Source organism: Acidovorax sp. JHL-9 (genome assembly GCF_000426205.1).
Taxonomy (GTDB): domain Bacteria; phylum Pseudomonadota; class Gammaproteobacteria; order Burkholderiales; family Burkholderiaceae_C; genus Acidovorax; species Acidovorax soli.
On the sequence record NZ_AUEX01000033.1, the window covers coordinates 1 to 43,858 of the forward strand.

Consider the following 43,858-nt stretch of genomic DNA (forward strand, 5'->3'; position numbering starts at 1 on the left):
CGGCAGCGTCTTGCGTGTTCTGGCCATCACCCTCATCCATTGAAGCTTCGATGGATGAGGATTATGGCTTTAAAAATACTATCTGAACAGTATTGGGGCAAGGAGTCGATCGCGTTGGAGATACGCACGCCGGCCGGGCGCGCGGTGCTGGAGCGGCTGATTTCAAAAGCCCAGGTGCTGGTGCACAATTTTCGCCCCGACTTTGCCGAGGCCCATGCGCTGAACTACGACGCGGTGCGGCGCATCAACCCGACGCTGGTGTATTACATGGTCAGCGCCTTCGGTGAGCAGAGCGACTACCGGCTCAGGCCCTCGGTCGACAGCGTGGTGCAGGGCATGACGGGGGCCTTTTATGCCAGTGGCGAGGCCGGGGACCCACCGGTCCGCATCGGCTTGCCGATCATCGATGTGGCGTCCGGCATGTGCGGCGCTTTGGGCGTGCTGGCCGCGGTGATGCACCGGCAGCAGACCGGCCTGGGGCAGCGCGTGGAGCTGTCGCTGGTGGACACCATGTTCAATTTCATGGCGAGCAAGGTGGGTGAATATGCGATTGAGCAGCGCGAGCCGATTCGCTCGGTGAACCTGCCGATTGCCGTGCCGAGCCGGCACTTTCGCGGCACCGACGGTGCCTGGTTCAGCGTGTCGGTGGTCAATGAAGCGGCGTTCAAGCGGTTTTGTGGCGTCATCGAGCGGCCCGAGTGGCTCACCGATCCGCGTTACCAGCGCAACGCCGCGCGCATTGCCAACCGGCCGGCGCTGCTGGCCGAACTGGAGTCGATTTTCATCACCCGTCCGGCGGCCACCTGGTTGGCCGCCTTCGCGACGGCCGACGTTCCCTGTGGCCCGGTGAACACGGTGTCCCAGGCCATGGCCGACCCGGTGCTGGCCGCCCGCTTTGTCGAGCATCCGGCGCTGCCGGGCCTGCCGCTGATCCCCTTTCCAGCGCAGCTCGCCGCGGGCATGCGCCGACCCGACGCCATGGCGCCACCGCCCAAGCTGGGCGAGCACAGCCGGAACATTCTCGGCGAGCTGGGTTACAGCCCGGCCGAGGTGGATCAATTCGTGAAAGACGGCGTGGTGGCACCCGAATTGAACCATCGTCATCAGTAGATCCCCCAACTTTTACAGGAGCGCCAGGCATGTCGGACCAGGAAGTCATTTACGAAGTCAAGAACTTCGTCGCCACCATCACCATCAACCGGCCCAAGACGCTCAATGCCTTCACCGGTGACACGATCAAGGACATGGAGCGGCTGCTGGCCCAGGCCGGCAACGACCCGAAGGTCGGCGTGATCGTGCTGACCGGCACCGGCGAGCGCGCCTTTTGCGTCGGCGGCGATGTCAACTGGGAAAAGGGCGAAGGCGGCAAGAGCGGCCTGCAGGACCTGGAGTTCAACTTCAACCGCCAGATCGCCGAATGCCCCAAGCCGGTGATCGCGCGGGTCAACGGCTATGCCATTGGCGCCGGCCACCACATCGCCTACTTTTGTGACTTCACGATTGCCGCCGAGCACGCGATCTTCGGTCAGAACGGGCCCCGCGTCGGCTCGCCGGCGGGTGGCTACATCGTCGCGCACGCGGCCAACGTGCTGGGCCACAAGCGGGCGCGCGAGCTGTGGATGCTGTGCCGCCGCTACAGCGCGCAGCAAGCCTTTGACTGGGGTCTGGCCAACGCGGTGGTGCCGATGGCTCAGCTCGACGCGGAGGTGCGGAAGTATTGCGACGAACTGCTGTCGCTCTCCCCCACCTGCCTGAAGATTGTCAAGCGTTCGTTCTACCACCACATGGCCCCGATCATGGGCCGGGACATGAACGACCTGATCCAGGAAGTGGCGCCCAACTATTTCAACACCGGCGAGCAACAGGAAGGGGCCAGCGCTTTTCTGGAAAAACGCAAGCCCGATTTCAGCAAATTCCGTTGAAGGATATGCGCACTCCAGCCGGCGCTGCCCGGCTGGATCTCTAGAGATTGAACATGACGAACCAAGAACGCCATCCCGAGTTGCGCCAGGCACTGCGCGATCTCTTCAAACGCTTCCCCGATGAGTATTTTCGCAAGATAGACGACGCCCGTGCCTACCCCGAGGCGTGTGTCGACGCGCTGACCCGGGCCGGCTGGCTGGCGGTGATGATTCCGCAGGAATACGGCGGCGCCGGCCTGGGTCTGGCCGAAGCCTCGGTGGTGATGGAAGAGGTCAACCGCTGCGGCGGCAACGCCGGCGCCTGCCACGGCCAGATGTACAACATGGGCACCTTGCTGCGCCACGGCTCGGAAGCACAAAAGCGCCTCTACCTGCCCAGAATCGCCAGCGGCGATCTGCGGCTGCAGTCCATGGGCGTGACCGAGCCGACCACGGGCACCGACACCACCAAGATCAAGACCACCGCCGTCAAGCGGGGCGACCGCTATGTGGTCAATGGCCAGAAAGTCTGGATCTCGCGCATCCAGCACTCCGACCTGATGATTTTGCTGGCGCGCACCACCCCGCTGGCCGAGGTCAAGCGCAAATCCGAAGGCATGTCGATCTTCATCGTTGACCTGCACCAGGCGATTGGCAAAGGCATGACGGTGAACCCAATCCGCAATATGGTCAACCACGAGACCAATGAGCTGTTTTTCGACAACCTCGAAATCCCGGCCGAGAACCTGATCGGCGAGGAGGGCAAAGGTTTCAAGTACATCCTGGACGGCCTCAACGCCGAGCGCACCCTGATCGCCGCCGAGTGCATCGGCGACGCCCGCTGGTTCGTCGAGCGCAGTGCCCGCTATGCCCGCGAGCGCCGCGTGTTTGACCGCCCGATCGGGCAGAACCAGGGCGTGCAGTTCCCGCTGGCCGAAGCCCACATCGAGACCGAAGCCGCCGACCTGATGCGCTGGCGTGCCTGCGAACTGTTCGACGCCCACCAACCCTGCGGGGCCGAGGCCAATATGGCCAAGTACCTGGCAGCCAAAGCCTCCTGGGAGGCGGCCAACACCGCCATTCAGACACACGGCGGTTTTGGCTTTGCCTGCGAATTTGACGTCGAGCGCAAGTTCCGCGAAACCCGGCTGTACCAGGTGGCGCCGATCTCCACCAACCTGATCCTGAGCTACGTGGCCGAGCACGTGCTCGGGCTGCCACGTTCATTCTGAAAGCCATGACCATGCGCCCATTGGAAGGAATGTTGATCGTCACGCTGGAGCACGCGATTGCCGCGCCGTTCTGCACCCGTCAGCTCGCGGACCTCGGCGCGCGGGTCATCAAGGTCGAGCGCCCGGGTGAAGGCGACTTCGCCCGCGCCTACGACACCCGGGCCCACGGCCTGGCCTCGCACTTCGTCTGGTGCAACCGCTCCAAGGAAAGCCTGACACTCGACCTCAAGCATCCCGGCGCCCGTGCCGTGTTGCAAAAGCTGGTCGAGCGGGCCGACGTGCTGGTGCAGAACCTGGCGCCCGGCGCCGCCACGCGCATGGGACTGGACCACGCCAGCCTGGCGCCGGTCCATCCGCGCATCGTGGTGTGCGACATTTCGGGCTACGGCGACGGCGGGCCCTACACCGAGAAAAAAGCCTACGACCTGCTGATCCAGAGCGAAGCCGGTTTCGTGTCGGTGACCGGCACGCCGGAGCAGCCGTCCAAGGCCGGCCTGTCGATTGCCGACATCGCCGCCGGCATGTACGCCTACAGCAGTGTTCTGGCCGCCCTGCTGGAGCGCGGCCGCACCGGTCGTGGCCAACGGCTCGAAATCTCCATGCTCGAAGCCATGTCCGAATGGATGGGCTTCCCGCTCTACTACACGCTGGACGGCCAGCCGCCGCCGCCGCGCGCTGGCGCCTCGCACGCCGCCATTTACCCCTACGGCCCCTTTACCTGCGGCGACGGCAAGCAGGTGGTGCTGGCGGTGCAGCACGACCGCGAATGGGCCACTTTCTGCAACCAGGTGCTGCAACTGCCCGATCTGGCCACCCGGTACCTGGGCAACGCCAAGCGACTGGCCCAACGCGAGACATTGCGCGGCATCATCGAAGGCGTGTGCACCACCTTGACGGCGGCGCAATTGGTCGAACGGCTCGATGCGGCGCAAATCGCCAATGGCCAGCTCAATGAGCTGGCTGACCTGTGGAAGCACCCGCAATTGGCGGCGCGCGGGCGCTGGACCGGGATTGACTCGCCCGGCGGCCCATTGCCGGCGCTGTACCCGCCACACCATCTCAGCCACGGCGAGCCACCGCCCATGGGGCCGGTGCCCGCCCTGGGAGAACACACCGAAGCCATCCTCACCGAACTCGGCTACGGCGCGCCCGACATCGCCCGGCTGCGAGCGGACAAGGCCATCTGAGAAGAGGTGTGAACGAATCATGACCCAAGACAAAACCCCGAGCGCGACGCTGGCCGCCTTTGCCGCCGGTCTGCAATTTGACGCGATCCCGACGCCGGTGCTGCGCCGCGCCGAAGACCTGTTCCTCGACTGGTACGCCTCGGCACTGGCCGGCAAGGGCGCGCGGCCGGTCGAGGCCATCGAGGCTTACGCCCGCGCCATGGGACCGGACTCGGGCCGCGCCGAAGTGTTGATCTCGCGCCGCGCCACCTCGCCCCATTTCGCCGCGATGGTCAACGCGGCCGCCTCGCACTTCGCCGAGCAGGACGACGTGCACAACGGCTCGGTGTTCCATCCCGCGGCCGTCGTGTTCCCGGCGGCGCTGGCCATGGCGCAAGACATCGGCGCGAGTGGCCGTGAGTTTCTGGCCGCCGTGGTGGCGGGCTATGAGGTCGGCATCCGCGTGGGCGAGTTCCTCGGCCGCTCGCACTACCGCATCTTTCACACCACCGCCACCGCAGGCACCCTGGCCGCCGCTGCGGCCGCCGGGCGGCTGCTCAGGCTGGACGCGCCGACCATGCTGCATGCCTTCGGCAGCGCCGGCACACAAGCCGCCGGCCTGTGGGAGTTCCTGCGCGACGCGGCCGACTCCAAGCCACTGCACACCGCGCATGCGGCGTCCAGCGGTTTGGCCTGCGCCTGCCTGGCACGAAGTGGCTTGACCGGCGCGCGCCAGATTCTGGAAGGGCCGCAAGGCATGGCCGCGGGCATGTCCAGCGATGCCGATCCGGCGCGGCTCACCGACCGGCTGGGGCAGCGCTGGGCCACGGCGGATACCTCGTTCAAGTACCACGCCTCGTGCCGTCATACCCACCCCAGCGCCGACGCGCTGCTCGCGCTGATGCAAACGCATGGGCTCAAGGCCGACGATATCGCCGCGGTGACCACCCATGTGCATCAGGGCGCCATCGACGTGCTGGGCCGCGTCACCGTGCCCGCCACCGTGCACCAGGCCAAGTTTTCGATGGGCACGGTGCTTGCGCTGGCGGTCGAGTACGGCCACGCCGGGCTGAACGAATTCGAGCAGCATTTCCTCGCGCCGCGCGTGGCGGCCCTGCGCGATAGGGTCACGATGCAGCTGGACGCCGAGGTGGACCGGGCCTATCCGCAGCGCTGGATTGGCAAGGTGAGCGTGGCGACGCGCGATGGCCGCACGCTGAGCGCGCGCGTCGACGAGCCCAAGGGCGATCCCGGCAACACCCTGACACGCGGCGAACTGGAAGACAAGGCACAGCGCCTGGCGGCCTACGGCAAGGGCGCCACGCCGCAAGAAATGGAGGCGCTGATCGCGCGCGTCTGGACCGTGGCCGAGGCGCCGCGCATGGGCCGCTGGCTGGAAGCGCGCGCATGACAGCCAACACCGCCGCCCCGCGCGCCGTGCCACGCGCCTACCTCTTCGTGCCCGCCGATCGACCCGAGCGCCATGCCAAAGCCCGTGCCAGCGGAGCGGACGTGGTCATCGTCGATCTGGAAGACGCCGTGCCCCCCGAGGCCAAGGTGCGCGCGCGCGAGGCGCTGGCGGCGCAACTGGACGAAGCCACGCCGCTGGTGGTTCGCATCAATGCCGCTGGCACCCCCTGGTTTGAGGACGACCTCGAACTGTGTCGTCATCCTGGCGTGGCGGCGGTGATGCTGCCCAAGGCCGAGGGCATCGACGCCGCCTGCACCGTGGTCGAGGCCACCTACAAGGACGTGTTGCCGATCATCGAGTCGGCGCGCGGTCTGCAGGACATGCACAGCATTGCGCGCGTGCCGGGCGTGATTCGCCTGACTTTTGGAAGCGTCGATCTGGCGCTCGATCTGGGCATCGACTGCGCGCCCGATGGCGGGGAGACCGAGCTGCTGGCTTTCCGCTCCCAAATGGTGCTGGCTTCGCGGCTGGCCGGGCTGGCCGCGCCGGTCGATGGCGTCAGCACCGCGATCGACGACCTGCACCGCTTGCAGGCCGACACCGAACGCGCGCGGCGACTCGGCTTTGGCGCCAAGCTGTGCATCCACCCGAAGCAGGTGCTTGCCGTTCAGGCGGTGTTCACGCCCACCCCCGAGCGGCTGGACTGGGCGCGCCGCGTCTGCGAAGCATTTGCATCGGCTGGCGGCGCCGCCGTGGCCGTGGACGGCCAGATGGTGGACCTGCCGGTGGTCCAGCGCGCGCGCGCCGTGCTGCGCAGCGCCGGCTTGAAAGCCTGATTTTCATTGACCCGACTGGAGCCCCTCATGGCCCGCAAAAACAAGCCCATCCGCTCCGACATCGCCTGGAGCACCCCCGACCGCATCGAAGTGCACGGCAAGAGCCTGCCCGACGAGATCCTCGGCCATCTCAACCTGGGTGACATGGCCTTCCTGCAGATCCTCGGGCGCATGCCGACGCCGCAGGAATCAAACGTGTTCAACGCCATTGCGGTGACGCTGGTCGAGCACGGCATCACGCCGAGCGCATTGGCCGCGCGTCTGACCTACGCCGGTGCGCCCGAATCGCTGCAGGCGGCGGTGGCGGCCGGCTTGTGCGGCCTGGGCAGCGTGTTCGTCGGCAGCACCGAAGGCACCGCCAAAATGCTGTACGAGGCACTTCCGCCGGGCACCCAGGGCGCCGATCTGGAACGCATCGCCCGCGACACCGTGGCCGCCTTTCGTGCCCGCGGCCAGATCATTCCCGGGCTCGGCCATCCCTTGCACAAGCCGGTCGATCCGCGTGCCCCGCGCCTGTTCCAGATCGCCGCCGACAACGGCTTTTCTGGGGACTACATCCGGCTCGAACAACTGATCTGCGCCGAGGCCGAACGCGTCGCTGGCAAGTCGCTTCCCGTCAATGCGACCGGCGCCATCGGCGCCATCAGCTGCGAACTCGGGCTGCCATGGAAAATCGTGCGCGGCATCGGCGTCTTCGCGCGCGCCATCGGGCTGGTGGGCCATATCCTCGAAGAGAGCCACAACCCGATCGCGGTCGAGATCTGGCAACGTGTCGAAGACGAGGCCACCCAGCACATCAGGCCACAAGGCGCCTGAAGCGCCGCGGCTAGCGGCCGCGCTTGCCCTGCGTGGGGCGTACCACTGCATGCCACGGTCCAGCAAGATGGTCAGTGACTCTCGGGATTTGAATGCGGCGTTGTACTCGCTCCAGTTGGTGGTCTTGTCGTGGGGCTGGACTCGATTGGGCTGAAGTGACACTCAACCACAGATCAAGCGGATTCAACGTGGACGGTGTACCTGCCTTGGGCTGGGGATTTGTTCAACAAAACCCTTTCACAAAAAAAAGTTAGATCCCGGCCCGAACAGCGCGGCGATTCTGTCTCTGAACCAACGATGACGGGGGTCCTTGTCATAGCGACGGTGCCAATGTTGCTGGATCGGAAATTGAGGGATGTCGTAGGGCGGAGGGACGAGTTCAACCTGACCAAGCTTTGCAAAGTGTGCGCCGACTGCGGTCGGGACTGTCGCGACAAGATCCGTGGCGGCAACAATTGCTGGAAGTGTGAGATAGTGCGTGGTGCGCATGCGAATTCTCCGGACAACGCCGCGACGATCCAGAAAATTGTCCACGAGTTCCTGACTCCTGATCGGTGTATCGACCAGCACGTGGTCGAGTTCCGAGTACCTGGACTTGCTCATTTGTTGAGCCGCAGGATGTCCTTTGCGCAGCATGCATGAGAAGCCGTGCATCCTCAGCCGCTGCTTGAAAAAGCGGTTGCTTTTGAGGTCAGGAAAATAGCCGAGCGCAATGTCCACCTGCCCCGACTCCATAGCCTGTTCCAGACTTTGCGGATCGTACGAAGAGGTGCGCATTGAGGCATGAGGTGTTAGCTGCTGCAAGGCTTGGATGAGCCCTGGCGCAAAGATCATTTCGGCCACGTCTGGCATCGCTAGGCAAAACTCCGTGGTCGTCTCGGCCGGCGTGAATCGCGGGGCGTCCAGTACGTTCTCATAGACGCGCTGCAGGATGTGGCGAGCCTCCTTTGCTGCTGCCACACCGCGTGGAGTCGGCTGCATACCTTCCGGAGTGCGAACGAACATCGGGTCGTCGAAGTGCTTACGAAGGCGCCCGAGCGCCGTACTGAGGCCCGGCTGACTCATGCCTAAACGCAGCGCGGCGCGGGTAACGCTGCGGCAGTCGTCCAAAGCGACCAAAAGAGACAGCAGATTCAAGTCGAAGGTCTTGGTCATAAGCCCAGCAAAAGCATCCTCATCTGTAGAAACAATACTTGAAATTCTTCGTATTGTATTGGCGGATAAAGCAACGAATCCTACACTGCTTCCAATCAGCATGCGACAGACGCTGCAGATGCCAGGAGACTACGATGAGTACAACTGAAATGATGGCCAGACCCACTGCGCCCGGTAGCAGGTTCGACCTATTCAACCTGCCGGACGCGTATTACCGCGACCCGGCCCCGTTCTATAAAGCCTTGCGTGATAACGAACCGCTTCTCTGGAACAGCGATGGCTCGGTATTGCTGACGCGCTACGACGACGTCAAGGCGGTGTGGCGCGACCTGAGCGGTCGGGTGAACCGCGCCGAAGCCTATGCGAAGAAGTTCGGCGAGGGGCCGCTTCTTGAGCATCACACCTCGTCGATGCTGTTCCGCGACCCGCCCGATCACGACCGGTTGCGCGACATCGTCAATCCGTTCTTCACGCCGTCATCGATAGAGCGGCTGCGCACGGCGGTTCGAGAGATCGTCGAACGGCTCATCGAGGAGGTGCGCGAGAAGCGCGAGATCGACTTCGTCGCCGAGTTCTCGTCACGTATCCCGATCCAAGTGATCTGCGACATCTTCGGTGTGCCGCGCAGCGACGGCCCATTGATCCGGGACCTCGGCGCGCAGGTACTGTTTCCCCTCAATCCAGCCGTCAGCGCCGAAGCGATCGCCGCCGGCCACGAAGCGACTCGCAAGTTCAAAGACTACCTGTCCGAGCACTTTAACTATTGGCGCCGACAGCCAGTGGAAGACATGCCGACGAACATTATCAGTGCACTGGTCGCCGCCGAGAAGCGCGGCAACCCGCCAATCAGTGAAGTGGAAATGGCACACATGTGCATCCTCGTTCTCAATGGAGGGCACGAGACCACGACCAACCTGATCGGGCTTTCTACTCTGGCATTGATGAAGCATCCCGACCAAATGGCCCTGCTGGCCAAGGAGCCGTCCGTCATTGGCCCGGGGGTGGAGGAGTGCCTGCGCTACACCACGCCGCTGCAGTTGCAGGGGCGGCGCACGACGCAAGAGGTACAGGTGCCTTCTGGGACGATCCCTGCCGACACTGAAGTCATCTTCGCGCAAGTGTCCGCCAATCGCGACGAGCGTGTGTTCGCCGATCCGGACCGCCTGCAACTCACGCGGCAACCCAACGCCCACTTGGCCTTCGGTGCGGGTATCCATGTGTGCCTCGGCCGACCGCTCGCCCGCATGGAGGCGGCCGAGGCATTGCCGGCGCTCGCACGGCACTTCCCGAGCATGCAGCTCATCGATGAGCCCGTCTTCGCCCGAAGCGCGCGGTTCCGCGGCATCCAGTCGATGCGCGTGCGACTCTATTGACTGCGCCATGAGTGCCGGGATAGTGGTGGTGGGCGCAGGGCAGGCAGCCTGCCAGTTGATCGCATCGCTGCGGCAGCTGGGCCATGCCGAGCCGCTGACCCTCGTGGGGGCCGAGCCTTATTTGCCGTACCAGCGGCCGCCTTTGAGCAAGGACTGTTTGCGCCGCGGAGCGACCTTGGCGGATCTGTTGCTGCGGCCCACGTCCTTCTACGATTCGCAGCGGTGCCGGCAGATTCTCGGCCGCCGCGCTATCGAACTGGACCGCGCCGCGCGCGTTCTGCGACTCGACGATGGTCAGGCTATCGAATATGAGCACTTGGTGCTGGCGACGGGTGCGCGCGCGCGTCGCTGGCCGGGCTTGGCCGACGTTTCGCCACACGTGTTCACACTGAGGAGTTGGGACGATGCGCAGGCCCTCGGCGAGCGGCTCACGAACGTGCGGCGACTTGCCGTGCTCGGTGCGGGTTATGTTGGACTGGAGGTGGCGGCATCAGCGGCGCAGCGGGGCATTGAGGTAGCTGTCTTCGAAGCCGCTCCACGCGTGCTCCAGCGGTCGGTCGGGACAGCCATGTCTGTGGCCGTGCAGCGGCTGCACGCGCAGCATGGCGTGCGGCTGTGCCTGGGGGCCACCGTGCGGGCCGTCGAGGTCTCCGCTGCGACCAATGCCAGGAACCCTGTCCGTTTGACGACCACCGACGAAAGCTTCACCGCCGATGCGCTCGTGGTGGGTATAGGCGCCGCGCCGCGCATTGAACTGGCGCAGCAGGCAGGAATTGCATGTGGGCAAGGAATACGCATCGACGCTGCGTGCCGTACGAGTGATCCGCATGTCTGGGCCATCGGTGACTGCACCGAGCAGGTTCTTGGTGATGGCGAGCCTCCGATAAGGCTGGAATCCGTGCAAAACGCGACGGATCAGGCCAAGTGCGCTGCCGCTGTATTGGCCGGCAAGCCGATTCCCCCAGCCCCGGTGCCATGGTTCTGGTCGGATCAGTTCGGCTGCCGGATCCAAGTAGCAGGCCGCTCGGCTGCCGGCGACGAGATCATTCTTCGATCCGTCGCAGAAAAGCGGTTGGCGTTTGCGGCTTGGCACCTTCGGGATGGGCGCGTCACCGCGGTCGAGACACTTGACGCGCCGGAAGACTTCATGGCCGCTCGACAGCTCATCCGCAGCGGCCGTTTCATCGAACGCGCGACCCTGTGCGACGACCGTGTGTCGCTGCGCGAGCTCGTTACTCAAACTTGACAAGGATCATCCACTCACATGACGACTCTTTACTTTCAAACGGCCGAGGGCGAGACCATTGAGTTGCAGGCCAAGGACGGCGCTTCGGTGATGGAGGCTGCCGTAGCCGCGAATGTGCCGGGCATCGACGCCGAGTGCGGCGGCGCCTGCGCCTGCGCCACCTGCCATGTCTACGTTGACGAAGCGTGGACCGAACGTCTGCCGGCCAAAACAGAACTTGAAATCAAGATGCTTGATTTCGCGGTCATGGTCAAGCCCACCAGCCGTCTGAGCTGTCGTCTCATCGTTGGCCCCGAGATCGACGGCCTTTCGATGTCTATTCCTGAATCGCAACATTGACACACATCCCATGAAGATTTGCCGCTTCGATAACGACCGCCTGGGCTTGGTAGACGGGGACACAGTGCGCGACGTCACTGCCGCGCTCGACGTTCTGCCAAATCACCGCTATCCGCTGCCCATTTTCGATCCCCTGATCGCGCACCTGCCCGAGGTACTCCAAGCAATTCGCCGAATCGCCCCGTCGTCGCCCACGCTGCCGCTCGCGGGGCGCCGGCTGCTGGCTCCGGTTGCGAATCCCGGGAAAGTCATCGCGGCGCCCGTCAACTACAAAAAGCATCTCGAAGAAGCCCGCGAGCAGGCCGAGATCCACCACAACGGCCAGGTCGCCGAAATCCAGAAGATCGGACTCTTCCTCAAGGCGACAAGCTCCGTTGTGGGGCCGGGTCACGGCATCGAGATCCAGCATCCTGACCGCCGAAACGACCACGAGGCCGAACTCGTCGCTGTCATTGGCAAGGCCGGACGCAACATTCCGCGCGAGCACGCGTTCGATCACATTGCGGCCTACATGATCGGCCTGGACATGACAGTTCGCGGCCCGCAGGAGCGCAGTCTGCGCAAGTCCATCGACACGTATTCCGTGGTGGGGCCCTGGCTCGTCACTGCTGACGAGATTGACGACCCGCAGGCGCTCGATTTCTGGCTCACTGTCCAAGGCGAGCCGCGCCAAAAGGCCAACACGCGCGATCTCGTGCTGGACATCCCAGCGTTGATCGAAATGGCCTCGTCCTATTACACGTTGCAACCAGGTGATCTGCTGTTCACCGGCACGCCCGAAGGCGTTGGGCCGGTGGTGCACGGTGACGTGATCACGGTCGATATCGAAGGCATCGGTCGCATGACGGTCGACGTCCGCAACGCCAGGAGAGACACGTGAACACACTAAACCTCCCGACGTCTGCTTATGCAGGCGGCGCAGCAACAGCCGACGTCGCTACCCAGCGCGAGGCCTTCTACGAACGCATCGGACGGGCCCATTGCACGCCGCTGTGGGAAGTTCTGCATGACATCGTCACCAAGGAGCCGATCACGCCGTGCTTGCCCCACCTGTGGCAATGGAAGCAAGTTTGGCCGTGGCTGCAGGAAAGCGGCCAGTTGATTTCAGCCCTGGAAGCGGAACGCCGCGTACTCGTGCTGGAAAACCCAGGCCTTCGCGGAAAAACGCGCATCACGCACAGCCTCTATGCCGGTCTGCAGTTCATCCTACCGGGCGAGATCGCACCGTCGCACCGTCACTCGCAATCGGCCCTGCGTTTTATCATGCACGGCGCGGGTGCCTACACGTCCGTGGATGGCGAGCGCGTCACGATGAACGTAGGCGATTTTGTGATCACGCCATCGTGGACATTCCACGAGCACGGCAACGACAGTGGCGAGCCGATGGTATGGATGGATGGACTCGATCTGCCTATTGTAGAGTTGCTTGATGCCCAGTTCCGTGAGGACGGCCCGCGCACCACCGTGCAGGCGGTTGACCGCGAGGCGGGCCTCACGCTGTCCCGCTTCGGCAACACGATGAAGCCTGTAGGCTATAAGAGCCGGACACGCACGTCACCGCTGTTCTGGTATCCCTACGAACGCACGCGAGGGGCGTTGGAGACGCTGCGCCGCAGCGAAGCACCGCACCCGTGCTGGGGTCACAAGTTGCAATACACCAACCCGGTGACGGGCGACTGGGCGATGCCCACCATTGGCACCTTTATGCAGCTGCTGCCCGCAGGCTTCGTGGGCGAATCCTATCGCGCCACGGACGCCACGGTCTATACCGTAGTGGAGGGCTCTGGCCGCTGTGTGGCCGGTGACAAGGTGCTGACGTTCGGACCGAAGGACGTGTTCGTCTGCCCCTCCTGGCTGCCTTACCGGCTGGAGGCATCGGCCGATACCGTGCTCTTTAGTTTCTCGGATCGTCCCGTCCAGGAGGCGCTGGACCTCTGGCGCGAGCGGTTTTGATTCTTGATCGAACCACCAACACAAACACACCAGGAGACACCAAATGACTTTCACGATGACTTCGGTCAAGACCGTGCTGCTATGCGCCAGCCTGGCCGTCGGCCCCTCCCTGCAAGCACAAACTCCCATCAAGATCGGCTTCCTGGCCGAACTGTCGGGCCCACAAAGTGCGCTGGGGCAAGACCAATATGACGGATTCATGATGGTCGTGCAGCGCAACGGCGGGAAGCTTGGCGGCGTGCCGGTGGAGTTGTTCAAGGAGGATTCGCAACTCAAACCCGACGTGGCGGTGCAGGCCACGCGCAAGCTGATCGATAAAGACAAGGTGTCGATCATCACCGGCATCACCTTCTCGAACATCATGATGGCCGTCCACAAACCCATCACCGAAAAGGGCGTCTTCTTGGTCGGCTCCAATGCGGGACCAGCGCCCATCGCTGGCGCGCAGTGTTCGCCCTATCAATTCATAGTCTCGTGGCAGAACGATATGTTGTCGGAGGTGGTGGGCAAATATGCCGCCGACAAGGGCTACAAGCGGGTCGTCGCGCTGGCACCTAACTACCAGGCCGGCAAGGACTACATCGCCGGCTTCAAGCGCTTTTACAAATCTGAACTTGCCGACGAAGTCTATACGCCGCTGAACCAGCTGGACTTCTCGGCCGAACTCACGAAGCTTGAAGCTATTCGGCCCGATGCCGTGTTCGTGTTCTACCCAGGCGGACTCGGCGTCAACTTCGTACGCCAGTACCAACAGGCGGGCCTCATGGGCAAGATACCTTTGCTGTCCACGGGCACCACCGACGGGGCAACTCTGCCAGCGCTGCGCGACACTGCGCTCGGCGCGATCTCCGGCTCGTTCTGGGGGCCCGATTTCGACAACGCCGAAAGCCGGCGCTTTGTCGAGGAGTTCGAGGCCAGCTACAAGCGCATCCCATCGCAGTACGCGGCGCAAAGCTACGACGCCGCCATGCTGCTCGACGCGGCAATCGCCAAGGTGCGAGGCGACGTAGCCGATAAACCGGCATTCATGGCGGCCCTCAAGAACGCGGATTTCAAATCAGTACGAGGAGCGTTTCGGTTCAACAACAACAACTTCCCGATCCAGGACATACCCGTTTTCGAGATCGCGAAGGATGCAAAAGGCCGCGTCAGCATGCGGACGCTGACGTTTCCCTTGCGCAATCACAAGGATGCGTACCACCAGCAGTGCCCACTGAAGTAGGAGTGATGCGATGAGTGTAAACCTGCTGCTCGCGCAGTTGCTCAATGGGTTGCAGTACGGCGTCCTGCTCTTCCTGCTGGCTGCCGGACTCACGCTCGTGTTCGGAATCATGAGTTTCGTTAATTTGGCCCACGGTTCGCTTTACATGTTGGGCGCCTACTTCTCTGCGACCGTATACAACGCGACGGGCTCGTTCGCGCTGGGTCTGATCGCAGGGTTGGCCGGCACACTTCTCCTGGGCCTTGTGCTCGAGTGGGTGGCCGTCTCGCGGCTCTATCTGCGTGACCACCTAGACCATGTTCTGGCCACCTTCGGCCTGGTACTCTTCTTCAACGAAATCGTGCAGATCATCTGGGGCGCACAACCCTATTTCACGCAGGTCCCCGAAACACTCGACCGTACGATCAACCTGTTCGGTTTTTCCTATCCGGCCTATCGCTTCGCAATCATTGTGGTTGGCGTTTCGGTTGCGGTCGGCGCCTACCTTCTGATCCACAAGACGCGAATCGGCATGTTGATCCGCGCCGGCACAGTGAACCCCAAAATGGTCGCGGCGCTCGGCGTGAACATCAAGCTGCTCAACGCCATGCTGTTCGGACTCGGCGCCATGCTCGCGGGTCTAGCGGGTGTGATGGCCGGCCCGATCCTGTCCGTGCAGTCCGGCATGGGCGAGCCGGTGCTGATAACGACACTTGTCGTGATCGTCATCGGGGGGATTGGATCGGTCGGCGGCGCATTCTATTCGGCACTCATCGTGGGCACAGTCGACACACTCGGGCGCGCGTTCCTGCCAAGCGTTTTGCGCCTCGTGACCGAGCGCTCTTTCGCTGACGCCGCAGGGCCAGCACTTGCATCGATGCTCATTTACGTGCTCATGGCCGCAGTGCTCGCCTGGCGCCCGCAAGGCCTCTTCCCTTCCAAGGGGGGCTGACCATGTTGCAACATCCTCTGGCTCGACCGAGCGCACTGGTGCCGCTCGTCCTTTTCGCAGTGCTGGCCCTGGTGCCCTTCATCGCGCAGGCGATCGGCGAGCCCTTCTATATTGCGCTGTTCGCGCGGATCATCATCTATGCAATCGCGGCAAGCGCGCTGAACCTCGTGCTGGGCTATGGCGGGCTGGTCAGCTTCGGCCATGCGCTCTTCTTTGGCATAGGCGCATACGGCGTCGCGCTGCCGGTCTTTCACGGAATCGACAACGGCTGGGTCCACTTGATCCTCGTGTTTGGAGTATGCGGTGTTGCCGCGGCGGTGACCGGCGCGATAAGCTTGCGCACCTCCGGCATAGCGTTCATCATGATCACGCTTGCCTTTGCTCAGATGGGCTTCTTCCTCTTCGTGAGCCTGAAACGCTACGGCGGTGATGACGGCCTCTCGATAGCCCAAGCCAGTCGATTTGGGCCGCTGAACCTTGGCGACACCGGCGCTGTATACGCTTGCGCCTTCTTGGTGCTGGCACTTGCGACCTGGTGCCTCGCTCAATTGCGCGCAGCACCCTTCGGAATGGTGCTGCGCGCCGCGCGACAAAACCCTCGTCGCGTCGCCACTGTCGGACTCCCGGTCTCGCAGTATCAGCTCACGGCTTACGTGATGTCCGGGATGCTGTGCGGCTTGGCAGGTTTCCTGCTTGCCAACCTGAACGCCTTCGCTTCGCCGAGCACGATGGCATGGACCGTGTCGGGCGAACTCATAGTCATCGTCGTGCTGGGCGGCATGGGCACCGTCTTCGGCCCTTTGCTCGGTGCCTTCGTGCTGCTAGGGCTTGAGGAGATCATCAAGGGGTACACCGACCACTCCATGGTCGTCCTGGGCCCCATGATCCTGTTGATTGCCCTGGCAGGCAAATCCGGCATCATCGGCCTGCTGCAGAAGCTCGACCACGCCGCCGCGCGGCCAGCCCCCGTACCTGCGAAACCCACAAGGGCGACGCACGCAAACGGCGGGGAGGGTTGACATGGCCACCATGCTTCAGACCGAGTCTCTGGTCAAGCGCTACGGCGGCCTGTTGGTGACAGACGCCGTCTCTCTGGACGTCGAGGATGGTGAGATCCACGCGGTGATCGGCCCCAACGGCGCGGGCAAGACCACCCTGATCAACCAACTCTCTGGCGAACTGGCTTCGAACAGCGGACGCATCATGTTTGGTGGCCGCGACATCACCAACCTGCCCTGCCACGAGCGAGCCCGCGCGGGTCTGGTGCGCTCCTATCAGATCACTTCGGTCTTCGAGGAGTTCACCGTGCTCGAGAACACGGTGCTTTCCGCCCTCGGCGCGCGCGAGCACGCGTTCCGGTTGTGGCGACCCATGCTGTCGCGCACCGAGGCGTGCGGCGCTGCGGAAGAAGCGCTCGAATCCGCTGGTCTCGGTGACCGCGCCAATGTCTGTGCAGGCGACCTGGGCTACGGCGAGCGCCGTCAGCTCGAGCTGGCGATGAGCCTCGCAGCCCGTCCAAAGCTGTTGTTGCTCGACGAACCGATGGCGGGCATGAGCCCGCAGGAATCGTCTTCAGTGATTGCGTTGCTGAAGCGGTTCAAGCGACGCTACTCGATTCTTCTCATCGAGCACGACATGGACGCGGTCTTCGTACTCGCGGATCGCATCACCGTGCTCGTCTACGGCAAGGTCATGTTCACTGGGAGCCCTGCCGAGATTCGCTGCCATCCCGAGGTGCGCGCGGTGTATCTCGGCGAGGAAGCGGTTTGACGGCGCGGGACAACGATATGAGCACTTTCTTCTCCGTCCTTGGGCTGCAGGCCTCCTACGGCCACGCCCAAGCCCTCTTTGACATCTCTTTTGACGTACGAAAGGGGCAGGTAGTCACGCTGCTCGGCCGCAACGGCATGGGTCGGTCGACGACAGTCAAGTGCATCTTCGGGCTGTTGCCCGTCTCGGCCGGCACGGTGTCGATTGACGGCATTCGACTCGACCGACTGCCCATCCACCGCGTGGCGCGCAAAGGTCTCGCATTGGTGCCCGAAGGCCGGCAGGTCTTCCCGAACCTCACTGTAGAGGAGAACCTCGTCGCGACAGCCCGAGTCGGTGAGTCGGCGCCCTTGCCACATTGGACGCTCAGCCGCGTCTACGACCTCTTTCCCCGGCTCCGGGAGCGCCGGCGGAACCTTGCCTCGCAGCTATCGGGCGGCGAACAGCAGATGCTCGCGATTGGCCGCGCGCTGATGACCAACCCACGCCTGCTCGTGCTTGACGAGGCCACCGAGGGCCTGGCACCTCTCATCCGCCAAGAGATCTGGCGTGCGCTCGGCGAATTGAAGGCCAATGGACTCTCGCAGATCGTTATCGATAAGAACGTCGGTGCACTGCTTGATCTGGCAGATCACCACTACGTGATTCAAAAAGGTTGCGTTGTTTGGCAGGGCGGGTCCGAGGCACTTCGCCGCACGCCTGATGTCATCCATCAATACCTGGGAGTGAGCTGATGAGTGCGACCATGAAGACTGCGCTCCCCGCTTGCACATCCACGGAGTTTCGACTCGGGATGGGTTCTAAGGAGCAATCATGAATACACACCGTAAAGACAGCGCACGGTCAAACCTTTCGAAGGATGCTGAGCGAACTGACGGTTCGGATGACACAACCATGAAGAAAAAATCGACCTCTCAGGAGAACGATGAGAGCAAACCTACGTCGGATGTAATGCCGCTTGCGGGCGTCAAGGTACTTGAACTCGGCTCGCTGGTAGCGGGGCCTTACGCCAGCGCGCTGCTGGCTCAGTTCGGCGCGGAAGTGATCAAGATCGAGCCGCCGAAGGACGGGGATCCGTTGCGCAAATGGCGCAAGCTCCACGAGGGTACCTCGCTGTGGTGGTACACGCAAAGTCGCAACAAGAAGTCGGTCACGCTCGACCTCAAGCGCGACGAGGCGCGCGAGATCGTACGTCGCCTGGCCGGCGAAGTCGACATCGTGATCGAGAATTTCCGTCCCGGGACGCTGGAGAAGTGGGGGCTGGGCTGGGAGCAATTGTCGGCCCTCAATCCGCAACTTGTCATGGTCCGCATCTCCGGCTACGGGCAATCGGGCCCGTACAGCCAGCGACCGGGCTTTGCGGCCATCGCCGAGTGCATGGGCGGTCTGCGCCACGTGACCGGATTTGCCGATCGTCCGCCCGTACGGGTGGGTGTAAGCTTGGGCGACACGCTGGCCTCGCTGTACGGCACGATTGGTGCCCTGGTGGCGATGCACCATCTCAAGGCCAACGCGGGCAAGGGTCAGTTCATCGATGTCGCGTTGTACGAGTCAGTATTCGCGGTGATGGAAAGCCTGATTCCAGAGTACGCGGAGTTCGGCTTCGTTCGGGAGCGCTCCGGCGCCAGTCTCCCGGGCATTTCACCATCGAATACCTACCGTTGCGGCGATGGCCACTACGTGGTTATCGCAGGCAACGGCGACGCCATCTTTAAGCGGTTGATGCACGCGATCGGGCGCGACGATCTCGGCGCTGACCCCGCGTTGGTGCGTAATGACGGCCGTGTCAGACACAATGATCGGCTGGATGCCGCTATATCCGATTGGACCGGACTGCACCCGCTTGACGAGGTCTTGAAGGTCCTGGAGGCGGCCGAAGTGCCCAGCGGGCGCATCTACACCGCAGCCGACATCGCGGAAGACCCGCACTTCCACGCGCGCGACATGATCGAGCGCCACGCGCTACCCGACAGCACACCAATCGACTTTCCGGGCATCGTGCCCAAGTTGAGCGCGACTCCCGGGCGCACGAAATGGGTCGGCCCCGAGCTCGGCGCGCACACGCAGGAAGTGCTGGCCTCCCTGGGCATTGATGCCGACGAGCTCGCCCGACTGCGCGCCGATGGCGTGGTTTGAGGGGCAACTCATGCAAAAGGCTAACGGCCAGCGGCTGTACATCCAGGAAGTTTCTGTGCGCGACGGATTCCAGATCGAGTCTCGCTTCGTGCCCACCGAACAGAAAATTGACCTGATCAATGGCTTGAGCCGCACAGGACTGGCCAAGATAGAGGTCACATCGTTCACCTCGCCCAAGGCCATCCCGGCGCTGGCGGATGCCGAAGCCGTGATGCGAGGGATCGAACGGATTCCCGGCGTTGAATACGCCGCACTGGTGCCCAACATTCGCGGCGCTGAGCGCGCGCTCGACTGCGGCGTCGACGAACTGAATCTCGTAATGTCTGCGAGTGAGACACACAACGCCGCCAACCTGCGGATGACCCCTGCGCAGTCGTTGGCGCAGTTTGCCGAAATCGTGAGGCTGGTGGACGGCCGTAAGCAGGTCAACGCCTCGTTGTCCACGGCCTTCGGCTGTCCGTTCGAAGGTGACGTGCCGGACGCGGTCCTGCTGGCGCTCGTAGAGCGCATCGCAGGGCTGGGCATCGCGCGCGTGACGCTGTGCGATACGACCGGCATGGCCCATCCGGGGCAGGTGGAGCGCCTCTGCCGGGCGGTGAAGACTGGTTGGCCGCAACTGACCTTGACGGCGCATTTTCATGACACCCGTGCCATGGGACTGGCGAATGCGTTGGCGGCGCTCGAGGCCGGCATCGACCGCTTCGATGCCTCCCTCGGCGGGCTGGGGGGCTGTCCCTTCGCGCCGGGCGCCAGCGGGAACGTCTGCACCGAAGACTTGGTTCACATGTTCGAGGCCATGGGCTATCGCACCGGCGTCAATCTGGAAGCGCTGCTGGCGCAGGCGCGCCGCATGCCTGAGATCGTCGGCCACGATGTGCCCGGGCAGGTCATGAAGGCGGGTCCATCGAGTCGGCGGTATCCCGTACCGGATGGCGTGCACTCACGCGAACCGCAGCAGCGCCTGGCCGGCGTGGGTTGCCTTGCCGGAAGCCCGGCCAGTCCGGTCCTGAGGGGAACGTAATGGCCGCCGCGACACTTTTCGAAAAGCTGTGGCAACGGCATGTGGTGCACGAGCCCGAGGCCGGCCCTCCGCTGCTGTACATGGACCGCCATCTGGTCTACGAGGTCACCAGCCCGCAGGCGTTTGAGGGGTTGCGCATGGGCAAGCGCAGGCTGTGGCGTCCGCAAACGGTACTGGCGACCGCGGACCACAACGTGCCGACGACATCGCGCTCCGTGGGCATCATAGATCCCTTGTCGCGTATCCAGGTCGAACAGCTCAGCCGCAACTGCAAGGAGTTCGGTGTCACCGAGTTCGGACTCTCGGACCCCCGTCAGGGCATCATCCATGTCGTCGGTCCGGAACAGGGCGCAACCTTGCCGGGAATGACCGTTGTCGCCGGCGACTCGCATACCAGCACGCATGGCGCCTTCGCCGCCCTGGCCTTTGGTGTCGGTACTTCCGAGGTCGAGCATGTGCTCGCGACGCAGTGCCTGTCCGTCAACCCGATGAAGCCCATGCTCGTGCGCATTGAGGGAGCACTGGCGCCTGGCGTAACGGCCAAGGACTTGATCTTGGACGTGATCGGCCGCATCGGCACGGCAGGCGGAACCGGCTACGCCATCGAGTTTGGCGGTGGCGCGGTTCGCGCCTTGTCCATGGAAGGCCGAATGACTTTGTGCAACATGGCGATCGAAGCAGGCGCTCGCGTTGGATTGGTCGCGGTCGATCAAAAAACGATCGACTACCTGAAAGGGCGTCCGTACGCGCCGCGCGGCGAGCGATGGGAGCAGGCGGTGGCGTACTGGCGCACACTGGTCAGCGACGAGGGTGCGCACTTCGACAGAACGCTTGAGATCGATGCGGCTCTTGTGCAACCCATGGTGACTTGGGGCACATCGCCCGAAATGGTGCAGCCGATCGGCGGCCAGGTGCCCGATCCTGCGCGTGAACCGGACCCTGTCAAGCGCTCCGGAATGGCCAATGCGCTGGCGTACATGGCAATCGAGCCGGGCATGCCAATCAAGGCCATTCAGCCGGACAAGGTGTTCATCGGATCGTGCACCAATGCCCGCATCGAGGATCTGCGCGCTGCGGCCGCCGTGCTGAAGGGCGGACATATTGCTCCCACGATCAAGCTAGCCCTCGCGGTCCCGGGCTCGGGGTTGGTCAAGGCGCAGGCCGAAGCCGAAGGCCTTGACCGCGTGTTCACCGACGCGGGTTTCGAATGGCGTGAACCGGGCTGTTCGATGTGCTTGGGTATGAACGAAGACCGGCTGGCGCCCGGAGAGCGCTGTGCCTCCACCTCGAACCGCAATTTCGAGGGCCGTCAGGGGGCGGGAGGGCGTAGCCATCTCGTGAGTCCGGCAATGGCGGCGGCGGCCGCAGTTGCGGGCCACTTCGTTGATGTCCGTAAGGAGTTCAGCTGATGGAACCTTTTACGTTTCTCGACGGCATCGTGGTGCCGCTGAATCGCGCCAACGTCGACACGGACGCCATCATCCCGAAGCAGTTCATGAAGTCGATACGACGCACAGGCTTCGGGGGCAATCTGTTCGACGAATGGCGCTATTTGGACAAGGGCGAGCCCGGGCAGGATTGCGCCGCGCGGCCGACGAACCCGGCTTTCGTGCTGAACCAGCCCCGCTACCAAGGTTCCTCCATCCTGTTGGCGCGAGCGAACTTCGGCTGCGGCTCCAGCCGCGAACACGCGCCGTGGGCGCTGCACGACTATGGCATTCGTGCGCTCATCGCCCCCAGCTTTGCCGACATCTTCTACGGCAACTGCTTGAAGAACGGCATGTTGCCCATCGTGCTGCCCGAGGTTGAGGTGCAGTATCTGTTCGAACAGGTAAAGAGCCAGCCTGGTTACCGCCTGCGCATCAACCTCGAGAGACAGTCTATCGAAGCACCGATCGGCCCTGCTCTCGGCTTCGAGTTCGATCCGTTTCGCAAACGCTGTCTGCTCAACGGCATCGACGACATCAGCCTGACGCTGGAGCATGACGCGGAGATTCGCCGCTACGAGGCTAGGCGGCAATTGGCGGAGCCATGGGTATTTGGAGGGGCTTGAAAAAGCTGGCAATTTCATTCATCAAGCCCAAGAGGATCAACCGTGACCATCGTTCTTCAAATTCAGAGCTCGTTCAGAGCTCGTGCGCAATGTGCTGCGGCACCTTACCAGCATAACCGTCTTACTGGCGACAGTCGTCATCACGGTGCCTGCGGACTCGGCAGAACAGTTTCCCACCAAACCGATCAAGATCCTGGTCGGCAGCCCGGCAGGCAACCTTTCTGACGTGCCTGCTCGTTTCATCGTGCAGAAGGTACCCTTTCCACTGAAGGAACACAACCCATGCCCCAATTCACCCTGCGCCAGAAATTCTTGTTCGGCATAGTCGCCGTGCTCACGGTGTCGCTGCTGGTGATGCTGGGGGGGCGATTCCTCGGCAAGGCCGCGCGCTTCCACCACCTGGAGCGAGACCATCTCAACGTGGTCATGCAGATAGAGCTCGCCATGCAGCGGGCGAGTTCGGGTGACACGGCCCCGGCGGTTGGCAAGGACCTGCTGCTCAAGCCGATCGAGCACGGGCAGTGGCTTGCCGCGCAGGTCGATGTGGAGTTGTTCAAGGTCGAACAGGGGCTGTTCCGCCTGCTCGGCTTCAATGACGTCATTGACTTGCCGCGCAAGGGCATTGACGATCTGGAGCGCATGAAGAAAATCATCGAGCTCGAGCCTGGCAGCACCGTGAGCCCGGCGCTGGTCGAGCGGCTGCGGCCCGACATGGCGGTGGTACAGGAAAACGCCGACCGTTTCGCCCCGCTGGTGGCCGAGGCGGTCGGCTTCATCAAGGCGCTTGTCTTCAGCATCAACCTGCTGGGCGGTCTGGTGCTGCTGGCCTCCTTTTGGGCTATCCGCAAAGCGGTGCTCGGGCCGCTGGAGGAGGCGCTGCGGCTGGCGGGCCAGATTGCCCAGGGCGACCTCACGGGGCAGATCGTGACGCGTTCGAACGACGAAGTCGGCCAATTGATAACCGCCCTGGCGGACATGCAGGGCAGCCTGTCCAGCATGGTGGCCCATGTGCGCCAGAACGCCGAGAGCCTGGAGGCGGCCAGTTCCGAGATTGCCCAGGGCAACCACGACCTGTCGGCGCGCACCGAAAGCCAGGCCAGCTCCCTGGAAGAAACCGCCGCCAGCATGGAGGAGTTGGGCTCCACTGTGCGCCAGAACGCCGACAACGCGCGCCATGCGAACCAGCTCGCGCAAAGCGCCAGCACCGTGGCCGTCCAAGGCGGTGAAGCCGTGGCCCAGGTGGTCAACACCATGACAGGCATCAACGAAAGCTCCCGCAAGATCGCCGACATCATCAGCGTCATTGACGGCATCGCCTTCCAGACCAACATTCTGGCCCTGAATGCCGCCGTCGAGGCCGCCCGAGCGGGCGAACACGGTCGCGGCTTTGCCGTGGTGGCCACCGAAGTGCGCAGCCTGGCCCAGCGCAGCGCCGAGGCCGCCAAGGAAATCAAGACCCTGATCAACGACAGCGTGGGCCGGGTCGAGCAAGGCAGCGCCTTGGTGGACCAGGCCGGCACCACTATGAGAGAGGTCGTGGACAGCATTCGGCGCGTGACCGACATCATGGGCGAGATCAGCGCGGCCAGCACCGAGCAGAGCCAGGGAGTAGCGCAGGTGGGCGAGGCCGTCACCAATATGGACCAGGCAACGCAACAGAACGCGGCGCTGGTCGAGCAGATGGCCGCCGCGGCCTCCAGACTGAAGGGTCAGTCCGAAGAGCTGGTGCAGACGGTGGCGGTGTTCAAACTGGCGGACGATGGCAGTTCCGACCCGGCTGCCTACGCACAAGACCAGTCGCATGGGAGAACTGCGCCGCACCGGTTGGCAGACCACCGACATCCTGATCCTCAGCCATGGCCGACCGCGGCAGTCAATATGGGTTTGCTGGAAGCTTATGCTTCAGAGAAAAGCTCGACGAACAACTGACGTAGCCACATGTTGCCCGGATCCCGGTTGTACTTGGCATGCCAAAACAGGTTGATGGCGATGTCGGGCAGCTTGGCCGGGTGCGGGGATGTCGTCAGACCAAAAGGCACTTCGCAGCGAACGGCAAAACGCTGCGGCACGGTCGCGATGAGGTCGGTGCTGTGCAGAATGGGGCCGATCGCAATGAAATGCGGCACCACCAGCCGCATGCGCCTTTTGATGCCTGCGCGTTCGAGCAGGCCATCGACCTCACCGTGTCCGGTGTTGAGTGCGACCACGCCGACATGCTCCAGTTCACTGAACTGTTTCAGGCTCATGGGGGATTTGGCGCTTGGATGGTCCTTGCGGAACATGCATACGTAGCGGTGGCGAAAGAGGCGCCGCTGGAAGAATCCGGTCTGTAGCTCTGGCAGAAGACCCAAGGCGAGATCAACCGCACCGGACTCCATATCCTCCTTCAGATTGCCAGCATTCGGGCGCAGCGTGCTGATCTGGATGTGAGGAGCTCGTTGCGCAAGCGCTTCCATCAGTGGGGGCATGAAGTACATCTCGCCGATGTCGGTCATTGCCAAGTTGAAGGTGCGCGTGCTGGCAAATGGGTCGAAAGAGTCACGGGTCGTCAGTGCCGTCTGCAGCGTGTTGAGCGCATAGATCACGGGCTCCGCAAGATGCAGTGCATACGGTGTCGGCTCCATGCCTTTTGAGGTGCGCAAGAACAAATCGTCCTTTAGCGCCGCACGCAGCCGTTTAAGTGAATTGCTGACGGCAGGCTGCGTCAGCCCCAGTTTTTCGCCGGCCGTCGATACGCTCCGGTCGAGCAGTAGCTGGTTGAAGACCACCAGCAGATTCAAGTCGATGTCGCGCAGATCCATGATGCCTCACCATTATTCATGCTGGTGATTTTAACTATCAGACTTGATCTATAGCGCTATACCGATCGACGCGCCAGAATCGCAGCCATTCGGAGACAACTGAAAAAAGAGCTTGCATGGAACTGGTAGTAGAACCCCTCAATTTGCATCTGAACGCGGAGACCGGCAGCACCCTGCTTGACGTGCTCAGGTCCAACGAGGTCCCCATTTCTTATAGCTGCATGTCGGGCCGCTGCGGCACTTGCCGTTGCCGTGTGATTGCCGGCCATCTTCGCGATAACGGCCCCGAGACAGGGCGCCCGCAGGCAGGAAAGGGGGCCTATGTCCTGGCCTGTCAGGCGGTACTGATCGAAAACTGCACGATCGAGATTCCTGAATCTGACGAGATCGTGGTTCACCCGGCGCGCATCGTCAAGGGGACGGTCACAGCGATAGACGAAGCCACCCATGACATCCGGCGCCTGCGCATCAAACTGGCCAAACCGCTTGAGTTCAGCCCTGGCCAGTACGCAACGGTGCAGTTCACGCCCGAATGCGTCCGCCCCTATTCGATGGCCGGGCTGCCTAGCGATGCGGAAATGGAGTTTCAGATTCGCGCGGTTCCGGGCGGGCATGTCAGCAACTACGTTTTCAATGAACTGTCCGTAGGCGCTTCGGTGCGGATCAGCGGCCCCCTCGGAACGGCCTATCTGCGGCGCACGCACACCGGCCCCATGCTTTGTGTGGGGGGTGGAACAGGTCTGGCGCCCGTCCTTTCGATCGTTCGAGGCGCACTGGAAAGCGGGATGAGCAACCCCATCCATCTGTACTTCGGTGTGCGGAGCGAGCAGGACATCTATGACGAGGAACGCCTTCACGCATTGGCTGCAAGGTTTCCGAATCTCAAGGTGAATGTCGTTGTTGCAACAGGCCCTGCCGGCCCTGGTCGTCGATCCGGCCTGGTCACCGATCTGATCGGCCGTGACTTGCCCAATTTGGCGGGATGGCGCGCCTACCTGTGTGGCGCTCCGGCCATGGTCGAGGCCCTGAACCTGCTCGTTGCTCGCCTAGGCATAGTACCCGGGCACATCCATGCCGATGCGTTCTATCCCAGCGGCGTCTGAGCGAAGGCACCATGCGAACCCAATTCAACCCAAGGATACCAAGCCATGAGTGAACCCCAACGATTAAAACCCGTGTTTCCCCAAGATCCGAAATGGCCGGGCGAAGGTAGCAGCCGCGTTCCCTTCTGGGCCTACACCCGCGAAGACCTGTACAAGCGCGAATTGGAGCGCCTGTTCTATGCAAACCACTGGTGCTATGTAGGCCTGGAAGCCGAGATTCCGAATCCAGGCGACTTCAAGCGAACGGTGATCGGTGAGCGCTCGGTCATCATGGTGCGTGATCCGGATGGCGGCATCAACGTGGTGGAGAACGTCTGCGCCCACCGTGGCATGCGCTTTTGCCGCGAGCGCCACGGCAACGCCAAGGACTTCTTCTGCCCCTACCACCAGTGGAACTACAGCCTCAAGGGTGACCTGCAGGGCGTGCCCTTCCGCCGTGGCGTCAAGCAGGACGGCAAGGTCAACGGCGGCATGCCCAAGGACTTCAAACTCGAAGAACACGGCCTGACCAAGCTCAAGGTGGCCGCCCGAGGCGGTGCAGTGTTTGCCTCTTTTGACCACGATGTCGAGCCCTTCGAGGAGTTCCTGGGCCCAACCATCCTGCATTACTTCGACCGCGTCTTCAACGGCCGCAAGCTCAAGATCCTGGGCTACCGCCGCCAGCGCATCCCGGGCAACTGGAAGCTGATGCAGGAGAACATCAAGGACCCCTACCACCCGGGCCTGCTGCACACCTGGTTCTCGACCTTCGGGCTCTGGCGCGCCGACAACAAGTCGGAACTGAAGATGGACGCCAAGTTCCGCCACGCCGCAATGATCTCCACGCGCGGTCAGGGCGGCAAGAACGAGGAGGTCGTGTCCGGCGTGGACAGCTTCAAGGAACAGATGAAGGTGAACGACCCGCGCCTGCTCGACATCGTGCCCGAGCCCTGGTGGGGCGGTCCGACTGCGGTGATGACCACGATCTTCCCCAGCGTGATCATCCAGCAGCAGGTCAACAGCGTATCGACCCGCCACATCCAGCCCAACGGTCACGGCTCCTTCGATTTCGTCTGGACCCACTTCGGCTTCGAGGACGACAACGAGGAGTGGACCCAGCGCCGCCTGATCCAGGCCAACCTGTTCGGGCCGGCGGGCTTCGTGTCGGCCGATGACGGCGAGGTGATCGAGTGGTCGCAGGAAGGCTTTGAGCAAAAACCGACGCACCGCACCGTGATCGAGATGGGCGGTCACGAAATCGGCGACACGGACCACATGGTCACCGAGACGCTGATCCGCGGCATGTACGACTACTGGCGCAAGGTGATGGGGGAATAAACATGGTCGACTTCAAAACCTATTTCGAACTGCTGAACCTGTACAGCGACTACGCCATGGTGTGCGACTCCGCCAATTGGGAGAAGTGGCCTGATTTCTTCATCGAGACCGGCACCTACCGCCTGCAGCCGCGCGAGAACTTTGAGCAGGGCCTGCCGCTGTGCCTGCTGGCGCTGGAGAGCAAGGCAATGATCCGCGACCGGGTGTACGGCGTCAAGGAAACCATGTACCACGACCCCTACTACCAGCGCCACATCGTGGGCACGCCGCGCGTGCTGTCAGTGGAGCGTGACGCGGATGGCGAGCGCATCACCGCCGAAGCCAGCTATGCCGTGATTCGCACCAAGTACGACGGCGATTCCACGATTTTCAACGCCGGCTATTACCGAGACGTGATCGTGCGCACGCCCGAGGGCCTCAAGCTGAAGTCGCGCCTGTGCGTTTACGACAGCGAAATGATCCCCAACTCTGTGATCTATCCAATCTGAGGCGACGCACATGACTCAGAACTGGATTGATGCAGCTTGTCTTGACGACATCCCTGAAGGCGATGTGGTCGGCGTCAAAGTTAACGGCAAGGAAATTGCGCTCTACGAGGTCGAGGGGGAGATTTATGCCACCGATAACCTGTGCACGCACGGCGCTGCGCGCATGAGCGATGGCTTTCTCGAAGGCCGGGAAATTGAATGCCCTCTGCACCAAGGTCGATTTGATGTCTGCACAGGCAAAGCCTTGTGCACCCCCCTGACAAAGGACATCAAAACCTACCCCGTCAAAATTGAAAACATGCGCGTGATGCTCAAAATGGAGTAAGACTGCTTTCAATCAGGAGGCTGAATTCGGACCAATCAACCAAACCATCCAATCCACCCATTAGCCAAAAAACGGAGACATTAATCATGATTTATGAAAATTTGGTGAGTGAAGCAGGGCTGACGCAAAAGCACCTGATTCATGGCGACAAAGAACTTTTCCAGCACGAATTGAAGACCATCTTCGCGCGAAACTGGCTTTTTCTGACCCATGACAGCTTGATTCCCTCCCCCGGCGACTATGTCACAGCCAAAATGGGTGTCGATGAAGTCATCGTCTCCCGCCAGAACGATGGCTCGGTGCGAGCCTTTTTGAATGTTTGCCGTCACCGGGGCAAGACACTAGTTCACGCTGAAGCCGGAAATGCGAAAGGCTTTGTGTGCAGTTACCACGGCTGGGGCTTTGGCTCCAACGGCGAACTGCAAAGCGTTCCCTTTGAAAAAGAGTTGTACGGCGATACGATCAAAAAGAAGTGCCTGGGCTTGAAAGAAGTCCCCCGCATCGAAAGCTTTCATGGCTTCATTTACGGTTGTTTTGATGCAGAGGCCCCCACGCTTGTCGATTATCTGGGTGATGCAGCCTGGTACTTAGAACCCATCTTCAAGCACTCTGGTGGCCTGGAACTTGTAGGCCCCCCCGGCAAAGTGGTGATCAAGGCCAACTGGAAGGCTCCTGCGGAAAACTTTGTGGGTGACGCGTACCACGTTGGTTGGACGCACGCATCGTCTTTGCGCTCAGGTCAGTCGATATTTACCCCTCTTGCGGGCAACGCTATGCTTCCACCCGAAGGCGCGGGCTTACAAATGACCAGCAAGTATGGCAGTGGAATGGGCGTATTGTGGGACGGCTACTCCGGTGTCCACAGTGCTGACCTGGTTCCCGAAATGATGGCATTCGGCGGCGCAAAACAGGAAAAACTCGCCAAGGAAATCGGCGATGTCCGGGCACGGATTTACCGCAGCCATCTAAACTGCACGGTTTTCCCGAACAACAGCATTTTGACCTGCTCCGGTGTCTTCAAGGTCTGGAACCCGATCGATGAAAACACGACCGAGGTTTGGACGTATGCCATCGTAGAAAAAGACATGCCTGAGGACTTAAAGCGTCGCTTGGCTGACGCGGTTCAGCGCACTTTCGGACCAGCAGGATTCTGGGAAAGCGACGACAACGACAACATGGAGACGGAGTCGCAAAATGCCAAGAAATACCAATCCAGCAACAGTGATCTGATTGCCAATTTGGGTTTCGGCAAGGACGTCTACGGCGACGAATGCTATCCGGGCGTCGTTGCCAAATCGGCAATCGGCGAAACCAGCTATCGCGGATTCTACCGTGCCTACCAGGCTCACATCAGCAGCTCCAATTGGGCCGAGTTCGAAAACACCTCCCGAAATTGGCACACCGAACTCACCAAGACGACTGATCGCTAATCCAGGAGCCAATCATGATGATCAATACCCAGGAAGACAAGCTGGTCTCCGCGCACGACGCCGAAGAATTTCACCGTTTCTTCATCGTACAAGATGATGCACTACTGCAAGAAGTCAACACGCTCCTGACCCGCGAAGCGCACCTGCTGGACATTCAGGCCTACAAAGCCTGGCTTGAACACTGCGTTGCCCCCGAGATCAAATACCAAGTGATCTCGCGAGAACTTCGCTCCACTTCCGAGCGTCGATACCAACTGAATGATGCGGTGAATATCTACAACGAGAACTATCAACAGCTGAAAGTTCGAGTTGCACACCAGATGGATCCTCAGAACTGGGCCAACAGCCCGAAGATCCGCTTCACCCGCTTCGTCACCAATGTCACGGCGGCCAAGGACAAGAGCGCACCGGAAATGCTGCATGTGCGGTCCAACCTCATTCTCCATCGCGCCAGACGAGGAAACCAAGTTGACGTCTTCTATGCAACGCGTGAAGACAAATGGAAACGCATCGAAGGTGGTGGTATCCAACTGGTGGAACGTCTTGTGGACTACCCGGAGCGCATTCTCCAGACCCACAATCTGTTGACCTTCCTGTGAACCCTGGGGATGCCTGCCTTGATGGCGGTCATCCTTGATTGTTTTAAACGGAAATTTATTGACATGAGCACACAGCAAGTTATTGCCATTACTGGAGCCGGCTCGGGCATCGGGCTGGAACTGGTTCGATCCTTCAAAGCAGCTGGCTATTGCGTGTCCGCACTTGTTCGCAATGAGGAACAAGAGGCGGGTCTTCGCAGTGAATTCAAAGATGCCATTGAGATCGTGGCGGGCGATGTCCGTGATCACGCCACTAATGAAAAGCTGGTCAACAAGGCGATCGCCAGGTTCGGACACCTCGACTGCTTCATCGGAAATGCCGGGATATGGGATTACATGTTGGGCGTCGACGAGCCATGGGAGAAATTCTCTGACAGTTTCGACGAGATATTTGACATCAACGTCAAAAGCTATTTCAGCGGCATCAGCGCGGCCTTGCCGGAACTCAAAAAAACGAACGGATCGGTCGTAGTGACGGCTTCCGTTTCTTCCTATGCGGTCGGCGGCGGCGGCTCTTGCTACATGGCCAGCAAGCATGCAGTGCTGGGTATGGTCAAGGCGTTGGCCTACGAATTGGCCCCGCACATCCGGGTCAATGGCGTTGCGCCAGGTGGTACGGTCACTTCTTTGGCGGGGCCGGCAAGCGCCGGTTTCGACAAAACCAAAATGAAAGACATGCCCGGCATCGATGACATGATAAAGGGCCTGACCCCCTTGGGGTTCGCAGCAAGGCCCGAGGACGTGGTAGCACCGTATCTTTTGCTGGCCTCCCGGGAACAAGGGAAGTTCATCACTGGCACCGTAATCGGCATTGATGGCGGCATGGCGCTCGGCCGAAAGTGAATTTTCAATCAAATTAGATTTTTCAACCCCATTCCCAGGAGACAACCCATGAAGACGAAATTGTTTATCAACAACACCTGGAGCGCTTCGAGTGACAAAAAGTCATTTGATCGCAAGCACCCTGTCAGTGGCGAGGTCGTGACCCAATGCGCGAACGCCACGGTGGACGATGCGGTCAATGCGGCTCGAGCCGCTCAAGAGGCGTTCAAATCTTGGAAGGCCGTTGGGCCTTCGGAGCGGCGGCGCCTTCTTTTGAAGGTGGCAGACGTCATGGAGAGCAAAACGCCCGAGTTCATCGAAGTGATGGCCAAGGAAGTGGGAGCCTCCGCGCTGTGGGCGGGGTTCAACGTGCACCTGTCGGCCAATGTATTCCGGGAAGCCGCCTCACTAGCCACCCAAATTCAAGGCGAAACCATTCCGACGGACAAGCCTGACACCCTGTCGATGACGCTGCGTCAGCCGGTTGGCCCCATCTTGAGCATCGTTCCCTGGAACGGCACCGCCGTGCTCGCGGCGCGGGCCATCGCTTATCCGCTGGTCTGCGGCAATACCGTTGTGTTCAAAGGCTCCGAGTTCAGCCCCGGCACGCACGCTTTGATCACCAAGTGCCTGCAGGAGGCCGGCCTGCCTGCTGGCGTGCTCAATTATCTGAACTCCTCCCCGGACCGGTCGCCCGATATTGCAGATGCGCTGATTTCGTCTAAAGAGATTCGTCGCATCAACTTCACGGGCTCCACTCGCGTGGGGCGCATCATCGCCCAGAAATCGGCCCAGCATCTCAAGCGTTGCTTGCTGGAGTTGGGCGGCAAGTCCCCGCTGATCGTTCTGGACGACGCTGACATCGACGCGGCGGTCAAGGCAGCGGTGTTCGGCAGCTTCCTGTTCCAAGGCCAGATCTGCATGTCCACCGAACGCCTGGTGGTCGACGAGAAGATCGCGGACGAATTTGTCGCGAAATTCGCCGCGAAAACCAAGCAGTTGAGCGCAGGCGATCCATGCGTCACCGGGGACTGCATCATCGGCCCGATGGTGTCGCCCAACTCGGGGGACCGGATCAATGCTCTGTTCAAAGATGCCATCGATAAGGGCGCCAAGGTCGTGTGCGGCGGCATGGCCGAGGGTGCAGTCATGCCCGCCACGATCCTGGACCACGTGACAGCCAACATGCAGATCTACGATGAGGAAACCTTTGGTCCCATCACTGTGGTTATCCGGTGCAAGAGCGAAGCGGACGCCATCCGCATTGCCAATGACAGCGCCTACGGCCTGTCATCGGGCGTGTTTGGCCGGGACGTGAACCGGGCTCTGCGCGTGGGCATGGCGATCGAATACGGCTCGGTCCATATCAACGGCTCCACCGTACAGAACGAGGCTCAGGCGCCTTATGGCGGAACAAAGGCCACCGGTTATGGCCGCTTCGACGGACGCGCGGTGATCGACGAGTTCACGGAACTCAAGTGGCTGACCATTGAACCATTCGAGCAGCAGTATCCCTTCTAAGCTGAAGCAACAAAGGAGTTAAACCATGAACAAGCCAGCAACTGTCATTGAATTGGGGTACATGGGCATTTCGGTCAAGGATCCCGCAGCGTGGAAATCCTTTGCCGCAAACATGCTGGGACTTCAAGTCCTCGATGAGGGTGACAAGGATCGCTTCTATCTGCGAATGGACAATTGGCACCATCGGATCGTGGTTCATCACAACGGTCAAGATGACCTTGAATACCTGGGCTGGCGTGTCGCCGGTCAACCGGAATTCGAGGCATTGGGTCAAAAGCTCGTGGACGCAGGCTACAAAGTCCGCGTGTGCGACAAAGCCGAAGCACAAGAACGGATGGTGCTGGGCCTGATGAAGACAGAAGATCCGGGGGGCAACCCGACCGAGATTTTCTGGGGACCCCGGATTGACCTGAACAACCCCTTCCATCCCGGTCGTCCCTTGCACGGGAAATTTCTAACCGGTGATCAGGGCCTGGGCCACTGCATCGTGCGTCAGAACGATGTTGAAGCGGCACGTAAGTTCTATAGCTTGCTGGGATTTCGTGGAGATGTCGAGTACCGCCTTCCTTTGCCCAACGGCATGACGGCTGAGTTGACGTTCATGCATTGCAATGCTCGCGATCATTCCATCGCTTTCGGTGCAATGCCTGCGGCCAAGCGCCTCAATCATCTGATGATTGAATACACTCATATCGAAGATTTGGGTTGCACACACCAGCTTTTCACGAAGGAAAAGATTGACATTGCCTTGCAATTGGGCATCCATTCCAACGATAAGGCGCTGACGTTCTACGGGGCAACACCTTCCGGCTGGCTGATAGAACCTGGGTGGCGAGGCGCCCCCGCCATTGCTGAATCGGAATATTACGTCGGCGACATTTTCGGCCACACCATCGAGGCCACCGGTTATGGATTGGACGTCAAACTGAGCTAGCCATGTAACAGATGCGAAATCGATCGCATCTGTTTTCCCCATTCAGTTCCATATAAAAAAAAGGAGACAATGATGATCAAAGAAGCCATTTCCCTCGCAGGACTTGGGATGCTGATGCTCAGCACCGCATATGCCGAGGATTCCCGTTGGTCATATCGCATCGGCGCCACCAACGTAGCCTTCGATGCGAGCGCCAAAGTTTCGATTGACGGAACAAGGGTTCCGGGTGGAAGCGCTGACGCTAGTGACAACAACGCTTTGACATTTGACTTCGGCTACATCATTAACGATAACTGGAACGCGCGATTAATTTTTGGCATTCCACCCACCACAAAAGTGACAGGCGCAGGCACGCTGCCTCCGATTTTGCTCGGTCGTGTTCAATATGCTCCTGCGGTTTTGTCGGCGACCTACAACCTGCCGCAGATGGGATTGATTCGCCCGTACGTGGGGGCGGGGATCAACTACACCCGAATTCTGAAAAGCAAAGATGCCAATCTGACCTCATTCGATGCAGATCATGCGTGGGCACCTGTGCTCCACATCGGTGCAGAAGCGAACATCAACCGCGACTGGTTCGTCAGCTTTGATATCCGAAAACTTTATCTGAAAACAGATGCATCGGGGTTTCTTGGGCCTCAAGTTGCTACAGCCCGCGTAACGTTGAATCCGCTGCTAACCTCGATTGCGATTGGCCGGAGATTCTGATCGGTCCACATTGATTCCCAAATTCTGTTTGCATCACCATTTTCAAGGGAAATTTTAATGACAAGAAAGACGAACAAAGCGGTGCGCCTGACTGCCGCGGATATTCAAGGCGCATGGGTCATCATGCCGACCCCGTCCACGCCGGATGCCTCGGACTGGCGCAGCACGCACACGGTCGATCTCGACGAGACGGCCCGGATTGTCGAGGAGTTGATTGCGGCCGGCGTCAATGGCATTCTGAGCCACGGCACCTTTGGCGAATGCGCGACGCTGACGTGGGAGGAGAAGCGGGATTTTGTTTCAACGGTCGTGGAAACCGCGCGCGGTCGAGTGCCCTACTTCTGCGGCACAACGGCCTTGAATACCCGTGAAGTCATACGCCAGACCCGCGAATTGATCGACATTGGCGCCCAAGGAACAATGCTCGGCGTGCCGATGTGGGTGAAGATGGATCTGCCTACTGCCGTGCAATTTTATCGCGATGTGGCGGAAGCAGTGCCAGATGCAGCCATCGCTGTCTACGCCAACCCGGAGGCTTTCAAATTTGATTTTCCTCGCCCGTTTTGGGCCGAAATGTCCAAAATCCCGCAGGTTGTCACAGCCAAGTACTTGGGCATCGGGATGCTGGACTTGGATCTGAAATTGGCCCCAAATATTCGCTTCCTTCCGCATGAGGATGACTACTACGCTGCGGCCCGGATCAATCCCGAGCGCATGACTGCTTTCTGGTCTAGCGGTTCCATGTGCGGCCCAGCGACCGCCCTTGTGCTGCGCGATGAGGTGGTAAAGGCCAAAAATACAGGTGATTGGGCCAAGGCCAAGGCTATTTCAGATGACATGCGCGCAGCCGATGCCACACTGTTTCCACGCGGCGATTTCTCGGAATTCTCAAAATACAACATTGGCCTCGAAAAAGCACGAATGGACGAGGCCGGCTGGCTCAAGGCGGGGCCGTGCCGGCCACCCTATACGCTGGTTCCCGACGAATACCTTGCAGGTGCCCGAAAATCAGGCAAGGCCTGGGCCGCACTGCATACCAAGTATGCCAAGGAATTGAGGAAAACCAAAACGGCAACCAACTCGAAAAAGAAGTAAGTCCAGGCCCTGAGTCAGACATCTCCGATCAGCACAACCTGCTGATCTGGAGGTTTTCTGGATTAGTGCAGTCGGCGAGTTAAAAATATGCCAGTACAGAGTGGAAGCGCCACAAGCGCAGGGTGCACCGATCGCCCTGAAGCAATCTCACACTATTGCCATCTTCTCTTTGTTGGGAGTGCATGATCGTGATGGTCGATTTTTATTTCGATTTTTTGAGCCCATTTTCGTATCTGGCCAACCACCGTTTGTCGGTGCTCGCCGGGCGTTATGGATTCTCCATCCAGTATCACGCCATTGATTTGGCGCGAGCAAAAACGGCCATTGGCAACATCGGGCCATCCAATCGGGACCTCAAGGTCAAGCTTGACTACTTAAAGGTGGATTTGCAGCGATGGGCCGATCTCTATAGGATTCCGTTGGTTTTCCCCCCTAACTTCAACAGCCGCCGGGTGAATGCCGGACTGTATTACCCGGCAGCCAGGGAGCGAGCCGCTGAATATGTTCGCCTTGTTTTCGATTCGGCTTGGGGGAAAGGGTGGGCACTGGATGCTGATAGCTTGCTGGCTGAGGTATGCGACAAGCTAAACTGGGATCTCGGTGAATTTGAAGATTTTTTGAACAGCGAAAATGCCGCCAAGGCATACGACGAAGAGACGCAGGCGGCCATTGACCGAAAGGTTTTCGGGGTTCCCACCGTGTTTTGGGATGATCAAATGTGGTGGGGAAATGACCGCCTTTTCATGCTTGAGAGCAGGTTGCAAAAGGAAACGCAACCATAAATTCTCAGTGCATCGATTTTTCTGATTTTTCAACCACGCCTTGATTTTAAGGAGTCTCATGAAGCTTTATTACAGCCCCGGCGCATGTTCATTGTCGCCTCACATCATCCTTCGTGAAGGTGGATTTGACTTTCAGCTAGAAAAGGTTGATCTCGGCACCAAGGTGACTGAGACTGGTGTTGATTACAAGACCGTCAATCCCGTGGGCAGTGTCCCCGCTTTGCAAATGGATGATGGGCAGGTGCTCACCGAAGGGCCGGCCATCGTTCAATACCTCGCTGACCGTGTGCCAGAAAAATGCCTGGCACCGGCAGCTGGCTCGCTGGAGCGTTACCGACTGATGGAATGGCTGAATTTCATCTCCACCGAATTGCATAAAAGCTTCGGAGCGCTGTTCAGCCCGGTGTTTCCACAGGATGCCAAGCCAGTCATCAAGGCCCAATTGGAAAGCCGTCTTGCCCATACCGAGCAGATGCTCGGTGACAAGGTTTGGGCCATGGGGAACGACTTTTCCGTGGTGGACGCCTACTTGTTTACTGTGCTTGGCTGGGGGGCTTACGTGAATGTGGACCTTTCGCCTTGGCCCGGCCTGCAAGGCTACCTCAACCGCGTGGCTGAACGTCCAGCAGTCCGGGCCACATTGTCGGCTGAAGGTTTGATCTGATTTTTTTAGAGAAATAAATAAAGCATGGCCAGCCTCCATGAGCGGCCAGCCATGCCGCGGGGCAGCCGTGGGCAGCGGCCTCGATCAAATTTCGATGCACACAGATTACGAGCCCCTTTTTCCGACTGCGGTCGGATTCAGAAATTGCCGATACTTGCTTTGGTCTGATCGAAGCGTGAGGGATATCGGCTTCCCCTATCCACATGCTTGATGAAGAGGAGCGTATCACCATGAGTCACGAACTTGGCCGACTGGAAGACCTGCCGCAGGACTACCGAGACGAACTCAAACAACTTAACCTGGTGCCGCTATGGCCCAGCCTACGCGCGGTGCTGCCGCCCAATGTCCCGACCCGCCAGACGCAGCCGACTTACTGGTCCTACCAGACGCTCAAGCCGCTGCTGCTCAAGGCCGGTGAGCTGACCCCCATTGAGAAGGCCGAGCGCCGCGTGCTGGTGCTGGCCAACCCCGGCCACGGCCTGGAGAAGATGCAAGCCAGCGCCGCCATATACCTGGGCATGCAGTTGCTGCTGCCCGGCGAGTGGGCGCCCAGCCACCGCCACACCCCCAACGCGGTGCGCATGATCGTGGAGGGCGAGGGCGCCTACACCACCGTGGATGGCGAGAAGTGCCCCATGAGCCGGGGTGACCTCATCCTCACGCCCACCGGCCTGTGGCACGAGCACGGCCACGACGGCAACGAGCCCGTGGTGTGGCTCGATGTGCTGGACCTGCCGCTGGTGTACTACATGGAGGCCAGCTACCACATCGACGGCGAGCGCCAGCAGGTCGACCCCGGCCGGGGCGACTGCGCCTGGACCCGTGCGGGCGTGGTGCCAACCCCCGTGTTCCAGCGCAGCGACAAGCGCTATCCTCTCTTGCGCTACCCTTGGGCCGACACCCGTGCCGCCCTGCTGTCGCTGGCGGCCGACCAGCCTGAGCAGGAATGCGTGCAGGTCACCTACGTCAACCCCGAAACGGGTGACGACGCCGAGAACATCCTGGGCTTCTACGCCCTGATGCTCAAGCCCGGCCAGACCCTGCGCCTGCCCGTGCGTTCGCCCGCCGTGGTGTTCCACCAGATCGAAGGCCGCAGCGAGGCGCGCATCGCCGAGTCCACCTTCGCCCTGAGGGAAGCCGATACCTGCTGCGCCCCCGGCTACACCGAGGTGACGCTGAAAAACCTCTCAGCCGACCAGCCGTCCTTCATCTTCATGGCCGACGAATCGCCCCTGCACCGCAAGCTGGGCGTCTTTGAAAACCGCGGCTGAGCCGCCGCGAAGCACCACACAACAGGAAAGCAAGTGAGCAACTACCTCTGGAACCCGCCTCCCGTCCAGTCTCTGCCCGTTCGTGGCAAGACCGAGCGCTTCCCCATCAACCGCATCTTCTGCGTCGGCCGCAACTACCACGCCCACGCGGTGGAAATGGGCCGTCCGGTCGACAAAAGCGTCGAACAAGCGTTCTACTTCACCAAATCGCCACAAACCCTGGTGGAAAGTGGTGCGACCGTGGCCTACCCGCCGCGCACCAGCAACTACCACTACGAGATGGAGCTGGTGCTGGCGATCGGCAAGCCCGGCTTCCGCGTCAGCGAAGACCAGGCGCACGAGTTGATTTACGGCTACGCCGCCGGCCTGGACATGACCCGGCGCGACCTGCAACTGGTGGCACGCGACAAGGGCCGCCCCTGGGACACCGGCAAGGACATCGAGGAAGGCTCGGTCTGCTCCGAGATCGTGCCGATGCAAGGCGTGGTGGTGGAGCAGGGCGCGATCGCCCTGGAAGTCAACGGCCAGACCAAACAGTCGTCCAACGTGGACAAGCTGATCTGGAACGTCCGCGAGATCATTGCCGACCTCTCCACCTACTACCACTTGCAACCCGGCGACCTGATTTACACCGGCACGCCCGAAGGCGTGGGCGCCGTGGTGGCGGGTGACAAGATCATCGGCCGTGTGGAAGGCATTGCCGAGATCAGCCTGACCGTCGGCCCGGCCGAGTGAGCCTGCACGCGATGAAGCTGTACAACTTCTGGCGCAGCGGCACGTCACACCGGCTGCGCATCGCGCTCAACCTCAAGGGCGTGCCCTACGAGTACCTGGCCGTGCACCTGGGCAAGGAAGAGCACCTAAAGGACGCCTTCAAGGCGCTGAACCCACAGCAGTTGGTGCCCGCGCTGGACACGGGCGCGCAAGTGCTGATCCAGTCGCCGGCCATCATCGAATGGCTGGAGGAACAGTACCCCACGCCCGCGCTGCTGCCGGCCGACGCCGACGGCCGCCAACGGGTGCGCGCGCTGGCCGCCATCGTGGGCTGCGACATCCACCCCATCAACAACCGCCGCATTCTGGAGTACCTGCGCAAGACGTTCGGCGCCGACGAGGCCGCCATCAACGCCTGGTGTGGCACCTGGATCAGCGCCGGTTTCGATGCCTACGAAGCACTGCTGGCGGTCGACCCGAAGCGCGGCCGCTACAGCTTTGGCGACACACCCACGCTGGCCGACTGCTACCTGGTGCCGCAGGTGGAAAGCGCCCGCCGCTTCCAGGTGGACCTGACGCCCTACCCCCTGATCCGCGCAGTGGACGCGGCCTGCGGCGAGTTGGACGCATTTCGGCGCGCCGCGCCAGCTGCTCAACCTGATTCGGCTTGACGAAAAATACGCCGCCTTCGCCCTAATAAACAGTTCGTAGCCCTGCCCAGTGACAAGTATCAATGAGCAATAGTGAAAATGTAAGGGGAAAGATTATGAAACATATTCTGACCCGACGAGCAGCCCTGAGCACTTTGGGCTCCCTTGGAATCGGGGGCCTTCCGGGCATGAGCTTGGCGCAATCCGGCCCTGGCGTGGCCACGATCGTGATTGGACTCGCCGCAGGCGGAGCGACCGATATGGCTGCCCGCCGGTTGTCTGAGGGAATGCGCGGTGCCTATGCTTCCAGTGTGCTCGTCGACAACCGCACGGGGGCGGGTGGTCGAATTGCGATCCAGCATGTTAAGGCCGCGGCACCAAACGGCGCGACACTTCTGCTGACGCCTGCATCCATGATGACGCTATACCCTCACACGTACAAAGATCTGGGATATGACCCGGTCAAGGACTTTGTGCCGGTCGGTATGGTTTCGACAAGCGAGGTTGGGTTTGCGATCGGGCCCGCTGTCCCGGAATCGGTTGGTAGCCTCAACGACTACTTGGCCTGGATCAAGAGTAACCCTGATTCTGCCACGTTTGGCCATGGTGCCACCGGCTCTGGACCGCATTTCTTGGGCGAGCTGCTCGGGCGGCTTTTGGGCGTGAAAATGGTGCAGACAGGCTTCCGCGGTTCCCAGCCTGCGATTGTGGACCTGTTGGGGGGGCACATCCCGGCGGTGGCCGCGCCCTTGGGTGAGTTCCTCCCTCACATGAAGACCGGCAAGATCCGGGTGCTGGGCGTGACTGGCGCCAACCGCTCTCGTTTCCTGACCAACGTCCCGACCTTCAAGGAGCTCCACATCGCCTTGAGTGAGATGACCGAGTGGTTCGGGGTATTCATGCCCGCAGGCACGCCCGCGCAAGCGGTCCAGCAAGCCAGCGCTGCCATGAAGTCGGCTGTTGCAAACCCGGAACTGGTCAAGGCCTACGCCATGATGGGCATGGAGGCTGGTTGGAGTTCGCCTGAAGGCTTGTCCGATCGATTGAAAAACGACATCAAACGCTGGCAAGCAGTCGCTGAGAAAATTGGTTTTACCGCGCAGTCTTGAGCAGAGGGGGGGCACCATGATCAAACGCCGTGAGTGGATGAAAGCCGCGGGATTTGCCACCTTATCGCTCGGCACTGTAAGAAGCGTCAAAGCCCAACCGGTACCAAAATTACTCAAGATCATCAACGGCTTCCCACCCGGAGGAGTCGTCGATGCGGTTGCACGCCGGGTGGCAGAAGGATTGGCGGTGACGGAACCCGGGGTTAACGTGATCGTTGACAACCGTGTCGGAGCGGGTGGGCGGATAGCTGTGTCCGCCGTCAAGGCAGCCGTCGACGATGGCAGCACCTTGTTGTTCACACCAGACGCCGTGCTGTCCTTGTACCCTTTCGTCTACAGCAAGTTGGACTACGATCCGTTCGCGGATCTGGCTCCCGTAGCCACCGTAGCCACTACGACTGACGCCCTTGCGCTGGGTCCCTTGGTACCGCCTTCCGTGCGTGGGCTCCGGGATTTCCTGGCCTGGGCCAAGGAGCACCCTGAACACGCAAGTTTCGGATCTCCCGGTACCGGTACACCATTGCATCTCTTGGGGGCGCTGGTAGCCAAGGAGGCTGGCGTCTATCTCAGGCACGTGGCTTATCGTGGCGCCGCGCCTGGAGTTACCGATCTGATCGGTGGGCAGATTGCATGCATGGCTGCGCCTACGGGGACGTTCTTGTCTTTCCAAAAGGCGGGGAAATTGCGCATCATCGCAACCTCTGGGCCGCAGCGAACACCCTTCACGCCCGACACTCCCACATTTGCAGAGCAAAAGTTCGGTGCAGACTACCCCGCTGGCGATCAGTGGCTCGGCTTTTTTGCTCCATCAGGCGTTTCGCCCCAAACCGTTTCACGCCTTCATCAAATGGTTGCCGAAGCCGTCAATCGCAAGGCGGTTGCGGAGGCTCTTGCCTCCCTGGGCTTGGTAGCACACAGCTTAACGCCGCAGGCCATGGCGTCCAGCCTGCGAAAACAACATGAAAAGTGGTGGGAAGTTGTCAGACGCGTGGGCTTCACCGCCGAGTCTTGAGATGCCATTAACCTCTCGTTTCATCCGCCCACTTTCGCGGCACGCAGTGCTTCGATCTGCTCCTCCAGCGGGCCCCAAACGGGCGAACTCGACATTGCCGCAGTGCTTGCACGCATCGAGCACCGCCGCACGCTTGTCCGTCAGGACCTGGGCTTCCCAGCGCTCGTTGAAATTGCCGACCTTCTGGGCACCTGGCGCAGTTGAATCGGGCTAACTGTCATGACCCTGGCGGGTCACCCTGGATGATGGAAGACACTGTGGGCGTGCAGGCCAGCACGGGTAGAGGTCGGTCAATTCTTTGATGGCACTCGACCGCGATCGCTAACTTGCCCCGTTGCCGACCACTCCTACCCAGTCGGCCCTGAACAACTCGTTTTAGCCGCGAGCCAGCGCGGAGCGGCGCGAAGTCAAGGCGGTGAGCGGCGATGTTGACGTGGGTGCCGGCAAGGCCAGCGTGGCGGTCATGGCGATCAGTCCGAGCAAGGCGCAATAAAGCACCCGCAGGTGCCGCAGGATCATCCGCAAGTTGTGCCCGGCGCCGCACAGCAGAGCGTGCAGCGCGTCGCCACCCGCGCCCTTGAGCCAGTTCTTGCCCAGTAGGCCGTCGGCCTTCATGTGTCCGATCATGGGCTCGACCACCTGACGCCGCTTGAGCAGCTTCTTCAGCCGCTTGGGCAACTTGCGCGTATGACTGATCAGCAGTCGCGCCCAACACGCGGGCTCGACACCGCGGTAGCCACGGTCGGCCAGCGCGATCTTGGGTGTGTGGCCGGTGAGGATCTCGACCAGCTCGAGCTGGCTGTCCACCGTGTGGCCGTCATACGGGTTGCCGGGCATGGAGCGCATGCCCACCACCAGGCCCTCTTTGGCCGTCACTGCGATGGACACTTTCACGCCGAACTCGTAGGGCGTTCTGGCTTTGCCCTTGGCGATGCACTCTGCCTCGGGCGCGTGCAGCGCATACAGCTTGTTCTTGTCGCCGCGCTTTTGCGCGTGCAGTCGAGTGGCGATGTCGAGTTTGGCCTTCAGCCCAGCTCCGATCTCACCGGCCTTGCGTTGCACGTCGCGGATGACCCGGCCCAGCCAAGTCCTCAGCTTCCTGATCTCGCGCTGCATGCGCCGGTACTGCTTGGCATGGGCGTAGCGGCCGGCCTGGTGCTCGGCAGCCTTGCCGACCCGGGCGTAGCTCTGGCGCAGGTCGATCCCAGCGTCTTGCGCAGCCTCGACGAGTTGCTCACGCGCGCGGTTGAGCAGCCGGCTGTCGGTCGGGTGGGCGATGGCCTTGGGCTGCACCGTGGTGTCCAGCACCACATGCTCCAGGCTCTGGCGCTTGATCACTCCGCCCTTGCGTGCAGCTTCGATGGAATGGGCCAGCAGCCACTCGCAGCCGGCCTCGCCAATGCGCTGGCGCCAGCGCACCAAGCTGGAGGGATCGCAGGGCAGCTCGTGCTGGAAGTACCGCTCACCACTGAAGTGCTGCCAGTACGGGTTTTCTCGCCAGCCCTCACACACGTCCTCGTCGCTGAGTGCGTACACGTGCTTGAGGTACAGCAGAGCGGCCATCAGCCGCGTGGGCAGAGCCGGCCGGCCCGTGGTTGAGACGAACTCCGGACTCCATTCGGCTTCAAACGCCTGCCAGTCGATCAGTGCCGCCAAGCGAACCAGCTCGTGACGCTGGTTGATCAGGTTCAGCAGCTCGCTGCGGAACAAGTCGTGATCGGCGCGTTCGTCGGCTGGCTTCGGACCCATCAACACCTCGATGCAGTTTGCAAGGAATTGATATCAATTCGACCTGAACCCTGCAAACCACACCATCGGCATTCACCCCGAAAGCTCAGTGTTCATGCGGGTTAGCGGAAATACTGTTCAGATACGAAGCACCGGCACTGGCTGATGCCGCAAATGGAGCGCTGCGCCGCGATGCCGAACATTGAAGTTGCTCATCTTGCGCT

43 protein-coding genes and 1 pseudogene are annotated in these 43,858 nt (G+C 61.3%); 40 read left to right on the forward strand and 4 right to left on the reverse strand.

Going from position 1 to position 43,858, the window contains the following annotated elements:
• Window positions 1–63: 63 nt before the first annotated feature.
• The 7 genes from K225_RS0116815 to K225_RS0116845 are packed head-to-tail and all read left to right on the forward strand — an operon-like array spanning window position 64 to window position 7,362.
• Window positions 64–1,110, forward strand: a complete 1,047-nt coding sequence (locus K225_RS0116815) for a CaiB/BaiF CoA-transferase family protein (protein ID WP_158332654.1) — start codon at window positions 64–66, stop codon at window positions 1,108–1,110.
• Window positions 1,111–1,139: 29 nt separating this feature from the next.
• Window positions 1,140–1,922 (forward strand): enoyl-CoA hydratase-related protein, encoded by a 783-nt coding sequence (locus tag K225_RS0116820; RefSeq protein WP_026437475.1) that lies wholly within the window; start codon window positions 1,140–1,142, stop codon window positions 1,920–1,922.
• 53 nt (window positions 1,923–1,975) lie between these two features.
• Complete coding sequence (locus tag K225_RS0116825; protein ID WP_122172629.1) at window positions 1,976–3,133, forward strand: acyl-CoA dehydrogenase family protein; 1,158 nt, start codon at window positions 1,976–1,978, stop codon at window positions 3,131–3,133.
• A gap of 11 nt (window positions 3,134–3,144) precedes the next feature.
• Window positions 3,145–4,320, forward strand: coding sequence for a CaiB/BaiF CoA-transferase family protein (locus tag K225_RS0116830; protein WP_026437477.1), 1,176 nt, complete (start codon window positions 3,145–3,147; stop codon window positions 4,318–4,320).
• A 19-nt stretch (window positions 4,321–4,339) separates the two neighbouring features.
• Window positions 4,340–5,710, forward strand: coding sequence for an MmgE/PrpD family protein (locus tag K225_RS0116835; RefSeq protein ID WP_026437478.1), 1,371 nt, complete (start codon window positions 4,340–4,342; stop codon window positions 5,708–5,710).
• Window positions 5,707–6,546: a CoA ester lyase gene (locus K225_RS0116840; RefSeq protein WP_026437479.1), complete on the forward strand. Its 840-nt coding sequence runs from the start codon at window positions 5,707–5,709 to the stop codon at window positions 6,544–6,546. Before K225_RS0116835 ends, K225_RS0116840 begins: the two co-directional genes overlap by 4 nt.
• A 27-nt stretch (window positions 6,547–6,573) precedes the next feature.
• Entirely contained in the window at window positions 6,574–7,362 is a 789-nt protein-coding gene (locus K225_RS0116845) for a citryl-CoA lyase (RefSeq protein ID WP_026437480.1), read from the forward strand.
• Window positions 7,363–7,375: 13 nt separating this feature from the next.
• Here the strand turns inward: K225_RS0116845 and K225_RS22285 are convergent.
• Together K225_RS22285 and K225_RS0116850 are read right to left on the reverse strand one after the other, a co-directional pair.
• Window positions 7,376–7,524, reverse strand: a pseudogene (locus K225_RS22285) (IS5/IS1182 family transposase); the annotation flags it as partial.
• A 75-nt stretch (window positions 7,525–7,599) separates the two neighbouring features.
• Window positions 7,600–8,619, reverse strand: coding sequence for a LysR family transcriptional regulator (locus K225_RS0116850; RefSeq protein WP_080746172.1), 1,020 nt, complete (start codon window positions 8,617–8,619; stop codon window positions 7,600–7,602).
• A gap of 32 nt (window positions 8,620–8,651) precedes the next feature.
• Here K225_RS0116850 and K225_RS0116855 point away from each other — a divergent pair, with 32 nt between their 5' ends.
• The 15 genes from K225_RS0116855 to K225_RS22630 all read left to right on the forward strand — a co-directional run bounded on the left by K225_RS0116855 (window position 8,652) and on the right by K225_RS22630 (window position 24,490).
• The gene (locus K225_RS0116855) at window positions 8,652–9,890 is read left to right on the forward strand and encodes a cytochrome P450 (RefSeq protein WP_197719214.1); all 1,239 of its coding nucleotides are present in this window, start codon (window positions 8,652–8,654) and stop codon (window positions 9,888–9,890) included.
• Window positions 9,891–9,897: 7 nt separating this feature from the next.
• Window positions 9,898–11,136, forward strand: coding sequence for an NAD(P)/FAD-dependent oxidoreductase (locus K225_RS0116860; protein WP_026437483.1), 1,239 nt, complete (start codon window positions 9,898–9,900; stop codon window positions 11,134–11,136).
• A gap of 18 nt (window positions 11,137–11,154) precedes the next feature.
• A complete protein-coding gene (locus K225_RS0116865; RefSeq protein WP_026437484.1) occupies window positions 11,155–11,475 on the forward strand; it encodes a 2Fe-2S iron-sulfur cluster-binding protein in 321 nt (106 codons plus the stop codon).
• 10 nt (window positions 11,476–11,485) lie between these two features.
• Window positions 11,486–12,355, forward strand: coding sequence for a fumarylacetoacetate hydrolase family protein (locus tag K225_RS0116870; RefSeq protein ID WP_026437485.1), 870 nt, complete (start codon window positions 11,486–11,488; stop codon window positions 12,353–12,355).
• Window positions 12,352–13,428 (forward strand): gentisate 1,2-dioxygenase, encoded by a 1,077-nt coding sequence (gene gtdA, locus K225_RS21075; protein ID WP_048805396.1) that lies wholly within the window; start codon window positions 12,352–12,354, stop codon window positions 13,426–13,428. The genes K225_RS0116870 and gtdA overlap by 4 nt, the downstream gene beginning before the upstream one ends.
• Window positions 13,429–13,471: 43 nt before the next feature.
• Entirely contained in the window at window positions 13,472–14,650 is a 1,179-nt protein-coding gene (locus tag K225_RS0116880) for an ABC transporter substrate-binding protein (protein WP_026437486.1), read from the forward strand.
• 10 nt (window positions 14,651–14,660) lie between these two features.
• Window positions 14,661–15,581 carry a branched-chain amino acid ABC transporter permease gene (locus K225_RS0116885; RefSeq protein ID WP_026437487.1) on the forward strand — a complete coding sequence of 307 codons (921 nt, stop codon included), beginning with the start codon at window positions 14,661–14,663 and terminating at the stop codon, window positions 15,579–15,581.
• A gap of 2 nt (window positions 15,582–15,583) precedes the next feature.
• Window positions 15,584–16,600 carry a branched-chain amino acid ABC transporter permease gene (locus tag K225_RS21080; protein WP_048805397.1) on the forward strand — a complete coding sequence of 339 codons (1,017 nt, stop codon included), beginning with the start codon at window positions 15,584–15,586 and terminating at the stop codon, window positions 16,598–16,600.
• Between the two features lies 1 nt (window position 16,601).
• Window positions 16,602–17,351 (forward strand): ABC transporter ATP-binding protein, encoded by a 750-nt coding sequence (locus K225_RS0116895; protein WP_026437488.1) that lies wholly within the window; start codon window positions 16,602–16,604, stop codon window positions 17,349–17,351.
• Between the two features lie 17 nt (window positions 17,352–17,368).
• Complete coding sequence (locus K225_RS0116900; protein WP_026437489.1) at window positions 17,369–18,085, forward strand: ABC transporter ATP-binding protein; 717 nt, start codon at window positions 17,369–17,371, stop codon at window positions 18,083–18,085.
• A gap of 217 nt (window positions 18,086–18,302) precedes the next feature.
• Window positions 18,303–19,487, forward strand: coding sequence for a CaiB/BaiF CoA-transferase family protein (locus K225_RS0116905; protein ID WP_026437490.1), 1,185 nt, complete (start codon window positions 18,303–18,305; stop codon window positions 19,485–19,487).
• A gap of 10 nt (window positions 19,488–19,497) precedes the next feature.
• A complete protein-coding gene (locus K225_RS21085; protein ID WP_048806242.1) occupies window positions 19,498–20,508 on the forward strand; it encodes a hydroxymethylglutaryl-CoA lyase in 1,011 nt (336 codons plus the stop codon).
• A complete protein-coding gene (leuC, locus tag K225_RS0116915; RefSeq protein ID WP_026437491.1) occupies window positions 20,508–21,917 on the forward strand; it encodes a 3-isopropylmalate dehydratase large subunit in 1,410 nt (469 codons plus the stop codon). The genes K225_RS21085 and leuC overlap by 1 nt, the downstream gene beginning before the upstream one ends.
• Entirely contained in the window at window positions 21,917–22,561 is a 645-nt protein-coding gene (leuD, locus tag K225_RS0116920) for a 3-isopropylmalate dehydratase small subunit (RefSeq protein ID WP_026437492.1), read from the forward strand. Before leuC ends, leuD begins: the two co-directional genes overlap by 1 nt.
• Window positions 22,562–22,843: 282 nt before the next feature.
• Window positions 22,844–24,490, forward strand: coding sequence for a methyl-accepting chemotaxis protein (locus tag K225_RS22630; RefSeq protein ID WP_080746175.1), 1,647 nt, complete (start codon window positions 22,844–22,846; stop codon window positions 24,488–24,490).
• Here K225_RS22630 and nagR read toward each other — a convergent pair.
• Window positions 24,457–25,362, reverse strand: a complete 906-nt coding sequence (gene nagR, locus K225_RS0116930) for a naphthalene degradation transcriptional regulator NagR (protein WP_026437493.1) — start codon at window positions 25,360–25,362, stop codon at window positions 24,457–24,459. The genes K225_RS22630 and nagR overlap by 34 nt on opposite strands.
• A 116-nt stretch (window positions 25,363–25,478) precedes the next feature.
• Here nagR and nagAa point away from each other — a divergent pair, with 116 nt between their 5' ends.
• The 18 genes from nagAa (at window position 25,479) to K225_RS0117020 (ending at window position 41,906) form a co-directional block, all read left to right on the forward strand.
• Window positions 25,479–26,465 (forward strand): naphthalene 1,2-dioxygenase/salicylate 5-hydroxylase systems ferredoxin--NAD(P)(+) reductase NagAa, encoded by a 987-nt coding sequence (nagAa, locus tag K225_RS0116935; protein WP_026437494.1) that lies wholly within the window; start codon window positions 25,479–25,481, stop codon window positions 26,463–26,465.
• A gap of 45 nt (window positions 26,466–26,510) precedes the next feature.
• The gene (nagG, locus tag K225_RS0116940; RefSeq protein ID WP_026437495.1) at window positions 26,511–27,782 is read left to right on the forward strand and encodes a salicylate 5-hydroxylase large oxygenase NagG; all 1,272 of its coding nucleotides are present in this window, start codon (window positions 26,511–26,513) and stop codon (window positions 27,780–27,782) included.
• A gap of 2 nt (window positions 27,783–27,784) precedes the next feature.
• Window positions 27,785–28,270 (forward strand): dalicylate 5-hydroxylase small oxygenase NagH, encoded by a 486-nt coding sequence (gene nagH, locus K225_RS0116945; RefSeq protein ID WP_026437496.1) that lies wholly within the window; start codon window positions 27,785–27,787, stop codon window positions 28,268–28,270.
• Window positions 28,271–28,280: 10 nt separating this feature from the next.
• The gene (gene nagAb, locus K225_RS0116950; protein WP_026437497.1) at window positions 28,281–28,595 is read left to right on the forward strand and encodes a naphthalene 1,2-dioxygenase/salicylate 5-hydroxylase systems ferredoxin NagAb; all 315 of its coding nucleotides are present in this window, start codon (window positions 28,281–28,283) and stop codon (window positions 28,593–28,595) included.
• Window positions 28,596–28,681: 86 nt separating this feature from the next.
• Window positions 28,682–30,025 (forward strand): naphthalene 1,2-dioxygenase system large oxygenase NagAc, encoded by a 1,344-nt coding sequence (gene nagAc / locus K225_RS21920; RefSeq protein WP_026437498.1) that lies wholly within the window; start codon window positions 28,682–28,684, stop codon window positions 30,023–30,025.
• A gap of 14 nt (window positions 30,026–30,039) precedes the next feature.
• The gene (gene nagAd, locus K225_RS0116960; RefSeq protein ID WP_026437499.1) at window positions 30,040–30,624 is read left to right on the forward strand and encodes a naphthalene 1,2-dioxygenase system small oxygenase NagAd; all 585 of its coding nucleotides are present in this window, start codon (window positions 30,040–30,042) and stop codon (window positions 30,622–30,624) included.
• A gap of 63 nt (window positions 30,625–30,687) precedes the next feature.
• On the forward strand, window positions 30,688–31,467 hold the full coding sequence (gene nagB, locus K225_RS0116965; protein ID WP_026437500.1) for a 1,2-dihydroxy-1,2-dihydronaphthalene dehydrogenase NagB: 780 nt from the start codon (window positions 30,688–30,690) through the stop codon (window positions 31,465–31,467).
• Between the two features lie 48 nt (window positions 31,468–31,515).
• Window positions 31,516–32,967, forward strand: a complete 1,452-nt coding sequence (locus K225_RS0116970) for an aldehyde dehydrogenase (protein WP_026437501.1) — start codon at window positions 31,516–31,518, stop codon at window positions 32,965–32,967.
• A gap of 25 nt (window positions 32,968–32,992) precedes the next feature.
• Entirely contained in the window at window positions 32,993–33,901 is a 909-nt protein-coding gene (nahC, locus tag K225_RS0116975; RefSeq protein ID WP_026437502.1) for a 1,2-dihydroxynaphthalene dioxygenase, read from the forward strand.
• 72 nt (window positions 33,902–33,973) lie between these two features.
• Window positions 33,974–34,609: an OmpW family protein gene (locus K225_RS0116980; protein WP_026437503.1), complete on the forward strand. Its 636-nt coding sequence runs from the start codon at window positions 33,974–33,976 to the stop codon at window positions 34,607–34,609.
• A 57-nt stretch (window positions 34,610–34,666) separates the two neighbouring features.
• Window positions 34,667–35,704 carry a dihydrodipicolinate synthase family protein gene (locus K225_RS0116985; RefSeq protein WP_026437504.1) on the forward strand — a complete coding sequence of 346 codons (1,038 nt, stop codon included), beginning with the start codon at window positions 34,667–34,669 and terminating at the stop codon, window positions 35,702–35,704.
• 182 nt (window positions 35,705–35,886) lie between these two features.
• The gene (locus K225_RS0116990; protein ID WP_032489823.1) at window positions 35,887–36,486 is read left to right on the forward strand and encodes a 2-hydroxychromene-2-carboxylate isomerase; all 600 of its coding nucleotides are present in this window, start codon (window positions 35,887–35,889) and stop codon (window positions 36,484–36,486) included.
• 58 nt (window positions 36,487–36,544) lie between these two features.
• On the forward strand, window positions 36,545–37,150 hold the full coding sequence (gene gstA, locus K225_RS0116995; RefSeq protein ID WP_026437506.1) for a glutathione transferase GstA: 606 nt from the start codon (window positions 36,545–36,547) through the stop codon (window positions 37,148–37,150).
• Window positions 37,151–37,380: 230 nt separating this feature from the next.
• Window positions 37,381–38,421, forward strand: coding sequence for a cupin domain-containing protein (locus K225_RS0117000; protein WP_228771123.1), 1,041 nt, complete (start codon window positions 37,381–37,383; stop codon window positions 38,419–38,421).
• A gap of 33 nt (window positions 38,422–38,454) precedes the next feature.
• Complete coding sequence (locus K225_RS0117005) at window positions 38,455–39,156, forward strand: fumarylacetoacetate hydrolase family protein (protein ID WP_026437508.1); 702 nt, start codon at window positions 38,455–38,457, stop codon at window positions 39,154–39,156.
• An 11-nt stretch (window positions 39,157–39,167) separates the two neighbouring features.
• The gene (gene maiA / locus K225_RS0117010; RefSeq protein WP_026437509.1) at window positions 39,168–39,806 is read left to right on the forward strand and encodes a maleylacetoacetate isomerase; all 639 of its coding nucleotides are present in this window, start codon (window positions 39,168–39,170) and stop codon (window positions 39,804–39,806) included.
• A gap of 194 nt (window positions 39,807–40,000) precedes the next feature.
• Window positions 40,001–40,894 carry a Bug family tripartite tricarboxylate transporter substrate binding protein gene (locus K225_RS0117015; protein WP_161125183.1) on the forward strand — a complete coding sequence of 298 codons (894 nt, stop codon included), beginning with the start codon at window positions 40,001–40,003 and terminating at the stop codon, window positions 40,892–40,894.
• A gap of 16 nt (window positions 40,895–40,910) precedes the next feature.
• A complete protein-coding gene (locus tag K225_RS0117020; protein WP_026437511.1) occupies window positions 40,911–41,906 on the forward strand; it encodes a tripartite tricarboxylate transporter substrate-binding protein in 996 nt (331 codons plus the stop codon).
• A gap of 375 nt (window positions 41,907–42,281) precedes the next feature.
• On the opposite strand, the gene K225_RS21100 is transcribed toward K225_RS0117020, so the two are convergent.
• Window positions 42,282–43,655, reverse strand: coding sequence for an IS5 family transposase (locus K225_RS21100; protein WP_048805410.1), 1,374 nt, complete (start codon window positions 43,653–43,655; stop codon window positions 42,282–42,284).
• Window positions 43,656–43,858 lie beyond the last annotated feature (203 nt).

Coding starts and splice junctions, on each gene's coding strand:
- K225_RS0116815 (WP_158332654.1), top strand. CDS start 64: ATGGCTTTAAAAATACTATCTGAACAGTATTGGGGCAAGGAGTCGATC.
- K225_RS0116820 (WP_026437475.1), top strand. CDS start 1,140: ATGTCGGACCAGGAAGTCATTTACGAAGTCAAGAACTTCGTCGCCACC.
- K225_RS0116825 (WP_122172629.1), top strand. CDS start 1,976: ATGACGAACCAAGAACGCCATCCCGAGTTGCGCCAGGCACTGCGCGAT.
- K225_RS0116830 (WP_026437477.1), top strand. CDS start 3,145: ATGCGCCCATTGGAAGGAATGTTGATCGTCACGCTGGAGCACGCGATT.
- K225_RS0116835 (WP_026437478.1), top strand. CDS start 4,340: ATGACCCAAGACAAAACCCCGAGCGCGACGCTGGCCGCCTTTGCCGCC.
- K225_RS0116840 (WP_026437479.1), top strand. CDS start 5,707: ATGACAGCCAACACCGCCGCCCCGCGCGCCGTGCCACGCGCCTACCTC.
- K225_RS0116845 (WP_026437480.1), top strand. CDS start 6,574: ATGGCCCGCAAAAACAAGCCCATCCGCTCCGACATCGCCTGGAGCACC.
- K225_RS0116850 (WP_080746172.1), bottom strand. CDS start 8,619: ATGCTGATTGGAAGCAGTGTAGGATTCGTTGCTTTATCCGCCAATACA.
- K225_RS0116855 (WP_197719214.1), top strand. CDS start 8,652: ATGAGTACAACTGAAATGATGGCCAGACCCACTGCGCCCGGTAGCAGG.
- K225_RS0116860 (WP_026437483.1), top strand. CDS start 9,898: ATGAGTGCCGGGATAGTGGTGGTGGGCGCAGGGCAGGCAGCCTGCCAG.
- K225_RS0116865 (WP_026437484.1), top strand. CDS start 11,155: ATGACGACTCTTTACTTTCAAACGGCCGAGGGCGAGACCATTGAGTTG.
- K225_RS0116870 (WP_026437485.1), top strand. CDS start 11,486: ATGAAGATTTGCCGCTTCGATAACGACCGCCTGGGCTTGGTAGACGGG.
- K225_RS0116880 (WP_026437486.1), top strand. CDS start 13,472: ATGACTTTCACGATGACTTCGGTCAAGACCGTGCTGCTATGCGCCAGC.
- K225_RS0116885 (WP_026437487.1), top strand. CDS start 14,661: ATGAGTGTAAACCTGCTGCTCGCGCAGTTGCTCAATGGGTTGCAGTAC.
- K225_RS21080 (WP_048805397.1), top strand. CDS start 15,584: ATGTTGCAACATCCTCTGGCTCGACCGAGCGCACTGGTGCCGCTCGTC.
- K225_RS0116895 (WP_026437488.1), top strand. CDS start 16,602: ATGGCCACCATGCTTCAGACCGAGTCTCTGGTCAAGCGCTACGGCGGC.
- K225_RS0116900 (WP_026437489.1), top strand. CDS start 17,369: ATGAGCACTTTCTTCTCCGTCCTTGGGCTGCAGGCCTCCTACGGCCAC.
- K225_RS0116905 (WP_026437490.1), top strand. CDS start 18,303: ATGCCGCTTGCGGGCGTCAAGGTACTTGAACTCGGCTCGCTGGTAGCG.
- K225_RS21085 (WP_048806242.1), top strand. CDS start 19,498: ATGCAAAAGGCTAACGGCCAGCGGCTGTACATCCAGGAAGTTTCTGTG.
- leuC (WP_026437491.1), top strand. CDS start 20,508: ATGGCCGCCGCGACACTTTTCGAAAAGCTGTGGCAACGGCATGTGGTG.
- leuD (WP_026437492.1), top strand. CDS start 21,917: ATGGAACCTTTTACGTTTCTCGACGGCATCGTGGTGCCGCTGAATCGC.
- K225_RS22630 (WP_080746175.1), top strand. CDS start 22,844: ATGCCCCAATTCACCCTGCGCCAGAAATTCTTGTTCGGCATAGTCGCC.
- nagR (WP_026437493.1), bottom strand. CDS start 25,362: ATGGATCTGCGCGACATCGACTTGAATCTGCTGGTGGTCTTCAACCAG.
- nagAa (WP_026437494.1), top strand. CDS start 25,479: ATGGAACTGGTAGTAGAACCCCTCAATTTGCATCTGAACGCGGAGACC.
- nagG (WP_026437495.1), top strand. CDS start 26,511: ATGAGTGAACCCCAACGATTAAAACCCGTGTTTCCCCAAGATCCGAAA.
- nagH (WP_026437496.1), top strand. CDS start 27,785: ATGGTCGACTTCAAAACCTATTTCGAACTGCTGAACCTGTACAGCGAC.
- nagAb (WP_026437497.1), top strand. CDS start 28,281: ATGACTCAGAACTGGATTGATGCAGCTTGTCTTGACGACATCCCTGAA.
- nagAc (WP_026437498.1), top strand. CDS start 28,682: ATGATTTATGAAAATTTGGTGAGTGAAGCAGGGCTGACGCAAAAGCAC.
- nagAd (WP_026437499.1), top strand. CDS start 30,040: ATGATGATCAATACCCAGGAAGACAAGCTGGTCTCCGCGCACGACGCC.
- nagB (WP_026437500.1), top strand. CDS start 30,688: ATGAGCACACAGCAAGTTATTGCCATTACTGGAGCCGGCTCGGGCATC.
- K225_RS0116970 (WP_026437501.1), top strand. CDS start 31,516: ATGAAGACGAAATTGTTTATCAACAACACCTGGAGCGCTTCGAGTGAC.
- nahC (WP_026437502.1), top strand. CDS start 32,993: ATGAACAAGCCAGCAACTGTCATTGAATTGGGGTACATGGGCATTTCG.
- K225_RS0116980 (WP_026437503.1), top strand. CDS start 33,974: ATGATCAAAGAAGCCATTTCCCTCGCAGGACTTGGGATGCTGATGCTC.
- K225_RS0116985 (WP_026437504.1), top strand. CDS start 34,667: ATGACAAGAAAGACGAACAAAGCGGTGCGCCTGACTGCCGCGGATATT.
- K225_RS0116990 (WP_032489823.1), top strand. CDS start 35,887: ATGATCGTGATGGTCGATTTTTATTTCGATTTTTTGAGCCCATTTTCG.
- gstA (WP_026437506.1), top strand. CDS start 36,545: ATGAAGCTTTATTACAGCCCCGGCGCATGTTCATTGTCGCCTCACATC.
- K225_RS0117000 (WP_228771123.1), top strand. CDS start 37,381: ATGAGTCACGAACTTGGCCGACTGGAAGACCTGCCGCAGGACTACCGA.
- maiA (WP_026437509.1), top strand. CDS start 39,168: ATGAAGCTGTACAACTTCTGGCGCAGCGGCACGTCACACCGGCTGCGC.
- K225_RS0117020 (WP_026437511.1), top strand. CDS start 40,911: ATGATCAAACGCCGTGAGTGGATGAAAGCCGCGGGATTTGCCACCTTA.
- K225_RS21100 (WP_048805410.1), bottom strand. CDS start 43,655: ATGGGTCCGAAGCCAGCCGACGAACGCGCCGATCACGACTTGTTCCGC.